The organism is Variovorax humicola (genome assembly GCF_037889915.1).
GTDB classification, from domain to species: domain Bacteria; phylum Pseudomonadota; class Gammaproteobacteria; order Burkholderiales; family Burkholderiaceae_C; genus Variovorax; species Variovorax humicola.
In genome coordinates this window covers 282,169-337,043 of record NZ_JBBKZV010000004.1, presented here as the reverse complement: position 1 = coordinate 337,043, position 54,875 = coordinate 282,169, and the positions used below count along the sequence as shown (strand labels likewise).

The window sequence follows — 54,875 nt, the reverse complement described above, 5'->3', positions numbered from 1 at the left end:
CGAGAACTACCGGTCGGAGGAGAGCATTGGCTACCTGATGCGCCGGATCATGACGGCGGTCGGCCAGTCGGTCGAACTCAATATGTGCGAGCCCGGCAGCCCGACCTATCCGCAGTGGGTGCCCTTGCATAAATTGCACATGGGCCAGGCCACCACGGTGGCTGAACTGGCCCGGGAATGCCAGCTCGACAACGGCGCCATGACGCGCCTGCTCGACCGCCTCGAAGCCAAGGGCCTTTGCCGCCGCGTGCGTTCGGTGGCGGATCGCCGTGTGGTCAACATCGAACTGACCGACGAAGGCCGCACCGCCGCAGAGAAAGTCCCTTACGTGCTGAGCCGCGTGCAGAACGAGCACCTTGCCGGCTTTACTGCAGAGGAGTGGGCGCAGCTCAAGAACTTCCTGCGCCGCATCCTCGACAACGCACAGGCCCTGTCGGCCCGTGGAGAAAAGAATGACTCTTCTGCTTCCTGAATTGTTTACCGCGAAGACGGTACGCCGTGGCACCGCCGTTGCCGCTGCAGCGCTGGCCCTGGTGCTGGCCGGCTGCGCTGACATGGGCAAGGTGGCGAGCAGCGCGCAGTTGCGCGATGCAGCGGCGCTCGAGCTTCCCGCAGCGAGCACGCCTGACGTGCAGGTTGCCGGCCAATGGTGGCTGGCCTTTGGCGACAACCAGTTGAACGCGCTGATCGACCAGGCCTTGCAGGGCAATCCGAGCCTTCAAGTGGCGCAGGCGCGTCTCGCGCGTGCGCGAGCTTCGGCCGACATCGCCGGTGCTGCCGACAAGCCGCAACTCAATGCCTCGCTCGACATGATGCGGCAGGAGTTCAGCAACAACTACATCTACCCCCCGCCGCTGGGTGGCTCGATCCAGGAAACCGGTACCTTGCAGCTCAACGGAAGCTGGGAGATCGACTTCTTCGGCAAGAACCGTTCGGCCCTGAATGCCGCCATCGGCACGGCCAACGCAGCCGCGGCCGACGCCGACGCCGCCCGCGTGCTGTTGACCACCAACGTGGCGCGCGGCTACCTGCAATGGGCCCGCCTGGACGACCAGCTGACCGTGGCCAGGCGCACACTCGCCCAGCGCGAGGAAACCTTGCGCCTGGTCCGCGACCGCGTGTCGGCCGGCCTGGACACGCGCCTGCAGTTGCGCCAGAGCGAAAGCGGCATTCCCGAGGCGCGGCAGCAGATCGAATCGATCAACGAGCAGATCGCCATTGCGCAACATGCACTCGACGCACTCGTCGGCAAGCCCAATATCACCGCGACGCTCACGTCGCCCGAACTCGGCAACATCAAGAACATCGCCTTGCAACCGGTGCTGCCGGCCGACCTGCTGGGCCGCCGTGCGGACATCGCGGCGGCACGCTGGCGCGTCGAAGCGGCGACGCAGGACGTGAAGAACGCGAAGTCTCAGTTCTATCCGAACGTCAACCTCGTCGCCTTCGCCGGCTTCCAGTCGATCGGTTATGACAAGCTGTTGAGGACGAGCAGCCAGCAGTGGGGCGTTGGACCGGCCATCCGCCTGCCGATCTTCGAAGGCGGCAAGCTGCGCGCCAATTTGCGCGGCAAATCGGCCGACCTCGACGCCGCCATCGAAAGCTACAACACCACCGTGCTGGATGCGGTTCGCGATGTGGCGGACTCCGTGACGTCGGTGCAGTCGGTTGCGCGCCAGCAGACCCAGCAGCGCGAAGCGCAGGACGCCGCCGAAAGTGCCTACGACATCGCGACGCAGCGCTATGGCGCCGGCCTTGGCAACTTCCTCGACGTGCTGTCGGCCGAGACGACTGTGCTGCTGCAACGCAGGCAAGGCGTCGACCTTGCGGCCCGTGCGCTCGACGCGCAGGTCGGGCTGGCCCGAGCCCTCGGCGGCGGCTGGCAGCCGAGCGAAGAGACCAGCACCGCCGCGCTTGCCGCCCCCCCAGATCAAGTGACCCTGTTGCCACCCCTTCAGAGAGCCCGATAACATGACCGATACCGCCAACACCAGCGCCGCAGCCGCAGCCGCAGAGCCTGAAGCCACCCCCGCACCCAACGGCAAGCGTCGTCGTGCACTCACCGCGCTCGCAGCGACGGTGATCCTGGCCGGCGGCAGCTGGGGCCTGTACGAGTGGCTGGTGGCCAGCCACTACGAGGACACGGACAACGCCTACGTTCAGGGCAACGTGATCCAGATCACGCCGCAAATCAGCGGTACCGTGATGGCCATCAGCGCCGACGACACCGACTTCGTCAAGGCCGGCCAACCGCTGGTGCAGCTCGACCCGGCCGATGCCAAGGTCGCGCTCGACCAGGCCGAGGCAGCACTGGCCCAGGCCGTGCGCCAGGTGCGCACCCTCTACGCCAACAATGGTTCGCTCGCTGCGCAAGTCACGCTGCGCCAGGCCGACATCGTTCGCGCCGAAAGCGACATTGCCCGTGCGCAGGAGGACCTGAAGCGCCGCCAGGCGCTCACCGGCAATGGCGCGGTGTCGAAGGAAGAACTGAGCCACTCCGAAACCGCACTGTCGGTTGCCAAGAGCCAATTGGCGGCTGCGCAGGCCAACGTGGCTTCGGCCCGCGAGCAACTGGTAAGCAACCAGTCGCTGACCGAAGGCACCAGCATCGAAAAGCACCCCGCCGTGCTCGCCGCCGCCGCCAAGGTGCGCGAGGCCTACCTCGCCACGCAGCGCGTCGCCATGCCTGCGCCCGTCGACGGGTATGTCGCGAAGCGCACCGTGCAACTCGGCCAGCGGGTGGCTGCCGGCACGCCGATGATGTCGATCGTCCCTTTGAACCAGGTGTGGGTCGATGCCAACTTCAAGGAAGTGCAACTGCGCAACATCCGCCTGGGCCAGCCGGTCAAGCTGACAGCCGACCTGTACGGCAAGAAGGTGGAGTACGACGGCAGCGTCGCCGGGCTCGGCGTCGGTACCGGGGCCGCCTTTGCGCTGCTGCCCGCGCAGAACGCGACCGGCAACTGGATCAAGGTGGTGCAGCGCGTGCCCGTGCGCATCACGCTGCAACCGGAGCAGCTCAAGGCCAACCCGCTGCGCGTTGGCCTGTCGATGGACGCCTCGATCGACGTGTCGAAGAAGGACGGCAAGATGCTGGCCGATGCGCCGCGCGCTGCCGCCCTCAGCGAGACGGCCGTCTACAGCACGCTCAACGACGGCGCGGACGCCGTGGTGAACAGCATCATCGCAGCCAACCTCGGTGGCGTCGCACCCGTTGCCGGCAAGCGCCCCGCGGCGCCTGCTGCGCCGGCCACTGCGCCAGGCGCTTCGGCCACGCCGCCGCAGGCCAGCGGCCCACACTCGGCCGCCGCGATGGCCATGTCGTCGCAACGCGGCTGATCGGCAAGCCAGCGCCTGCATGGCCACCGCCGCGCCCGCCCAAGTGGCCCACGCCCCGCTCGAAGGAGCCGCGCGCGTCTGGGGCACCATCGCACTGTCGGCAGCGACGTTCATGAACGTGCTCGACACGTCGATTGCGAACGTGTCGCTGCCGGCCATCTCGGGTGACCTTGGCGTCAGCTCGACGCAGGGCACCTGGGTCATCACCAGCTTTGCGGTGGCCAATGCCATCGCAGTTCCGTTGACAGGCTTCATGACGCAACGCTTCGGGCAGGTGCGCCTGTTCATGGCCAGCGTCATCCTGTTCATGATCACGTCGTTCATGTGCGGCATTGCGCCCAACATGACGACGCTGATCCTGTTCCGCGCCATGCAGGGCTTTGTTGCCGGGCCGATGATTCCGCTCTCGCAGACCTTGCTGCTGTCGAGCTATCCGCGCGCCAAGGCCGGATTGGCGATGGCGATGTGGTCGATGACCACGCTGGTCGCGCCCGTGATGGGGCCGCTGCTGGGCGGCTGGATCACGGACAACATCTCGTGGCCGTGGATCTTCTACATCAACATTCCCGTCGGCGTCGTGGCCGCGGCCATCACCTGGACGCTCTACCGCAAGCGCGACAGTGCGACGCACAAGGTGCCGATCGACGGCATCGGGCTGGCGCTGCTGGTGCTGTGGGTCGGCTCGCTGCAGCTCATGCTCGACAAGGGCAAGGAACTCGACTGGTTCCACTCCGCCGTGATCGTCACGCTGGCAGTTGTGGCGGTGGTGGCGTTTGCCTTCTTCCTGGTCTGGGAGCTGACCGACAAGCATCCGGTGGTGGACCTCTCGCTGTTCGCGCGCCGCAACTTCTGGTCAGGGGCGTTCGCGACCGCGGTGGCCTATGGCCTGTTCTTCGGCAATGTCGTGATCCTGCCGCTGTGGCTGCAGCAGTACATGGGCTATACGGCGACGCAGGCGGGGATGATCATGGCGCCGGTGGGCTTGCTGGCCATCTTCTTCTCGCCCGTCGTCGGCCTGACGGTGGCGAAGGTGGATCCGCGCCGCTACGCGACCTTTTCTTTCCTGGTGTTTGCGCTGGTGCTGTGGATGCGTTCGCACTTCAACACGCAAGCTGATTTCTGGACCATCATGATCCCGACGATCGTCCAGGGCGTGGCCATGGCGTTCTTCTTCATTCCGCTCGTCACGATCACTCTGTCGGGCCTGACACCCGACCGCATTCCGGCGGCATCGGGCTTGTCGAACTTCCTGCGCATCACCGCGGGCGCCATGGGCACGTCGATTGCGACCACCTTCTGGGAGAACCGCGCGGCGCTGCATCATGCGCAACTGGTGGAATCGGTCAACACCGGCAATGCGGCGGCCGGCAGCGTGATCTCGGGCCTCGGCAGCAGCGGGTTCGGCATGGACCAGGTGCTCGGGCAGATCAACCGGATCGTCGACCAGCAGGCTTCCATGCTCGCGGCCAACGACTTGTTCTTCGGCTCGGCGGTGTTGTTCATCTTGCTGATTCCACTGGTATGGCTTGCACGTCCGCAACGTAGCGGAGCGGGTGCTGGAGACGCGGCGGCGGGCGCACACTGACGCCTCGCTTACATGGGGGCGCGAATGTGCGCGCCCGTTGCACTGCAGCATAGGCATTTGCCCCAGTAGGAAGGGTCTTGGCCCGCGCCTAACATCCGTGCGCGCTCGATAGTGGCGCGCACAGATGGACCGCATGACCGAAACTTCCTGCCAGCAACAGGGCGACCGCGCGAGATGAGCGACATCATTCTCGAAACGCGCCAGCTCACCAAGGAATTCAAGGGCTTCACCGCCGTCAGCAAGGTCGACCTTGCGGTGAAGCGCGGCGCGATCCATGCGCTGATCGGTCCCAACGGCGCGGGCAAGACCACCTGCTTCAACCTGCTCACCAAGTTCCTCGAGCCGACCTCCGGCACCATTCTTTTCAACGGGCAGGACATCACGCAGGAGCGCCCCGCACAGATCGCGCGCCGCGGCATCATCCGTTCGTTCCAGATATCGGCCGTGTTCCCGCACCTCACCTTGCTGGAGAACGTGCGCCTCGGCCTGCAGCGTTCGCTCGGCACGTCGTATCACTTCTGGAAAAGCGAGAAGTCGCTGAAGCCGCTCGAAGCGCGGGCACGCGAACTGCTGGCCGAAGTCGGACTCGAAGACCTGGCTGGCGAGTTGACCGTGAACCTGCCTTATGGCCGCAAGCGCGCACTCGAGATCGCCACCACGCTCGCGATGGAGCCCGAACTGATGCTGCTCGACGAACCCACTCAAGGCATGGGGCACGAAGACGTGCATCGCGTGGCCGATCTCATCAAGCGCGTGTCGGCTGGCCGCACCATCCTGATGGTGGAGCACAACATGAGCGTGGTCTCCACGATTGCCGACACCATCACGGTGCTGCAGCGCGGCGCGGTGCTGGCGGAGGGCCCGTACACCGAGGTCTCGAAGAATCCGCTGGTCATGGAGGCCTATATGGGCACGACCGACGGCCAACTGCAGGGAGCGCACTGATGGCAGTCCCCGCACTCGAGATCAGCGGCCTTCACGCCTGGTACGGCGAGTCGCATGTGCTGCATGGCGTGGACATGGTGGTGCAGCCCGGCGAGGTCGTCACGCTGCTGGGCCGCAATGGGGCAGGGCGCACCACGACGATGCGTGCGGTGCTCGGCCTGACCGGCAGCCGCAAGGGCAGCATCAAGGTGAACGGCACCGAGACCGTGGGTCTCGCAACGCACAAGATCGCGCATCTGGGAATCGGCTATTGCCCGGAAGAGCGCGGCATCTTCGCGAGCCTCTCGGCGGAAGAAAACCTCATGCTGCCGCCGGTGCTCAAGGGCGCCGAAAAGGGCATGCCGGTCGACGAGATCTACGCGATGTTTCCCAACCTGGCCGAACGTCGCAACAGCCAGGGCACGCGGCTGTCAGGCGGCGAGCAGCAGATGCTGGCGGTCGCGCGCATCCTGCGCACTGGCGCGAAGCTGCTGCTGCTCGACGAGATTTCCGAAGGCCTGGCGCCCGTGATCGTGCAGGCGCTGGCCCGCATGATCGTCATGCTGCGCGCCAAGGGCTACACCATCGTCATGGTGGAACAGAACTTCCGTTTTGCCGCACCGCTCGCCGACCGGTTCTATGTGATGGAGCACGGCCGCATGGTGGAAGCCTTCAGCGCGAAGGAACTCGAGGCAAAGATGCCGGTGCTCAACGAACTGCTCGGTGTCTGATGGTTCTTCGAACGTCTTCATCGCCCCAACCGAAACCAATCTCAACGCGCATCCCGGAAACAAGGAACCGATCATGAAAAAAGCTCTCGCACTCTCCGCCGTCTCCGTTGCCATCGCACTTGCCTCCGGCGCCGCGCAGGCGCAGGAAAAGGTCAAGATCGGCTTCATCACCGACATGTCGAGCCTGTACGCCGACGTGGAAGGCAAGAACGGCGCGACCGCCATTCAGATGGCCATCGACGACTTCGGCGGCAAGGTCAATGGCATGCCGATCGAACTGCTGACGGCAGACCACCAGAACAAGGCCGACATCGCCGCGTCGAAATCGCGCGAATGGATCGACACGCAGGGCCTGACGATGCTGTTCGGCGGCACCAGCTCGGGCACGGCACTCGCGATGGCCAAGGTCGCGCAGGAAAAGAAGCGGGTGTTCATCGTGAACGGCGCCGGGAGCTCGGCACTCACCAATGAGCAGTGCACCCCCTACACCGTGCACTACGCCTACGACACCGTCGCTCTGGCCAAGGGCACGGGCACTGCCGTCATTGCGCGTGGCGACAAGAACTGGTTCTTCCTGACGGCTGACTACGCCTTCGGCCAGGCGCTCGAAGCCGACGCCACCAAGGTCGTGAAGGACAAGGGCGGCACGGTGGTGGGCTCGGTCAAGCATCCGCTCAACACCTCGGACTTCTCGTCGTTCCTGTTGCAGGCGCAGAACTCGAAGGCGCAGGTGCTGGCCTTGGCCAACGCCGGCGGCGACACGCAGAACGCCATCAAGGCGGCCAAGGAATTCGGCATCACCAAGACCATGAAGATGGTCGGCCTGCTGGTGTTCGTGACGGACGTGCACAGCCTCGGACTGAAGAACTCCGAAGGCCTTTTGGTCACGACGAGCTGGGACTGGAACCTCGACGACAAGTCGCGCGAGTTCGGCAAGCGCTTCTTCGAGAAGACCAAGCGCATGCCGACCGACATTCAGGCGGCGGACTACTCGGCCACGATGACCTACCTGAAGGCGCTGCAGGCCGCGAAGACGACTGACGCCGACAAGGTGATGGACCAGCTCAAGAAGACGCCGATCGACGATTTTTATGCCAAGGGCACGATCCGCGCCGATGGCCGCTTCGTGCACGACATGTACCTGATGCAGGTCAAGTCGCCAGCCGAGTCGAAGCAGCCGTGGGACTACTACAAGCTGGTGCAGAAGCTCAAGGGCGACGACGTCTTCACGACGAAGGCCGAATCGAAGTGCGCCATCTGGAAGTGACCGTTCTCCGACCGACCTGATCCGCGCGCTCCAAACCACATGAACATATCGATGCCGGCCCTGTTGAGCCAGCTCCTGCTGGGGCTGGTCAACGGCTCGTTCTACGCCATCCTGAGCCTCGGGCTGGCGGTGATCTTCGGGCTGCTCAACGTCATCAATTTCGCGCACGGTGCGCTGTTCATGCTGGGCGCCATCCTCACCTGGATGGCGATGGAGTTCTTGGGCGTCAACTACTGGATCATGCTGCTGGCCGCGCCGATCATCGTCGGCGCTTTCGGCATCCTGATCGAGCGGCTGCTGCTGCGCTGGATCTACAAGCTCGACCATCTCTACGGCCTGCTGCTCACGCTCGGTCTCACGCTGCTGATCGAGGGCGTGTTCCGGTCGGTGTATGGCGTGTCGGGCCTGGCCTATGAGAAGCCCGACTTGCTGGCCGACACGACCGATCTCGGCTTCATGGTGTTGCCCGACTACCGCGCGTGGGTCGTGCTTGCCTCCCTCGTGGTCTGCCTCGCGACCTGGTACGTGATCGAGAAAACAAGGCTGGGTGCCTACCTGCGGGCCGGCACCGAGAACCCGCGTCTCGTCGAGGCGTTCGGCGTCAACGTGCCACTGATGATCACGCTGACCTACGCCTTCGGCTGCGCGCTCGCTGCGTTTGCAGGCGTGCTCGCGGCGCCGGTGATCCAGGTCTCGCCGCTGATGGGGCAGAACCTCATCATCGTGGTGTTCGCAGTGGTGGTGATCGGCGGCATGGGCTCGATCATGGGCGCCATCCTCACCGGCCTCGGCCTCGGGGTGATCGAGGGGCTCACCAAGGTGTTCTATCCGGAAGCCTCGTCCACGGTCGTGTTCGTGATCATGGTGATCGTGCTGCTGATTCGTCCGGCCGGCCTGTTCGGCAAAGAAAAATAAAGCGCGGCATGAAGAAGATCTCTACCGTCGTCTACGCGCTTCTGCTGGTCTCGCTGATCGCTGCGCCGTTCCTCGGCGCCTATCCGGTGTTCGTGATGAAGCTCATGTGCTTCGCGCTGTTCGCCTCGGCTTTCAACCTGCTGCTGGGCTACACCGGGCTGCTGTCGTTCGGGCATGCGGCCTTCTTCGGCGGCTCTGCCTATGTGGCGGGCCATGCGATCAAGGCCTGGGGGCTGACCCCCGAGCTGGCGCTGATTGCCGGCACGCTCACCGGCGCGCTGCTCGGCTGGGTGTTCGGCGTGCTGGCCATTCGACGCCAGGGCATCTATTTCGCGATGATCACGCTGGCACTGGCGCAGATGATGTTCTTCGTTGCGCTGCAGGCCAAGTTCACCGGTGGCGAAGACGGCCTGCAGGGCGTGCCGCGCGGCAAGCTGTTCGGCGTGATCGATCTGCAGAACGACCTGACGATGTACTACGTCGCGTTGATCATCGTGGTGGCGGCTTTCCTGCTGATCGTGCGAACCATCCATTCGCCATTCGGGCAGGTGCTCAAGGGCATCAAGGAAAACGAGCCGCGCGCGTTGTCGCTCGGTTATGACGTGAGCCGGTTCAAGCTGCTGGCGTTCGTGATCTCGGCCGCGCTGTCGGGCCTCGCGGGTTCGCTCAAGACGCTGGTACTGGGCTTCGCGACGCTGAGCGATGTGCACTGGACGGCGTCGGGCCAAGTCATCCTGATGACGCTGGTCGGTGGGCTTGGCACGCTGTCGGGGCCGCTGGTCGGCTCGGCGGTCGTGGAGTTGCTGGAGAACAAGATCGGTGAATTCGGCAACCTGCTTGCACGCGTCACGAGCTTCGAGTGGTTCAATACGCTGGGCGAATCGGTCACGATGGTCACAGGCCTGATCTTCGTGATCTGCGTGCTGGCATTCCGGCGCGGAGTGATGGGCGAGATCATCGCGTTCATCGATCGGCAGCGCGGCCGGGCCAAGTGACCTGGCAGGCGGCCACTCGCTATCCCGATCCGGCGCTGCAGGCACTGGACCCGCGCTTCGGCAAATACCTGATCTTCAATGCCGCCATCGAGCAGCTTGCCACCGGCATGCGCTGGGCGGAAGGGCCGGTGTGGTTCGGCGACCAGCGCTGCCTGCTGTGGAGCGACATTCCCAACAACCGCGTGATGCGATGGGACGAGCCGAGCGGCAAGGTCACGGTGTTCCGGCAACCGTCCAACTTTGCGAACGGCCACACGCGCGACCGGCAAGGGCGCCTGCTGAGTTGCGAGCACGGCAGCCGCAGCGTGACGCGCACCGAATACGACGGCCGCATCACCGTGATCCTCGACCGTTACCAGGGCAAGCGGCTCAATTCGCCGAATGACATCGTGGTGAAGTCCGACGATTCGATCTGGTTCACCGATCCGCCATTCGGCATCCTCGGGCACTACGAAGGCTTCAAGGCAGAGCCCGAATTGCCGACCCACATCTACCGTGTCGACGGCAAGACCGGCCATGCAAGCGTGGTCGGCAGCGCCGTGAACCGGCCCAACGGCCTGTGCTTTTCACCGGACGAGCGAAGGCTCTACGTGGTTGAGTCCGGGGCCTTGCCGCGCCGCATCCGCGTGTTCGATCTCGGCGACGACGGCGAGCAACTCGTCAACGACCGCGTGTTCTACCAGTGCGCGAACGGCGAACAGCCGGACGGCTTTCGCTGCGATGTCGACGGCAACCTGTGGGCCGGCTGGGGTACGGGCGAGGCCTACGACGGCGTGATGGTGTTCGCACCCGACGCAACGCCGATCGGGCGAATCACGCTGCCGGAGCGCTGTGCCAATTTGTGCTTTGGCGGTGTCGCGCGCAACCGCCTGTTCATGGCGGCGAGCCAGTCGATCTACTCGTTGTTCGTGAACACGCAGGGCGCCGCTAGAACTTGAGCGACTGCGCGTAGCCCGTCATCTCCAGGTAGCCGCGGCCCACGGGCTGCCCGCGTTCATCGAGCAGGTCGCTCAAGCCTTCCCAATAGACTGCGCCGGTCGAGCCACGGCTGTCGAGCTCCTGGTTGTCGAGCAAGGCCTTGACCTTGAAGCGGCCCGCCGGCGTTTGCACATTCCACTCGACGGGATAGGTGGCCTGGCTGCCCTCGGACTTCCATTTGCGACCCGCGTCGAAGCTCACTTCATCGCGCGAAAACACACGAAGTACACGGGCGGCGGTGCGGAACGAGCCGCCGGCCCACAGCGCGCTCCCGTCGCGGCGTCGTAATCGAAATGCGGTAAGCGCACTGCCATCGGCGAGGTTCATGCCGATCCAGTCCCAGCCGGTTGCGTCGGGGTGCAGGAGGGCCTCGCTCCATTCGTGGTCCAGCCAGGCCGTGCCGCGCACGTCGAAGGGCTGGCCGTGCAGCGTGAGGCGACCGCTCGTCGCGAGTTGGGGCTCGCTGTAGTAGTAACTGGCCTGGGACTCCTCGGGTCCCTTGCGCGACAGGCCCGCGTCGCCCTGCGGCAGCACCGGTTGTGTCGGCGCGAAGTGCAGGTCGAGCGTGAACCCGCTGGCTGGAGTACGCGTGTGATAGCCATCGGCCTGACGCTCCAGCGACCAGTCGCGCAACTTCACGCGCGTGTCGCTTTCGCTCGCCTCGGCCACGCCCATGCCGGCCCGTGCAATGCGTTGGTCGTGCAGCAGCTTGCCGCCGGCGAGGTCGGTCACGGCGGCGTGCGCGAAGATCAACTGCTTTGCGGCAAATGCCGATTGCATGCCTTGCGTCTCGTCCACGCGCGAGCGAAAGAAGGTGACTTGGTAGCCGAACACGCGTGCGCCCGCCGTTGCATGGCCGGTGATGTACCACCACTCGGTGCGCAGGTCCGGGTGGCTCCCGAAATCGCGCGGAAACTGCAGCGTGCGCGCCGGCAATGCCCAGGCTGGCAGCGGCATCAGCGCCGCCAGCAAGAGGTTGCGACGCGACAGGCGCAACCTCATGTCAGTGCCCCTTGACGCAGCAGCGTCTTGCGCGACGCATGAAACCAGGACGGGCACGGCGAAGTCTTTTCGCGGGCACCCGCGCAACCGGCCTTGACGGGCCGCCGGGTGCGCCCGCTCGAGGAGACGCCGCAGGCGCTTCGGGCGTGTTTCATTTCAGCAGCGATTCGATGCGTCGCTCAGCCGCGCTCACGTCGCCGAAAGCCTCGCGCACCCAGTCGACATCGTGATAGCTGGGCAGATAGCGCTCGCCCGCATCGCAGAGCAGCGAAAGGATTGCCCCTGGTCGGCCGGCATCACGCATCTCGTGCGCCAGCGCGAGCATCGCCACCAGGTTGGTGCCGGTCGACGGTCCGACCTTGCGGCCCAGCAGCGCGGAGAGCGCACGCATCGCCGCCACCGAATCGGCATTGGGCACTTCGATCATCCGGTCGACCAGCGTGCGGATGAAACTGGCCTCCACGCGCGGCCGCCCGATGCCTTCGATACGGGAGCCCGGCGCGGTCAATGATGCGTCGCCGGTGCGCCAGTAGGCGCCGAATACCGAGCCCTCCGGATCGGCCACGCAGACCTCCGTGTCGTGGCAGCGATAGCGCACGTACCGGCCGATGGTTGCGCTGGTGCCACCGGTGCCCGCACCGACGACGATCCATGCCGGGACCGGATGCCGCTCGTGCGCCATCTGCTCGAACATGCTCTGCGCGATGTTGTTGTTGCCGCGCCAGTCGGTCGCGCGCTCGGCGTAGGTGAACTGGTCCATGTAATGGCCGCCGCTGCGCTCGGCCAGCGCACGCGCCTCGTCGTAGACCTGTGAAGCATGGTCGACGAAATGGCACTCCCCGCCATGGAAACCGATCTGCGCGACTTTTTCCGGCGAGGTGAGGCGCGGCATCACCGCCACGAAGGGCAGGCCAAGCAGCCGTGCGAAGTACGCCTCGCTCACTGCGGTCGAACCGCTCGATGCCTCGACGATCGTGGTGCCTTCGCGGATCCAGCCGTTGCACAACGCGTAGAGGAACAGGGAGCGTGCGAGCCGGTGCTTGAGGCTGCCCGTGGGATGCGTCGACTCGTCCTTCAGGTACAGGTCGATGCCGGACGCGGCCAGCATCGGCAGCGGCAAAGGAATGAGGTGCGTGTCGGCGCTGCGCTGGTAGTCGGCTTCGATGCGGCGGATCGCTTCGGTCTGCCAGCTTGCGGCGCGGGCGGGTCGTGCGGCGCGTGTCATTGGGGGATTGTCACCAGTCTTCCTTCACTGCGAGCACCGCGTCGCGACCGGCGGCGGCCCGGCCCGCAAGCCACGCCGTCACCGTGCCGGCGGCGATGACCGCGGCGCACAGGGCGAGCAGGCGACCCCAGGGCACCAGCATGTCCATGGTCCAGTGGAAGCTCTGCGGATTGACCACCTTCACCAGCACCACCGACACCGCGAGCCCGAGCGCGATGCCGGCAAAGGCGCCAATCACCGTCCATGCCGCGCCTTCGCCGGCGACGACCGCGAGCACCTGTTGCCGCGTGAAGCCGAGGTGCGCCAGCAACCCGAACTCCTTGCGCCGCGCCAGCACCTGTGCGCTGAAACTCGCGGCCACGCCGAACAGCCCGATCGCGATCGCCACCGCCTGCAGCCAGTAGGTGACTGCGAAGCTGCGGTCGAAGATGCGCAGCGACATGGCGCGCAATTCGCCGACGGACGCGAACTCCAGCGCGTCGCCCGCGATCTGCCGCTGCGCGGCCAGCGCGCGGATGGCCTGCTGCACCTGCGCATCCGCTGTGCCTGGTGCGAGCCACAGCGACACGTCGTTCACCGTGCGGTCACCGGTCAACCGCTCGAAGTCGCGCGCGTCGAGCACGATGGAGCCGAACTGCCGCACGTAGTCGCGCCACACGCCGACCACGAAGAAATCGACGGGCGTTGTGCCATCGCGCTCGAATGTCTTTGCCAGCGGCGCAAACGAGGTACCGGGCCGCGCGCCGTAAAGGTCGAACATCGCTTCGCTGACATAGACGCCGATGCTTCCCTCGGGGGCCTTGAACGCGTCGCCGACCAGTGGCAAGGCCTGCGTTGCATCGCCTACGAAGCTGCGTGCCAGCAGCGTGACGGGCGGCTGCGTCGGCGTCAGCGAAACCTGCCGCGCGCGCACCGTGCTGACACGCGTCACACCGGGTACATGCGCGATGGCTTCCACCAGGTCGGGGCCGAAAACGCCCGTGTCGCTGGCACTCCCCGCCGAACCCACGTTGGCCGCACGAAGGTAGAGGTCGGCGGGCAGGACCACATCGAGCCAGCGCGTGACCGAATCGCGAAAGCTCGCGACCATCACCGTGAGCGCCACGGCCAGGCTCAGGCTTGCGACCACGCCGCTGACAGCGACCGCCGCGGTGCCGCGCATGCGCCGCGCACGCTCCACCGCGAGCAGCGGCAGCAGGCGCTTCGACATCATCGGTGCCAGCCGGTCATAGATCAGCGCGATGAGGCCCGGCAAGCCGGTGATGCCGCCGACCAGCAACAACCCGACGGACAGGTAGGCCGCAATGGGCATGCCGTACACAGCCGGCGCGAACGCCATCAACGCGCCGCCAATGCACAGCACGATGGCGACCCATTGGCGGCCGGAGCCCGTGGGGGCGGACCCCAGGCCCTTGAGCGTCTGCGCCTCCGGCAGTGCCTGGGCCGCGCGCGCCGGATACCAGCCGCCAACCATCGCCGCCAGCACGCCGAGCGCGCCGTACAACAACGCGGCAGACGTGCTCCAGTGCAACGCAGGCGCCACGCCGGCGAAGTAGCCGCCGCCCAGGTCGCCTCCCAGCACCTTCAATGCAAACGCGGCCAGCGCGGTTCCCAGTCCGATGCCGACGATGCTGCCGACGAAGCCGAGCGCGAGCGATTCGACCAACACCAGGCGCAACCGCTGTTTCGGCGTGAGTCCGAGCACCCCGAGCAGTGCGAACTGCTGCGCCCGCTTGGCCACGCTGAGCGCCAACACCGAGAACACCAGGAACGCGCCGGTGAACAGCGCCACCAGCGCCAGCACCGTGAGGTTCACGCGATAGGCGCGCGACAGGTTGCTGACGCGCTGCGCCGCATCGCCGGGCTCGGCGATCTGCACTGCCACTGGCCAGCCGGGCGATTTCTGCAGTGACTGCACGAATGCGGCACGGTCAACGCCCGGCGCCAGCCGCAAGTCGATGCGCGTGAGTTGCCCACCGCGACCGAACAGGTCTTGCGCCGCGCCGATGTCCATCACCACCAGCGCCTTGCCGCCGGCCGCGACACTGCCGGCAACTTCCACGCGGTGTGTCGCGGCGCCCCTGCGCAACTCGAACGAGGCCAGGTCGCCCAGGGCGGTCCGAGCGGCTGCGTTGAGGAAGACCTTGCCCGGCGCGAACAGCGAGAAGCGGGGGGCGCCGCTGGCCGGCCTTGGCATCAACTCCGGCGCAATGGATGGCAATGCCAGCGCATCCACGCCCATCACGCGAATCGACAATGGCGCCGACGAACCGGGCCTCAGCGCTACCGCGTTGATCTCGACCACCGGGCTCGCCAGCGCCACGCGCGGATCGGCGACGACATGCGCGAAAAGCGACTCGTCGAAGCTGCCTTGCGAAGCGCGCAATTCAAGATCGGGCTGACCGTTGACCGAACGCACCGCGCTCGAGAACTCGTCCAGCGCCGAGGCGTTGATGAGATGAACCGAAAAGGCCAGCGCCACGCCCAGCATCACCGCGATCACGGCTGCCGCATTGCGCCACGGGTGGTGGCGCAACTCCTGCCAGGAAAAGGTGGAGAGCAGGGCGCGCATGAAGGGGATTAAACACCCCTGAAGCGCCTGCGGCGCCTTCCCCTCGAGCGTGCCGGCGTCAGGCTGCTCCCGATGCCACGCGCGCCAGATGCGCTCTCACGGCTGGTTGCACGGTCAGCCCGATCGCGCGCTGAAACGCAGCCTGTGCCTCGACGCCCCGCCCCGCCTCCGCCAATAGATGAGCGCGAGCGGCCCACCATGGCTGGTAGTTCGACACCACGTTCGCGTCGAGCGCGTCGAGCGCGGCGAGCCCCGCCAGCGGACCGTCCGCGCGCGCCACCGCACAGCAACGACTGACCTGCGCGCCCACGCTGGGCCGCAGCGCGAGCAGGCCGTCGTAGAGCGATACCAAGGCAGCAGCAGGGACGTCGGCGCCGAGCCGGCGCTGCGTATGGGCCGACTGGATGGCCGCCTCGAGCTGATAGGGTCCTGGCGCCGACAGGCTTGCTGCGTGTCGCAGTGCGTGTTCGGCTTCTGCAACCATGCCCCGATTCCATTGAGCGATGTCTTGCGCGTCCAGCGGCACATAGGCTCCCGCGCCGTCACGCCGCGCCGCCGTCCGCGATTCGCAGAACAGCATCAGCGCAAGCAACCCGAGCGGCTCGGGCTCGGTCGGCATCAGCCGGCACAGGATGGCGCAAAGCTCCATCGCCTCGTTGCTCAGGCGGCGTGTGAGGTCGGTGCCGTCGATGTCATCCCAGCCCGTGCCGTAGGCCGCATAGATGCCGTCCAGCACATCCTGCAGGCGATCGGGCAGATCGCGCGCCTCGGGGAATTCGAAGGGAATGCCGGCCTGCCGGATGCGTGTCTTGGCGCGCACGAGCCGCTGCCCCAACGTGGCCGGCGCCGTGAGAAACGCGCCGGCCATGCGTTGCACATCGAGCCCGAGCACCGTTTGCAGCATCAGCGGCGTGCGCGCGGCCGCATCGATGGCCGGATGCGCGCACACGAACAACAGCCGCAGGCGCTCGTCGGGCACCGCGCCGGCGGCTTCGCTCTCCGTGAACTCGTCGGCCAGCAGGTGCAGCGTCTGGGCCGCGGCTTCATGCACCTGGTCATGGCGCCACACGTCGAGCGTCTTGCGCCGCGCCGTGGTCACGAGCCAGGCCGCCGGGTTGTCGGGCACGCCGGTGCGCGGCCAGGTCTCGAGGGCGCTTTCAAAGGCGTCGGCGAGCGCGTCTTCGGCCAGTGCAATGTCGCGCGTGCGTGCCGACAGGATCGACAGCAGCCGGCCGTAGGAATCGCGCGCCGCGCGCTCGGCGGCCCGGCGTGCCGCTTCGGGGTTCACATCTCGGATCGCATCATCACCGGACGCACTTCCACGCCGCCGGTCGAGGCGCACGGTGCGCGCGCGGCCCACTCCAGCGCGGCGTCGATGTGCGGTACGTCGAGGATGAAGTAGCCGCCGAGTTGTTCCTTGGTGTCGGCGAAGGGGCCGTCCTGCACCTGGCGCTTGTCGCCGCGCACGCGCAGCGTGGTGGCGGTGGAGGGAGGCAGCAGCCCCTCGCCGCTGAGCACGGTGCCCGATTGGTAGATGGCGCCGACGTAGGCCATCCAGCTTGCCTTGTGGGCTTCGGCCCGCTCGTCGCCGTACTTGGCAAGGTCGTCGGGGGTGACGTAGAACATCAGCATGTATTGCATGGTCGTGGCTCCTGGAAAGGGGTTGTCGAGCAGTATGGCTCGCCTGCATGACGCGCAGGCGCGTGGCGCTTCGACAGCGTGCCGGATTATTTTTCTTCGCCATGGGCTATCTTCGGCCCATGCTTCAACTCCCCACCTATGACGACGTCTTCGCGGCCGCCAAGCGACTCGAAGGCCATGCCCACCGCACGCCCGTGCTCCGCTCGACCACGGCCGACGAGCGATGGGGCGCGCAATTCTTCTTCAAGTGCGAGAACTTCCAACGCATGGGCGCGTTCAAGTTTCGCGGGGCGTTCAACGCCCTGTCGAAGTTCGACGCGGCGCAGCGCAAGGCCGGCGCCATCGCCTTCTCGTCGGGCAACCATGCGCAGGCCATGGCGCTGGCGGCGCGCATTCTCGGCATGCCGGTCGTCATCGTCATGCCCTATGACGCGCCGGCCGCCAAGCTGGCGGCCACGCGCGGCTACGGTGCCGAGGTGGTCCAGTACGACCGCTTCAAGGAAGACCGCGAAGCCCTGACGAGGCGCATCGCCGCCGAGCGCGGAATGACGTTGATCCCGCCCTACGACCATCCCGATGTCATCGCCGGACAGGGCACGGCGGCGATGGAGTTGATCCTGGAGACCGGCCGTCCGCTCGATGCGCTCTACGTGTGCCTGGGCGGCGGCGGCCTGACCAGCGGCTGTGCCTTGGCCGCCCGAGCCTTGATCCCTCAATGCCGCGTCTACGGAGTCGAACCCGAGGCTGGCAATGACGGCCAGCAGTCCTTGCGCAAGGGCGAGATCGTGCATATCGACACGCCGAAGACCATCGCCGACGGTGCGCAGACCCAACACCTCGGCCAGTACACATTCGGCATCATCAAGCGCGACGTGACCGATATCGTCACGGTCAGCGACGCCCAACTCGTAGAAGCGATGCGCTTCTACGCCGAGCGCATGAAGATGGTCGTCGAGCCGACCGGCTGCCTCGCCTTCGCCGCTGCCTGCGCGGCTGGCGATGCCATCCGCGGCAAGCGCGTGGGCGTGATCGTGAGCGGTGGCAACGTCGACATGGCGCGCTACGGCGCTCTGCTGTCGGGAGCGGCCGCGGCATGACCGCTCGCAACGACGGCATGCACTTCTACGAGCCGCGTCTCGGTACCGGCCTGCCGCACGATCCGTTCAATTCGATTGTCGGCCCGCGACCCATCGGCTGGATCTCGTCACGCGGTGCCAACGGCGGCGTGAACCTTGCGCCCTACAGCTTCTTCAACGGCTTCAACTACACGCCGCCAATCGTCGGTTTTGCGAGCATCGGCTACAAGGACACGGTACGCAACATCCAGCAGACGCGCGAGTTCGTCTGGAACCTGGCCACGCGTCCGCTGGCCGAGCGGATGAATGCCAGCTGCGCGACCGTGCCGCCGGAAGTCAACGAATTCGAGTTGGCCGGCCTGACGCAAGTGGCGTCGCGCCTGGTCTCGCCGCCGCGCGTGGGCGAAAGCCCGGTCGCATTCGAATGCAGGCTCACGCAATCGTTTCAGTTGCAGTCGGCCGATGGCAGCGCCATCCAAACCTGGATGACACTCGGGGAGGTTGTCGCGGTGCATATCGACCGCTCGCTCATCAAGGATGGCGTGTACGACACCGCTGCGGCGCGCCCGATCCTGCGAGGCGGCGGGCCTGCTGATTATTTCGAGATCTCGCCCGAATTGCGATTCAGGATGCGGCGCCCGGCCTGAGCTTTCCTTTCAGTGGGCTTGCAGTGGAGCGGCGGCGCGCGTCGCGGCGGTGGACTCGTCGCCCACTTGTGGCACGCGCATGAAGTCGGCCAGGTGCAGGTCATCCGGGACGGTGTCGACGATCTGTTCCATGTAGGCCGGGTAATTGGCGGTGCGCAATCGCAGTTCGATGCCGGCGCGGCCGAGCTTCTGGCGGACCAGGTCGCAGCGCGCACGCAGCATCGCGATGACGTGCTTCTCGGCCTCGAGCAGGGCCAGGCGGGCCTCGAACCAGGGCTTGAATTCTCCTGCCGTGGGCCACGACTGTGGCGGTTGCAGGGCCCAGAAGTCCTTGCTGCGTCGCGGCAGGGCTTCATAGGCGGCTTTGTCGGCTAGATACGCCGCTTCAAGAGCGTCGGTGACTTGGCGGTATTCCTCACGCAAGCTGGGCATAACGAGTGTTTTCTTGCTGATGAGCCTACAGTATGAGTGTGACAAAGCGTTTCAATGTGTCATTTCGGAGAATTCCGGAAAATATTTCTTGACATTTGAAAATGACGTAAACCCTTAGACTTACTTTTTGGCCAATGGCACGTAGGCGTGTATTTTTTTGCGGCCCGGAACGGGCGCAAAAACAAGCCGCGATGCAACGGAAATCAATCAGGAAATTCGTGCGCATCCTCGGCGATGAAGAAGCGCCGGATATTGCGCAGCACCCTCAGGATGTGCTGGAAACGATGCCGTCGGCACGCAGGTGCAGCACCCGGTCGGCGCGTGCCGCAGCCGCTTCCGAATGCGTGACCAGCACCAGCGACGCGCCGTGTTCGCGCGACTGCTCGACCAGCACATCCATCACGCGGGCGGCGGTGGCGGGGTCGAGGTTGCCGGTCGGCTCGTCTGCCAGCAGCAGGCTGGGGCGGTGCACCAGCGCGCGGGCAATCGCCACGCGTTGCAATTGACCGCCGGAAAGTTGCTGCGGTAATCGTTCGCCCAGACCTTCCAGCCCAACGATTGACAACATGTGTTGCACCCGGCCTGCATCCGTGTGGCCCAGCAGCATCAATGGCAGCGCGACGTTCTGGGCCACGTCCAGATGCGGCAGCACATGAAAAGCCTGGAACACGAAACCGACATGCCGCCGGCGCCAGAGCGCACGCGCTTCGTCGTCGAGCGTGGCCAATGCGATGCCGTCGTGGCGTACGCCGCCGGCATCCCAACTGTCCAGGCCGGCCATGCAGTTGAGCAGCGTGGACTTGCCCACGCCGGATTCGCCGACGATGGCGACGAATTCTCCTGCCGCGACTTCGAGCGACACATGCTCGAACACGGTCGCCTCGCCGTAGCGCTTGGCCAGATCGTCGACCTGGAGCGTCATGAGGCTGGTTCGCCCGGGCGGCTCGCCGCGGTGCTCATTCGATTCCCATCGCGGCATCCACCAGTTGCGCCGTGGCGTCGGGGGCCTCGGCGGCAATGACGCGCCGGGCCGGCATGCTGCGCAGCCATGTGATCTGCCGCTTGGCGAGCTGCCGAGTGGCGGCGATGCCGCGTTCGCGCAATGTGCTGATCGGCCAGGGCCGGCCTCCGGATGTCGATGGGTCTTGCGGGTGTTCGTCCAGGAATTCCCACGCCTGGCGATATCCGACGCAGCGCATCGCCGGCATGTCGGATCGCAGGTCGCCGCGGGCCCGGAGCGTTCGCATCTCGTCGAGGAAGCCGTTGGCCAGCATCGCATCGAAGCGGCGGGCGATGCGCTCGTGCAGCCATGCGCGGTCCGCGGGTTCGAGCGAAAAGACGATGCCAGCCGGCGCTTCCGCGGCAGCGAGCCGATCCGTGTTCCTTGCCGAATGAAAGCTCGACAGCGGCCGCCCGCTCGCATGCCATACCTCGAGCGCGCGCTGGATGCGCTGGCTGTCGTTGGGCGACAACCGCGCGGCTGTGATGGCGTCGACCTCGGCGAGTTTGGCGTGCATTGCCGGCCAGCCCAGCGCAGCACCCTCTGCATCGAGGCGCGCACGCACTGCGGGTTCGGCGGCTGGCATCTGGTCGATGCCGTCGATCAGCGCCTTGAAGTAAAGCATCGTGCCGCCAACGAGCAGCGGCAGCCGGCCGCGCCCACGGATTTCCGCGATCAACCGCGTGGCGTCCGCGACGAACGCGGCGGCGTTGTAGCTTTCGCTCGGGTCGCGGATGTCGATGAGGTGGTGCGGCACGGCGGCCAATTCGGCAGCGCTGGGTTTCGCGGTGCCGATGTCCATGCCGCGGTAGACCAATGCCGAATCGACACTGACGATTTCAACCGGGCGTTCGCACGCCAGCGCAAGCGCCGCGGCTGTCTTGCCGCAGGCCGTGGGGCCGGCGATGCCGACCCACGCGGCCGAGGGGGCCGGGCTGGGAACGGCCATGTCGGCAGTGGAAGAGGGCATGCGCCCGAGGTTAACAAACGCACACGCCCTGGAGGCGCGATGGTCAGATCTGGCGGCCGGCGTCGTAGGGGCGCATGGCCGCGGCTCGTGGCGGCGTGGCGCCAGGCGTCGCTTGCTGCTGCGGCGCTGCGGGGTCAGGCGCCTTGACGCTGAACAGTTGTTCCACCGCCGCGCGGTATTCCGTCCCGCCAACCGTGTTGGTGCTGTGATGGGAGCCGCCTTTCACCAGCACGAACATCTTGGGGTCCGTGGCCGCGTCGTACAGCTTGCGGCCGAGTTCGGGGCGGATCAGGTTGTCCAGCGCGCCATGCACCACCAGGAGCGGCGCGCCGATATCCTTGACCTTGGCGAGTGCGTCAAACGGCTGCGTGATGAAAGGCTCGAACGGGAGCCAGCCCCACTTGAAGCTGCTGACCACGTCCGAAATCGATGTGAACGTGCCTTCGACGATGACACCGCTCTCGTCTTTTACGCTCGCCGCCAGATCGATGCCGATGGCGCCGCCCAGCGAGTGCCCGAAGATGTAACGGCGCTGTTGCGGGTGCCTCGCAGCAAGCCAGGTCCAGGCGGCGCGCGCGTCTTCTCGGGCCGTGTCTTCCGAGGGCAAGCCCTTTGTACTCTTGCCGAAGCCGCGATAGTCGATGGCCAGCACCGAAAAACCCAGCTCATGCATCCGCCGGATGCGCGGTGCCGAGCCGTTGACGTTGTAGCGCGCGCCGTGCAGGTACAGGAGAACAGGCGTGTCGGCCGATTCGGGCTTGTTGCCAAGCCAGAGCCCATGCAGGCGGGCCGGCTCACCGGTGAGCGACGAGCGGAAGTCGATCCACACTTGCTCCATGCCGGCAGTCTGGTCGGCGGTATTGCCCCAACTCCTGTCGCTGGGCTGGAAGATCCATTCGCGCTGGTGCTCGTCGAGCGAGGAGCAACCACCCGCGAGAAGCGCGATCACGGCAGTGGTTGAAGCGAAGATGGACCAACGTTTCATGGGTGGCAGAGGGAGAGCCAGCTGGCGCGAAAGTTCCGGCGACCTGCCAGCAATGGCCGCTCGACAAGGCTATGCAACGCTCGTGCCCGGCGATCCGACGACACGTTTCATGATGTTACCGGCCTCGCAGGAAAAGTGCATCCAGTTCTCGCACCGAAAGTTGCCGCCAGGTCGGTCGCCCGTGGTTGCACTGGTCGGATCGTTCGGTGGCTTCCATCTGGCGCAGAAGTCCATTCATTTCGTCCAGCGTCAGGCGCCGATTGGCGCGCACGGCGCCGTGGCAGGCCATGGTCGACAGCAGTTCGTTCTGCGCCCGCTGCACGACTGTGCTCGCGTCGTGCTGACCCAGTTCGGCCAACACACTGCGGGCCAGTTCGACCGGATCGCCATCGGCCAGTGTGCCGGGCACGGCACGAACCGCCAGCGTGCGCGGCGAAAACGGCGTGATCTCCAGTCCCAGCGTGGCCAGCACCGCGACGCAGGCCTCTGCAGTGGCGACCTCCTGCGGCGTGGCGGCGAACGTGGCCGGAATCAGCAATGGCTGGCTGGTGATGGCGGCGTTTTCCAGTTGGGTCTTGAGCCGTTCGTAGACGATGCGCTCATGCGCTGCGTGCATGTCGACAATGACCAGGCCCTGGCTGTTTTCGGCCAGCACGTAGATACCCTGGAGTTGGGCGATGGCGCGGCCCAGCGGCCAGGCATCGGCGTTGGCGTCGCCGGTTGCCGGGAGCGGCGCGACTGGCTGGCGTGCGGACTGGACGGTGGGCTGCAACGTCGGCTCGACTGCAGGGCGATCGAGCCGTTGCTCCGGCCACATCGCGGCTGCGTCGCCCAGACCGCGTTCCGAGGCGAAATGGATGGCCGGCTGCGACCACGGCGGCGATGCGACAGGCGCGGCCTGCCTGAAAAATGGTGCGGCGGGCGCGCCAGCTGCGTCGCCCGCGCGCGGTGCCGCAAGGGCATCCTCGATCGCGTGCCGCACGGCCTGGTGCACTTCGCGGCCATCGCGGAATCGCACTTCGATCTTGGTCGGGTGCACATTCACGTCCACGCGTGACGGGTCGATCTCCAGATACAGCGCGTACACCGGCTGGCGCTGGCCGTGCAACACGTCCTCATAGGCGCTGCGCACCGCGTGGGCCAGCACCTTGTCGCGGACGAAGCGGCCGTTGACGTAGAAGAACTGCTGGTCCGCGCGCGACCTCGCGGCGTCCGGTATGCCGGCGCGGCCCCAGACGCGCACCGTGCCGCCCGGACGGTCGACCGCCACGCTCTGCGCCACGAAATCGTCGCCCAGCACGTCGCCCAACCGTTGCAACTGCGGCTCTGCACCCGTGGCAGTGCGCCATTGCTCCACCAGCTTGCCTTCGTGCCAGATCGAAAAGCCGACGTCCGGGCGCGCCAGTGCGTGCCGGCGCACGGCTTCGACGCAGTGCGCGAGTTCGGTGGCGTCGGTCTTCAGGAATTTGCGACGCGCCGGCGTTGCATAGAACAACTCGCGCACCTCGAGGGTGGTGCCGAGCGCACGTGCCACCGGGCGCAATTCACCGGTGCGACCATCAAGGGCCCACGCATTGTCGGCACCGGTCGCGCGCGAGAGCAGGGAGAGGTCGGCAATCGCGTTGATCGCCGCCAGTGCCTCGCCCCGAAAGCCCATCGTACCGACCGTTTCGAGCTCGCCAAGGCTTGCAATCTTGCTGGTTGCATGGCGTCGCAATGCCACGGTGAGTTCGTCGCGAGGAATGCCGCCGCCGTCGTCCTCGACGGAAATCAGCCGAACGCCACCGGCCGACAGTCGCACCGTGATCTCGCGCGCCCCGGCGTCAAGCGCGTTGTCCAGCAATTCGCGCACCACCGAGGCCGGCCGCTCGACCACTTCGCCTGCTGCGATCTGGCTGATGAGATCGTCCGGGAGTTCGCGTATGGGGCGCCGGGTGGAGGCGGCGGGAAGAGAGGCGTTCACGAGGTGATTCTAGGAGTCGCCGGGCAGCGGGGAGGCGCTTGCCAATGTCGGAGAATCGGGCCATTTTCCGTGGCAATGGCTTGCCAGTCCAACGAGTGGCAAGGTGCCTCCCGAAGGTCCCCGGATAATCCCCCGCCATGGACATCCTCAGTTATCTCATTGACTTCATCCTTCACGTCGACAAACACCTCGAAGCCTTCGTCGTCGCCTATGGCCCCTGGGTCTACGGACTGCTCTTTCTGATCGTTTTTGTCGAAACCGGCGTGGTGGTGATGCCGTTCCTGCCGGGCGATTCACTCATATTCATCGTCGGTGCGTTGTGCGGCGTCGGGCATATGAGCTATGGGCTGGCCTGCGCGGTGCTGATTGCCGCGGCGATTCTGGGTGACCAGTCCAACTTCGCGATCGGAAAATTCTTCGGGCCGAAAGTGTTCCAGTGGGAGAACTCGCGCCTGTTCAATCGCAAGGCCTTTGATCAGGCCCATGCGTTCTATGAGCGCTATGGCGGAATCACGGTGATTCTTGCGCGCTTCATGCCGTTCATCCGCACCTTTGCGCCCTTCGTGGCAGGAGTTGCGGCAATGAATCGCGCCAAGTTCACGCTGTTCAATGTCGTAGGCGCATTGCTCTGGGTGCTAGGCATTGCGACGGCGGGCTTCTTTTTCGGCAACCTGCCGATGGTGCGCGAGCATCTCGACAAGATCATCTGGGCCCTGATTTTCGTGCCGGGACTGGTGGCCATCTTCGGTGCCTGGCGCACCGGCCGCGCAGAACGCCAGCGCGCGGCCTTGCAGAAGTGATTGAAGCAAGTTGTGACTTTGTTATTCTTTCCAGACTCCCTACAGCGTGCGACCGATTGTGAATCCACGATCGCCGCGTAGCATTCAATTCATGCAATCCCCGCAAACCGACACCTCCGAATACGCCGCGCTGCTCGAAAGCATCGGCTCCGCGGTCCGGTTGCCTGCGCCGGTGCTCGAGGAAGACGATCCTGCCCGCCATTCCTGGTCAACTCGCGCGATGGCGATGACGCAGACCTTCCTGGCGATGGCAACCGCGGCGACACGGCCGTCTCGTTGATCTGGCCTCGCGCCAACCCGCAAAAAAAAGGCGTGTCCGATCGACACGCCTTTTTGCTGGGCCGCTCTGCGCGGCTCCATTGACCCGACTCAGTAGCGGGGCCCATTGTTGGGGTAGTAGCTGTTGTTCGGGTAGTAGCCTCTGTTGTAGTTGCGCTGGTCCGCATTGCGGCCCACCTCGTTGCCGATCAGCCCGCCGATCGCCGCGCCGCCGACGGTGGCAGCAGTGTTATGCCCGATAGCCTGTCCCACCAAGGCGCCACCCACTGCACCGCCAGCCGCACCAAGTTGCTGGTTGGGTCCCGTTCCAGCGCAACCCGCCAGCGTCATGACTGACGCAGCCGTGGCGGCCGCGATCCAGAGACGTGTCTTCATGATGTCCACCTTTCGTTTTGAATGGATGGATTCATTGTGCGAACGCGCCTCGGCAGGGCTGTAGGAGCCGGCCTCAGGTGCTTGCGCGACACCGCGCGGGCTCTGTGAGCGCGCATGGCCCGGGCGCGCGCGGGCATTGGGAGGGCCGGCGAGGCCTACAACTGGCGGCTTCGGGCCAGCGGGGGGTTTTGCGCGAAGTAGCGCTGGATACCGCGCATCAGCGCATCTGCCAGGTTTTCCTGGTAGCTGACATTGCGCAGGTTCGCTTCTTCCTCGGGGTTGCTGATGAACGCTGTTTCGACCAGCACGCTCGGGATATCCGGTGCTTTCAGCACTGCAAAGCTGGCCTGCTCGACCTCGCCCTTGTGCAGGCGGCCCACGTTTCGAATCTCTCCGAGCATGGCGCCGCCCAGCTTCAGGCTGTCGTTGATCTGGGCCGTCGTGCTCATGTCGAGCAGCGCACGTTGCACCTGTGCTTCATGCCCGCCCACGTTGATGCCACCGACCTTGTCGGCTTCGTTTTCCTTGTTGGCAAGCCAGCGCGCTGCGCTGCTCGACGCACCGCCCTGGCTCAGCGCAAACACGCTGGCGCCGCGCGCGGCCGGCGTGGTGAAGGCATCGGCATGGATGCTCACGAAAAGATCTGCCTGCACACGGCGCGCCTTCTGGACGCGCACGCCCAGTGGTACGAAGAAGTCGGCATCGCGCGTGAGGTAGGCCCGCATCGGATTGCCGTTCACGCTGGCCGCATTGATGCGATCGCGCAACCTGAAGGCGACCTGCAGCACGATGTCTTTCTCGCGCGTGCCGGCCGGCCCCGTGGCGCCCGGATCCTCGCCGCCATGACCGGGGTCGAGCGCGACGATGATGAGCCGATCGGTGCGGCTGGCCGTGGCCACGCTGGGGGAGGCGGGCGCAGCGGCGGGCGGCGACTTGACCGGGTTGACCGGATTGACGCCCACCACCGGCGGCAGCGGAGGCGGTGCCACCAGCGATGGCGATCCGCTGCGGCCTTGTGGCGCGGGGGCAGGGCGCATCGATTGCTGCGCCATCAGGTCGCCGAGTGCATCCTCGGTGGGCGATGCGGCGCGCGTGGGGCTTTGCGGCTCGCCGACGCGCGGCAATTCGCGCGGTGCAATACCGGCCACCGTGGTGTCGGCATTGCCCTTGGCGGTGGAGGCCGGCGCGTCACGCAGGCGCTCGGCGATCAGCGCTTCCATCGGATCGGTGGCCTGCTGCGGATAGAGATCCAGCACCAGCCGATGCTGGTATGCGGCGACAGGCGCGAGCGAGAACACTTGCGGAATCACGGCCTGCTTCAGGTCGAACACGATGCGTACGACGTTTGGCGAGTTTTGACCCACGCGCAGGCCGTTGATGTACGGGTCGCCGGGCTTGATCTTGCCGACAAGTTCGCGCAGCGCGGGGTTGAGTTCGATGCCTTCGATGTCTATGGCGAGGCGCGGCGGGTTGCCGACCACGAGTTGCTGTGTCTGCAGGCGCCCGTCGGACTCGATGGTCACGCGCGTGTAGTCGGCCGCCGGCCAGACGCGCACGGCCATGATGGTTGCACCGCGTGCGATTTCCTGCACGCCGAGCAGCAACACCAGGCTGCCGGCCTTCAACAGCTTGCGGCGGTCGGGACGTTTGACGGTCATCGCGATCATGTGCTCAATCCGGCCAGCAACTGACGGCCGCGCGCGGTATTCGCACAAAGTCGCACGCTGCGTGATTGATCGGTCATTGCTTCCATTTTAATAGCAAGGTCTGCAGTCGGAGTGCGGCCTGCGGCGTTTCCTGGCCATTCCGCGAGCTTGAGGCCCGGGCCCGCGAAAATGTCGCGGAAGCCGGCGTCTTCCCACTCCTGCGGGTCGTTGAATCGATAGAAGTCGAAGTGATGGATGGCCAGGCCGTCGGGCGCCTCGTGCGGTTCGACCACCGCGTAGGTCGGGCTCTTGATCCGCCCCGCAATGCCCAATGCGCGCAGCAAGTGCCGCACGAACGTGGTCTTGCCGGCGCCGAGGTCGCCGTGCAACTCGATGAATGCATCACGCAATGCGGGCAGGCGGGCCAGCGATTGGGCAAAGTCGGCAGTGTCTTGTTCGGTAAGCCAGATGCGAGGGGCATCTTGCGTTTCTACAATCGGCAGGTGATCGGCAGCCATCCACTCGTGATTCGTATTCAGGCGCTGGCCCGGGAACTCGGATTCTCCCAAATCGGCGTGACGGGCATCGATCTGTCGAGCGCCGAGCCGGGGTTGATGGCCTGGCTGGCCGAGGGCTTCCACGGCGATATGCACTACATGGCCGCCCATGGTGCGCGCCGTGCGCGGCCGGCCGAACTGGTTCCGGGTACGGTAAGCGTGATCACCGCGCGCATGAATTACCTGCCGCGCGATACGCCCGATGACTGGCAAACAGTCGAGTTCGACCGCCTCGCGCGGCCGGGCGAGGCCGTCGTGTCGCTCTATGCGCGAGGGCGCGACTATCACAAGGTGCTGCGTTCGCGCCTGCAGAAACTGGCCGACCGGATCGCCGCGGAAGTGGGGCCGTTCGGACACCGCGTCTTCACCGATTCGGCGCCGGTGCTGGAGGCCGAGCTTGCCTCGCGCAGCGGCCAGGGATGGCGCGGCAAGCACACCCTGGTGCTGGACCGCGAGGCGGGGTCCATGTTCTTTCTCGGCGAGATCTACGTCGACATGGCGTTGCCGGCGAGCGAGCCGGTGACGCCGCACTGCGGCAGTTGCAGTGCCTGTATCGAGGTGTGCCCGACGCAGGCGATCCTGAGCGCTCACAGGCTCGATGCGCGGCGTTGCATTTCTTACCTCACGATCGAGCATGCCGGGTCGATTCCGATCGATTTGCGGCCGCTGATCGGCAACCGCATCTATGGCTGCGACGACTGCCAGTTGATCTGTCCCTGGAACAAGTTCGCGCGCCGCAGCGCGTTGCCTGACTTCGATCCACGGGAAGGGCTGACGGGGCGGCATCTGACGGAGTTGTTTGCGTGGACCGAAGACGAGTTTCTGCGTTTGACGGAAGGCAGTCCGATACGGCGCATCGGGCATGAGCGATGGCTGCGAAATCTGGCCGTAGGGCTCGGCAATGCTCTACGCATAACGCCTTCGGACCAGGGATTGGTTGACGCGTTGAGGGCCCGGCTTGCGCATCCGAGTGCGTTGGTGCGCGAGCATGTCGAGTGGGCGCTGCAGCAGGCCCAGTCCGACTACCTCAGCACCCCCAGCGCGAACGGCAGGCTCAGCACGCCCAGCGTCGTCGACAGCGTCACCAGTCCCGCAACGAACGGCCCGTTGTAGCCCATGCGCGCGGCCAGCACGTAGGCGCTCGAGGCGGTCGGCACCGCGGAGAACGCCAGCAGCACGGTGGCCTGCGTGGCTTCGAGGCGCAGCAATCGAGACAAGCCGAACGCCACCAGCGGCAGGACCATATGCCGGATCGACAGCACGCAGGTCGCCAGGACCTTGGCGCGTGCCAGGGTGGCGAACTGCATGCCGGCGCCCGCGGCCATCAGGCCCAACGCCAGCGATGCGGCGCCGATGCGCGAGAGTGTCGGTTCGAGCCACGGCGGCACCATGAAGCCGAGAACGTTCGCGAGCAGGCCTGTCGCGGTCGCGATGATCAGCGGGTTGCGTATCAACTGCCGCATGAAGCCCGTCCGGGCATGGCGCGCCATCGGCCACACGGCGGCCACGTTGAGAAGCGGCACGCACACGCCGATCAACACCGCGATCAGCAGCAGTCCTTGCGGACCTGCAAGGCGATCGGCCAGCGCGAGGCAAATGAAGGAATTGAAACGGAACGAGACCTGCGCGCTAGCCGCGTGGTCGCCGCGATCGATGTACCGGCTCAGCCACGGAAGATAGGGGAGGGAATACGAGAGCACGATGCCGCACAGGCTCATGGCCACGCCGGCGGCCAGCATGCTCGACGTCGCGCCGAAGTCCAGCGGGCTTCGCACGATCGAATGGAACAGCAGCACGGGGAACAGGAAGTAGTAAACCAGGCTCTCGACCTGGTCCCACACACGCCGGTCGAGCGCGGTGAAGCGGCATAGGAGCCAGCCGCAGGCAATCAGCGAGAAGTCGGGGAAGAGCAGTTGCGCATAGTTCACGTCGCGAGAGCATAAACGGCGATTTCTCGGGGTATGCCAGGGCACGGTCGCGCGGGCCGCGCCGCTAGCATGCGACTCATGTTTGTTTTTTGTGCCGGAGTTGTGTGATGCTGAATCGTCGTCGATGGGTCGCAGGTGCAGGTGCAGGTGCCGCTGCGCTGGTTGTGTTCACTGGCCCGACCTGGGCCCAGGGCTATCCCGGCAGGCCGATCGAACTGAGCGTGCCGTTCGCGCCGGGCGGCACTACCGATATCGTGGCCCGTGTCATCGCCGATCCGCTGGGCAAGGTGCTGGGCCAACCCGTAGTGGTCATCAATCGCGCGGGCGGCGGCGGCATCGTGGGGGCGGCCGAAACGGCGCGGGCTGCCCCAGATGGCTACAAACTCGGCGTGGCCACCGTGTCGAGCACTGCGGCAAACCCGGCCATCAATCCGAAGACGCCCTACGACCCGGTCAATGATTTCACGCCGATCACCAACATCGCCGCCACGCCGAACATCATCGCGGTGAACCCGAGCTTTCCTGCGAAGAACTACGCCGAGTTCGTGGCCGTCCTGAAGAAGAGCCCGGGCAAGTACTCCTACGCATCGTCGGGCACGGGTGGCATCGGCCACTTGCTGATGGAGTTGTACAAGAGCCTCACCGGCACCTTCGTAACCCACATTCCGTACCGCGGCGCGGGGCCGGCGCTGAACGACGTGGTGGCCGGCCAGGTGCCCATCATTTTCGACAACATTCCATCGGCCATGCCGTTCATCAAGGCCGGCAGGCTGGTGCCCATCGTGGTGTCCGCTCCGCAACGCCTGAAAGAACTGCCTGACGTGCCGACCTTCAAGGAAGTCGGGCTGGAGCCGGTCAATCGCATGGCCTATTACGGCATCCTGGGGCCGAAGGGCTTGCCGAAGGAAGTGGTCGACAAGATTGCCGAGGGCGTGAAGAAATCAGTGTCGGATCCGGCGGTCAGGAAGCGCATCGAGGACACCGGTTCGCTCATCGTCGCCAACTCGCCCGAAGAGTTCGCGGCTCAGATCAAGGCCGAGTTCGCGGTCTACAAGGACGTGGTGAAAAAGCAGAATCTCACGCTCGACTAGCGCGCGCCGCCTCCATGAGAGCCGCCGCGGGCGGCTTTTTGTTTTTTGGGTATGGTTGAGTCAATGACTGCCGCCGCGACCACTTCCGACAGCTCCGCCATCACCGACTTCGTCGACGCGTTGTGGCTCGAGCACGGCCTTGCAAACAACACGCTGGAGGCTTATCGGCGCGACCTCGAACTGTTCGAGCGTTGGCTCGCCGATCGCGGTGTCGCACTGGACGCCGCGCAGGAGCATCACCTGCACGCCTACATGGGCGCCAAGCTCGCCGACAAGGGCAAGGCCACATCGGCCAATCGGCGGCTCACCGTGTTCAAGCGCTACTTCCGATGGGCGTTGCGCGAACGCCGTATCGCCGCCGACCCGACCCTGCGCCTGAGCCCCGCGCGGCAGGCGATGCGCGTGCCCAAGACGCTGACCGAGCAGCATGTGGAAGTCCTGCTCGCCGCGCCCGAAGTCGACACGCCGCTCGGGCTGCGCGACCGCGCGATGCTCGAACTCATGTATGCCAGCGGGCTGCGCGTGAGCGAACTGGTCACGCTCAAGGTGCTGAACATGAGCCTCAACGATGGCGTGCTGCGCGTCGTCGGCAAGGGCAGCAAGGAGCGGCTGGTGCCGTTCGGCGGCGAGGCAAGGCGATGGATCGAGCGCTATCTCAAGGAGGCGCGCCCCGACATCCTCGACGGCCAGCAGACCGATGATCTGTTCGTCACTGCGCGCGGCGCGGGCATGACACGCGTGATGTTCTGGATCATCGTGAAGAAGCATGCATTGCGCGCCGGCATTCATGTTCCGCTGTCTCCGCACACGCTGCGCCATGCCTTCGCCACGCATCTGCTGAACCACGGTGCCGACCTGCGCGCGGTGCAGTTGCTGCTGGGCCATGCCGATATCTCGACCACGACGATCTACACCCACGTGGCGCGCGAGCGCTTGAAGCAACTGCATGCGCAGCACCATCCGCGCGGCTGATGCTCGTGAGCACCCCCAGCAATTCATCAGGAGAGTCCCATGGCAGCCAATGCGTTGTACCTCGACGATCTGAAGGTCGGCGACCGTTTCATGAGCGAGGGGCACGAAATCGACGCGGAGCAGATCAAGGCGTTTGCGGCCATGTTCGATCCGCAGCCCTTTCACACGGACGAAGAGGCCGCGAAGAACACGTTTTTCGGAGGTCTGGCAGCCAGCGGATGGCACACCGCCGCGATCACGATGCGACTGCTCGTGACCAGCGGCATTCCGCTGGCCGACGGCATCATCGGCTCCGGCGGCCTGATCAACTGGCCGAACCCGACGCGGCCAGGCGATGTGCTGCGCGTCGAAGCCGAAGTGCTGGAGATCACGCCATCGCGCTCCAAGCCCGATCGCGGCATGGTGCAGATGCGCTGCGAAACGCGCAACCAGCGCGGTGAAGTGCTGCAGCACTTCCTGCCGAAGCTGGTGGTGATGCGTCGGCGGTAGAGCCTGCGCGGAGGCAAGCAGGCTCAGTCCGCTTGCGAGAGCGCGCCCAGTTCTTCGTCGGTAAAGCCGGCGCGCGAGCGGGCGTCGAGGTTGAACGGTGGCCGCAGCCGCGGCGCTTCGTGGCGTCGATACAGCACGCGGTAGTGGGCGATCGGGTCCAGCCCGTCGCGCTCGCACAGCCAGCGATACCAGCGGTTGCCGATGGCCACGTGGCCAATCTCGTCTCGCAGGATGATGTCGAGAATGGCGCTGGCTGCCACCGCATCGGGTGTGCCGATGCGCGTCAGCTTGGCTTGGATCAGCGGCGTTGCATCGAGACCGCGCGCCTCCAGCGTGCGCGGCACCAGCGCCATGCGCGCAACCACATCGTGCTTCGTTTTCTCGCACATGGTCCACAGGCCGTCGTGCGCCGGAAAGTCGCCGTACCGCCAGCCCATGACGCGCAGATGCGTATGCAGCAGCGTGAAGTGCTGCGCCTCTTCGTCGGCCACGCGCCACCAGTCGTGGTAGTAGGCCTCGGGCATGCCGCCGAAGCGCCAGACCGCGTCGAGCGCGAGGTTGATGGCGTTGAACTCGATGTGGCAGATCGCGTGGATGAGCGCCGCGCGGCCCTCGTCGGTGAAAGGTGAGCGTTGCGGAACCGCGGTGGCCGCAACCCGCACCGGCTGCGCCGGCCGCCCCGGCACGCCGGTCTCGTCGATTGCGCCAGGCAGATCGTCCGACGCGATGGGATGCCCGGCCGCCAGCGCCGCCGCCGCTCGGGCCGCAGTCACTTTTTCTTCGGGATCTTCGATGCGCAGCGCGGCGAGGGCGCTCAGGCGGTGGTGCATCCCTACAATTCTAGTTTTGCCCCCTGCTGGAGACCCCTGACGATGGCGATCTATGAACTCGACGGCTTGGTGCCGCAACTTGGCAACGGCGCCTGGGTCGCCGACAGTGCCCAGGTGATAGGCAACGTGAAGCTCGCCGACAACACCAGCGTCTGGTTCGGCGCGGTATTGCGGGGTGACACCGAGCCGCTGACCATCGGCCGCAACTCGAATGTGCAGGACCTGTCGGTGCTGCATGCGGACCACGGGTGCCCACTCAATATCGGCGAGAACGTCACCGTCGGTCATCAGGTGATGCTGCATGGCTGCACCATCGGCGACAACTCGCTGATCGGCATCCAGTCCGTCATCTTGAACAACGCGAAGATCGGCCGCAACTCGATCGTCGGCGCCGGCAGCGTGGTGACCGAGGGCAAGGAGTTTCCGGACAACTCGCTGATCGTCGGCGCGCCCGCCAAGCTGGTCCGCACGCTCGACGATGCGGCCGCCGCCAAGGTGCGGCAAAGCGCCGAGCACTATGTTGAAAACGGCCATCGCTTTGCGAGGGGCCTGAAGAAGATTGCCTGATTGCCCGGGCAACAGAAGGAATGTTTTTGAGCGAGTTGCACAAGTTCTTGTTTGATGGAATGCCCGTGCGCGGGATGATCGTGCGCCTGACACAGCCGTGGACCGAAATCCTGGCGCGGCGGGCATCGAACACCACGACCGGCGCTTATCCGGCGCCCGTCGTGGAACTGCTTGGCGAGATGACGGCCGCGGCGACGCTGATACAGGCCAACATCAAGTTCAATGGCGCGCTGATCCTGCAGGTCTTCGGCGACGGGCCGGTGAAGATCGCGGTTGCCGAAGTGCAGGCCGACCTGAGCCTGCGTGCCACGGCCAAGGTCATGGGCAGCATTCCTGACGGCGCGCATCTGTCGGAGATGGTCAACGTTCACAGCAAGGGCCGCTGCGCGATCACGCTCGACCCGAAGGACAAGGTGCCCGGCCAGCAGCCCTACCAGGGCGTGGTCCCGCTGGTGGGCGACCACAACGACAAGTTCAACAAGCTCAGCGACGTGCTGCAGCACTACATGCTCAAGAGCGAGCAGCTCGACACCACGCTGGTGCTCGCGGCCGACGACAACGTAGCGGCCGGCCTGTTGATCCAGCGCTTGCCGGTGAAGGGGGAGGCCAACTTGCTGCGCAGCGGAATTGCGGAAGCGCACCAGGACCAGATCGGCCTCAACGAGGACTACAACCGCATTTCGATCCTGGCCTCGAGCCTGACCCGCGACGAGCTGCTGACACTCGACGTCGACACCATCCTGCACCGCCTGTTCTGGGAAGAGAAGGTGCTTCGGTTCGAGCCCCAGGCCGGCTTGCTCGGGCCGCACTTCGCGTGCACCTGCAGCCGTGACCGCGTGGCCGGCATGATCCGCGGGCTCGGCATCGCGGAAGCGGAGGAGATCCTCGCCGAGCGTGGCGACATCGAAGTGGGCTGCGACTTCTGCGGCAAGCAATACCGCTTCGACGCGGTCGATGCGGCACAGATCTTCAAGTCGCGAGGCGACCAACCGCCGGGGACGGCGGTCGTTCAGTAGAACGGCCGTCGTTCAGTCACCGACGGCTGCTATTGCCGCTGCTATTGCCGTCCTGCGACAAGGTCGCTGAACAGCCGGTGTTCGCATGAAGGGTCGGAGCACTTGTCGCACGGCCATTGCCATCCTGACTGGCTGCCGCGTCGCGCCGCGGCACCGCTGGGGCGCTCGCGTGACGCGATCGAATTGATTGCGTTCCACGCGTTGGCCAATCGTTCGGCACCAGTGCCGTGAACGACGGCATAGCCGATGCCGGCAGCGGCCAGCGCGCTTCGCAACCGCCCATCGAAGGGCTCGCGGACGTGCGGGCCTTCGCGCTGCAGCCCATCGTCGATCCACGGCAGGTCAAGCGCGGTCAGGAGGGTGAAGCTGTAGCGGCATTGCGCAGCCGCTGCGCCGGGGTAGAGCGACGTGTCGCCGAACAGCATGTCGGCGTACGCGGCAATCGAAAGCGCCGTCGTATCCGCTACCACGACGCCATGTTGCGCGGCCTCGGCAATGCGGCGTGTCTGCTCGTCCGCGATGGCTTGCTGCTCTTCCCGGTAGGGCGCGCGGCCTTCCCGGATGCACCATTCCCTCAGGTATTCCGCCACCACCGTGGTCGCGACGCCACGCTGCTGCAGCCGCGACGCGAGCGCCTGCGCGAGTTCGGTTTTGCCGGTGCTCTCGGCGCCCAGCAACGCAATCACGCTGCCGGCCGGGAGTGGAGGAGTCATATCAGCGTGTGATCTGGACGAAGACTTCGTTCGGCTTCACCATGCCGAGTTCCTGGCGCGCCCGCTCCTCGACCATTTCGAGGCCCTCGCGCAGGTCGCGCACTTCGGAAGCGAGCCGGTCGTTGGTGACGGCAGCCTTCGCGTTCGCCGCCTTCTGCGTCGCGAGCTTGTCCTCGAGTTGGGCCACGTCGCGCACGCTGCCGCGCCCGTTCCACAGCTGCCACTGCAACAGCAACAACAGCAGCGCGAGCACGACGGGGACGACGACGCGGGAGCGCATGAATCAGGATCAGCGAAGGTTATAGAACGCGGCGCGGCCGGGGTAGCTGGCAACGTCACCGAGGTCTTCCTCGATGCGCAGCAACTGGTTGTACTTGGCGATGCGGTCCGAACGCGAGAGCGAGCCGGTCTTGATCTGCCCGGCGTTCGTGCCCACGGCGATGTCGGCAATGGTGCTGTCTTCGGTTTCGCCCGAGCGGTGCGAGATGACGGCGGTGTAGCCCGCGCGCTTGGCCATCTCGATGGCGGCGAAGGTTTCGGTCAGCGTGCCGATCTGGTTGATCTTGATGAGGATCGAGTTGGCGATGCCCTTGTCGATGCCTTCGCGAAGGATCTTGGTGTTGGTGACGAACAGGTCGTCGCCCACCAGTTGCACGCGCTTGCCGAGGCGTTCGGTCAGGTGCTTCCAGCCGTCCCAGTCGCCTTCGTGCATGCCGTCTTCGATGCTGATGATCGGGTACTTGTCGACCCAGCTCGCGAGCATGTCGGTCCAGTTCTCGGCAGAGAGGGTCAGGTTTTCGCCCGCCAGCACGTACTTGCCGTCCTTGTAGAACTCGCTGGCCGCGCAGTCGAGGCCGAGCGCGATCTGTTCGCCGGCCACGTAGCCAGCCTTGTCGATGGCTTCGAGGATCAGCTGGATCGCGGCTTCATGGCTCTCCACGCTGGGCGCGAAACCGCCTTCGTCGCCGACCGCCGTGCTGATGCCGCGATCGTGCAGGATCTTCTTCAGCGCATGGAAGGTCTCGGCGCCATAGCGCACCGCTTCACGGAAGCTCTTGGCGCCCACCGGGATGATCATGAACTCCTGCAGGTCCAGGCTGTTGTTGGCATGGGCGCCGCCGTTGATGACGTTCATCATCGGCACGGGCAATTCCATGCCACCCATTCCGCCGAAGTAGCGGTACAGCGGCAGGCCCGATTCTTCGGCTGCTGCACGCGCCACGGCCATCGACACGGCCAGCGTGGCATTGGCACCCAGGCGCGCCTTGTTGTCGGTGCCGTCCAGGTCGTTCAACGTGCGGTCGAGGAAGGCCTGTTCGCTGGCATCGAGGCCGAGCACGGCTTCGGAGATCTCGGTGTTGATGTTTTCCACGGCTTTGAGCACGCCTTTGCCGAGATAGCGGCTCTTGTCGCCGTCGCGCAGCTCGATGGCTTCGCGTGAACCGGTCGATGCGCCCGACGGCACAGCCGCGCGGCCCATGGTGCCGCTTTCCAGCAGCACGTCGCATTCGACGGTGGGATTGCCTCGGCTGTCGAGAATCTCGCGGCCGACGATGTCAACGATTGCACTCATTGCTTACCCTTTGTTTGAGAACTTGATTCTTACAGACCTTCGACGGCGATCATTCGCATGATTGCCGCGCCGGCACGCGCCCCGCGCGCCTTCACGTATTCAGGCGTGTCGTGAAACGCCTTGGCTTTTTCGAAACTCGGAAATTTCAGCACGACCACGCGCGTGGGCGACCAGTCGCCTTCGAGCACCTGAACCTCGCCGCCACGGACGCACACCTCGGCACCATGCGCCTGCATGGCGACAGTCGACCACTTCTTGTATTCCTCGTACTGCGTCGAATTGGTAACTTCGACGTACGCGATGATGTAGCCGGAGCTCATGGCGCCTTGAAGCTCATGCCTGGAACCTGTCTTCCAGGTACCCGTTTTTCTTGGTGACTGCGTCGAGCGCCACGAGCGTTTCGAGCAGGGCCTTCATGTGCTTGAGCGGCACGGCGTTGGGGCCGTCGCTCAGGGCCTTGGCGGGGTCCGGGTGGGTCTCCATGAACACGCCGGCCACGCCGACAGCGAGGGCTGCGCGCGCAAGCACCGGAACCATCTCCCGCTGCCCACCGGAACTGGTGCCCTGGCCGCCGGGCAACTGCACCGAGTGCGTGGCATCGAACACGACAGGCGCGCCGGTCTCGCGCATGATTGACAGCGAGCGCATGTCCGACACGAGATTGTTGTAGCCGAAGCTGGCACCGCGTTCGCAGGCCAGGAAGTTGTCTTCCTCCAGGCCTTTTTCCTTGGCCGCGGCGCGTGCCTTGTCGATCACGTTCTTCATGTCGTGCGGCGCGAGGAACTGGCCCTTCTTGATATTGACCGGCTTGCCCGACTGCGCGACCGCGCGAATGAAATCGGTCTGGCGGCACAGGAAGGCGGGCGTCTGCAGCACGTCGACCACCTTCGCGGCCTCGGTGATGTCGTCTTCGGTGTGCACGTCGGTGAGCACCGGCACGCCGAGTTCACGCTTCACCTTGGCAAGAATTTCCAGGCCCTTTTCACGGCCGGGGCCGCGGAAGGTGGTGCCCGAGGAACGGTTGGCCTTGTCGAAACTGCTCTTGAAGATGAACGGAATGCCGAGACTGGAGGTGATTTCCTTCAGCGTGCCGGCGGTGTCCATCTGCAATTGATCGGATTCGATGACGCAGGGTCCGGCGATCAGGAAGAACGGCTGATTCAGCCCGATATCGAATCCGCAAAGTTTCATGCCACCACCTTCATGATCGGCTTGCTGCCCTCGCCTTGCGCCTGATGCGCCAGGGCAGCCTTGATGAATGCATTGAACAACGGGTGCCCGCCCCACGGCGTCGACTTGAATTCAGGATGGAACTGCACGCCGATGAACCACGGGTGCACCTCCTTCGGCAACTCGACGATTTCGGTCAGGTGCTCGCGCTGCGTGAGCGCCGAGATCACGAGGCCGGCGCGGCGCAGGTCGTCGAGGTAGTTGACGTTGGCTTCGTAGCGGTGGCGATGGCGTTCGGTCACCACGTCGCCGTAGATGCTGTGGGCCAGCGTGCCGGGTGCCACGTCGGAGCTTTGCGCGCCGAGGCGCATGGTGCCACCGAGGTCGGACTTCTCGGAGCGCGTCTTGACGGTGCCGTCGTTGTCCTTCCACTCGGTGATCAGCGCGATCACGGGGCAGGGGGTGTTGGGGTCGAACTCGGTGCTGTTGGCGTTCTTGAGGCCGGCAACGTTGCGCGCGTATTCGATGGTGGCCACCTGCATGCCGAGGCAGATGCCGAGGTAGGGAACGCCGGATTCGCGCGCGAACCTTGCGGCCGAGATCTTGCCCTCCACGCCGCGCTGGCCGAAGCCGCCGGGCACCAGGATCGCGTCGTACTTGGCCAGGCGGGACACGTCTTGCGGGGTGATGGTCTCGGAGTCGATGTACTCGATCTTCACGTTCGCATGGTTCTTCATGCCTGCGTGGCGCAGTGCTTCGTTGAGCGACTTGTAGCTGTCCGACAACTCGACGTACTTGCCGACCATCGCGATGGTGACTGCGTTCTGCGGGTGCTCGACCTCGTAGACCAGGTCGTCCCAGCGCTGCAGTTTGGCGGGCGGCGTGTTGATGCGCAGCTTGTCGCAGATCAGGCCGTCGAGGCCCTGTTCGTGCAGCATGCGCGGTACCTTGTAGATGGTGTCGACGTCCCACATCGAGATCACGCCCCATTCGGGCACGTTCGAGAACAGCGAGATCTTGCTGCGCTCGTCGTCCGGGATCGGGCGGTCGGCGCGGCAGAGCAGGGCGTCGGCCTGGATGCCGATCTCGCGCAGCTTCTGCGCCGTGTGCTGCGTCGGCTTGGTCTTGAGTTCGCCCGCCGCGGCGATCCACGGTACGTACGACAGGTGCACGAAGGCCGAGTTGTTCGGGCCCATGCGCAGGCTCATCTGGCGCACCGCCTCGAGGAAGGGCAGCGACTCGATGTCGCCCACCGTGCCGCCGATTTCCACGATGGCGACGTCCACCTCGTGCGAGGTGCCGATGCCGGCGCCGCGCTTGACGTAGTCCTGGATCTCGTTGGTGATGTGCGGGATCACCTGCACCGTCTTGCCGAGATAGTCGCCGCGGCGTTCTTTCTCGAGCACCGACTTGTAGATCTGCCCGGTGGTGAAGTTGTTGGCGCGCCGCATGCGCGTGTTGATGAAGCGCTCGTAGTGGCCGAGGTCGAGGTCGGTCTCGGCGCCGTCATCGGTGACGAACACCTCGCCATGCTGGAACGGCGACATCGTGCCGGGATCGACATTGATGTACGGATCGAGCTTGATGAGGGTGACGTTGAGGCCGCGCGATTCGAGCAGCGCGGCGAGCGAGGCGGAGGCGATTCCCTTGCCGAGGGAAGACACCACACCGCCGGTGACGAAGACAAATTTGGTCATGCCATAACCGGACGCTGAAGTCCGGGCAGTGGGAAATTTGGATTGTATCTGCCTCGCCCGCGTGTCCCGCGCGTGCCGGACGCAGGTCATTACACTTCGGCGCATATGCAAGATCTCGCTGGCAAACATATCGTTCTGGGCCTCACCGGCGGCATCGCCTGCTACAAGTCGGCCGAACTGTGCAGATTGCTCGTCAAGGCCGGCGCCACGGTGCAGGTGGTGATGACCGAAGCGGCAGAGCAGTTCATCACGCCGGTGACCATGCAGGCGCTGTCGGGGCGCACGGTCTACGGGTCGCAATGGGACACGCGCGAGCCCAACAACATGCCGCACATCAACCTGAGCCGCGAGGCCGACGCGATCCTGCTGGCGCCCTGCAGTGCGGATTTCATCGCGCGCCTGGTGCAGGGGCGGGCCGATGAGTTGCTGAGCCTGCTGTGCCTGGCGCGCCCGCGCGAACGCGTGCCTCTTCTGCTGGCGCCTGCGATGAACCGGGAGATGTGGTCGCACCCGGCCACGCTGCGCAACCTGGCGCAGGTGCAGGCCGACGGCGCGATCGCGCTTGGTGTGGGAACGGGCGACCAGGCCTGTGGTGAAACAGGTGACGGCCGCATGTTGGAGCCAATCCAGTTGCTCGAGGACGTGGTGGCCTTTTTCCAGCCCAAGGTGCTAAAAGGGCAACGCGTGCTGGTGACGGCCGGGCCGACCTTCGAGGCCCTGGATCCGATTCGCGGTATCACCAACCACTCGTCCGGAAAGATGGGTTTCGCCGTTGCGCGGGCAGCGCGCGAGGCGGGCGCCGAGGTGACGCTGATCGCTGGGCCGGTGAACCAGGCGACCCCGCGCGGGGTGCGGCGCATCGACGTGCTTTCAGCGCAAGGCATGCTCGAAAGTACGATGGGCAACGCGCAGGATGCGACGGTTTTCGTCGCGACGGCGGCGGTGGCCGACTGGCGCCCGGCGTCGCACAGCGACCAGAAAATCAAGAAGGACGGCACCGGCCAGCCACCGGTGCTGCACTTCGTGGAGAACCCGGACATCCTGGCCACCGTGGCCAGGAGCCCGCGCGCGCAAAGCGGCGCGCTTTTCTGCGTCGGCTTTGCGGCCGAGAGCGAAAACCTGGTGGCACATGCCAGCGCCAAGCGCGAGCGAAAGGGTATCCCGCTGCTGGTGGGCAATATCGGCCCACTGACCTTCGGGCAGGACCACAACAGCCTGCTGCTGGTCGATGCGAACGGCGTGCGCGAGCTGCCGCGGGCCACCAAGCTGGCGCTGGCGCGTCAGTTGGTGGCCGAAATCGCCGCGCGCCTGCCGGACAGGAGATCACCATGAACCCGCAATGGAACACGCCGCCCAACGGTGATTTCGCCCGGTTGGTCGAACGGCTTGCGGCGGAAGCCGCGCTACCGAAACGGCCGGCCGCCGAGAACGAGCATGCGCTCGACGTGGGCATGACGCCATCGACGGCGCCGCACGCCGGCACGGCACAACCGCGAACGCCGATGCCTGCCGCGTCGTCGCCTGGCAGTGTTCCACCGCAGACCGCAGCCGAAATGGCCCGGAAGGCCGTCAAGGGCCTTGCCATCGTCTGGCTCGTGGTGCTGCTGGGCCTGATGCTGGCCGGTGCGCCGTTGCCGGCACTGACCCTGGTGTTCGTCGGCGGACTCTGGGCTGCGCACAGCCTGCGCCGCTGGGTGTTGCCGCCCGGCGTGGCCAGCTGGCGGCAATGGCTCGATCAATATGCAAGACAACTACAGGAAAGACGAAAGTAAGTGAAAGTCGACGTCAAGATTCTCGATTCGCGCATGGCGGATCAACTTCCAGCGTACGCAACGCCCGGCAGTGCCGGCCTTGACCTGCGCGCGTGCCTCGACGCGCCGGTCACGCTGGAGCCCAATGGCTGGCAACTGATCGGCACGGGTATTTCGATTCATCTGGCCGACCCGGGTTTCGCCGCGCTGATCCTGCCGCGCTCGGGGCTCGGCCACAAGCACGGCATCGTGCTGGGCAACCTCGTCGGCCTGATCGACAGCGACTACCAGGGCGAACTCAAGGTGAGCGCCTGGAACCGGAGTGATACAGCGTTTGTGCTGCAGCCGATGGAACGGCTGGCGCAACTCATGATCGTGCCGGTGGTGCAGGCGCAGTTCAACGTCGTCAGCGAGTTCACGGCGTCGGAGCGAGGCGAGGGCGGCTATGGGTCCACTGGGAAACACTGAACTTGAAGTGCAGGTAAAGCGCGGAACCGCTGATTGCCGATGCGGTCCTACAAGGGGGAGTCAACTTCTCGTTCAGTGAGTGCGTTGGTTGACGACCCCCAATTGAAGAGCGCTCAAGTTTCCAGGACATTCCATCATGAAAAAAATTCCACGCATCGTCCCGTTGATCGCTTCGGCGCTTGCGGTCGCCTCGTTGGCTGCCTGCGTGGCACCGGCGCCTTACCAAACCACTCGCTATCCCTACCAGCCGCAGGCCGCATACCCGGTGCAGCAGCAGCAGCAGGGCGTCTACACGGAATACGGCCGCGTCGCCAACATCGAAGTTCTTCGCACCGAACGCCCTGGCACGGGCACGGGGGGTGCTGGTGCCGTGGCCGGCGGCGTCATTGGCGGCGTGCTGGGCCACCAGGTCGGCAGTGGCAATGGTCGCACGGCGGCAACGGCGCTGGGTGTCGTGGGCGGTGCGCTGCTGGGCAACAGCATCGAGGCGCAGAACAATGGGCCGCGTGTCTATGAAAGCTATCGCGTCTCGATCCAGACCGACAACGGTGGCTTCCGCGCCTACGACGTGCCCAGTCCGGGTGACCTGCGCATCGGCGATCGCGTTCGCATCGACAACGGGCAGATCTCGCGCTTCTGACGCCCGCGAGCCGCTGGCGTTCTGTCAGTGCAGCAGGTCGTTGCCCGGTGCCATCGAGGGCACCTTGAAAAACCCCGTGCCTGCCGTGCCGCGACCGATTTCCTCCTCGGTCGGTTCACGCACCGACCGCACGGTGATGTCGAGGCGGATCGCAATGCCGGCGAGCGGGTGGTTTCCGTCCAGAACCAGGTGTTCCGGATAGACCTCGCTCACCGTGTAGAGCACGTCGCGCGGCATGTCGGGGTTGGCGCCCGCGGGTAGCGCGGCGCCGTCGAAGGTCATGCCTTCCTCTGTGCCTTCGGGGAACAGCGAGCGCGGTTCCAGGAACAGCAACTGGTCGTTGAAGTCGCCGAAACCCTGTTCGGGCTCCAGTTGCAATTGCACCTTGGCACCGGGCTCGTGGCCTTGCAGCGCGGCCTCGATGGCGGCGAACAGGTCATCGCCACCCACCAGAAATTCCACCGGCTCATCGAGTACGTCCAGCACTTCGCCGAGCGTGTCTTTCAGCGTCCAGGTCAGGCCGACCACGCATTGTTCAGAGATTTCCATCGCGATAATTCTCCCATGGAGATCACAAAACCCCTCGCCCTGCTGGGCGGTTTGAGCGCCGCGCAGTTCATGCAACGGCATTGGCAGAAGAAGCCGCTGCTGGTGCGGCAGGCGGTGCCGGACATGAAGGCGCCGATCTCTCGGGGCGGATTGTTCGAACTGGCCGCGCGGGACGATGTCGAGTCGCGCCTCATCCGTCATGCGGACAAGGGCTGGACCCTGCGGCACGGGCCGTTTGCACGCCGGTCCATTCCGGCGGCGACGCAACCCTCGTGGACGCTGCTGGTGCAGGGCGTCGATACCCACGATGACGCCGTTCACGCGCTGCTGCAGCAGTTCCGCTTCCTGCCCGAGGCGCGGCTCGACGACCTGATGGTCAGCTATGCGAGCGATCAGGGTGGCGTCGGTCCGCATTTCGACAGTTACGACGTGTTCCTGCTGCAAGCCTCGGGCCGGCGCCGCTGGTCCATCGGCCGCCAGCGCGATCTGACGCTGCAGAAGAACGTGCCGCTCAAGATTCTCGAACACTTCGAGCCGGAGCAGACTTTCGTGCTCGACCCCGGCGACATGCTGTACTTGCCGCCCCGCTATGCGCATGACGGCGTCGCGGTGGGGGGCGACTGCATGACGTGCTCGATCGGCTTGCGCACGCCCGCTGCCGACGAGCTTGCCGCCGATCTGCTGGTGCGCATCGCCGAGGCCCAGGCGGACGACCTCGAAGATCCGCATCGGAAGACGCCAACGCGCTACCGCGACCCGCAACAGCCTGCGGTCGAGCGGCCTGCCGAAATGCCGTCGGCCCTGCAGGCCTTCGCGCGCGATGCGGTGCTGGCCGGCCTGCAGCGCGATCCGGATGCGATCGACCGTGCCCTGGGCGAATCGATGACCGAACCGAAGGCCAAGGTCTGGTTCGAAGCCAGCGAGGCAGCCGATGTGACGCGCGGCGTTGCGCTCGACCGGCGCAGCCGCATGCTCTACGACGCGCGCCATCTCTACATCAACGGCGAGAGTTTTCGGGCCGCGGGCCGCGATGCGACCTTGATGCGGCGCCTTGCCGATCATCGCGTGCTCGAGCCCCGCGATCTGGCGCGAGCGAGCGACGATGCTCTTGCCTTGCTGGACGACTGGCGCGAAGCGGGGTGGCTGCATGCCGCCGCCTGAGGACGGCACAGTCGACGCGCTGCCCGACGGTCCGTTCGGGGGACGCGAGTCTTTCCGCGCGCATCTCATGACGGCGATGGCGCAGGCCGCGCAGCAGAACTGGCGCGAGATCGTCTTCAGCGACATCGACTTCGAGGATTGGCCGCTCGGCGAGCGTGCCAGCATCGAGTCGCTGCAGGCCTGGGCCGCGTCAGGTCGCAGCCTGGTCTTGCTGGCCGGGCACTTCAAGGTCTTCGAGCGCGAGCATGCCCGCTTCGTTCGTTGGCGCCAGACGTGGAGCCACATCGTCGATTGCCGGGCTTGCAGGGGCCCGGGGCTGCCGACGGTACCCAGCGCCATCTGGACGCCGTCCTGGTGCCTGCGCCGAATCGACATCGACCACGCCCGCGGCGTGTGCAGTACGCAGCCGGATCGGCGCCGGGCACTGCGCGAAGCCGTCGACGAATGCCTGCGCCACAGCCGGCCGGCGTTTCCGGCATTCCCGCTGGGGCTTTGATGTGAAGTAGTACTTTGGTAAGCATTGGCGTACAAGCCCTTGTCAGCCGAGGCCGCGAGTTGCCGGGCGCCGCAGCATCCGGTCAGGATGTAGGCCTAGAATTTTTTGCTCACCATCATTCAAAGGAGCCTTCATGAAAAAGACCGTCTTGCTCGCCTCGTTGGCCGCTGCGACAGCACTCAGTGCATGCGGCAAGAAGGAGGAAGCGGCTCCGGTAGTCGTCACGCCGCCACCCGTTGTGGTGACCCCCCCTGCGCCCCCTCCAGCAGCACCGGCCGCCGAGGCCCCGCCAGCGCCCGCTCCCGCTCCCGCTCCCGCTCCCGATACATCTGCCGCGCCCGCTGCCGCAGCGCCTGCAGCCGCCGAAGATCCGAACAAGCCCAAGGACGCACCCAAGTAACGCTTCTGCGGCCAATGTAGAAGCCGCCTGCGAGGGCGGCTTTTTTCATGAGCTTGCGAGAACCGACTACACGTCGAGCCAGGGTGAGCCTGATGCCGCATCGGCGGTGAGCATGTCCTGCTGCGCCGCGCCCAGCGCCTGTGCAAGCACCTGTCGCACGATGTCTGGCCGGTTGTTCTGCTCGCTCAGGTGCGCTGCCACGACATGGCGCAATCCGCCATGCAGGACGGCGCGCGCAATGTCGGCCGCGGCAGCGTTCGACAGGTGCCCATAGTTGCCGCCCACCCGATGCTTCAGGAAGGCCGGATAGCTCGATTGCGCGAGCATGTCGGCGTCGTGATTGCATTCGAGCAGCAGTGCGTCGAGCCGGGCCAATTGGGCCAGCACATAGGGCGTTGCGTGGCCCAGGTCGGTCAGCACGCCGAGCCGGCGGGCACCATCGGTGCAGACCAGCTGGAGCGGCTCGCGCGCGTCGTGCGGCACGGTGAAGGGGCGCAACGACAGCTCGCCGATGACGATGTCGGCGCCATCACGGGCCAGGTGCAGCATGCCCTCGAAGTCGCGCCCGCCGGTGGCAAGCCAGGTGCCTTCGCTCATCCACACCGGGATTCGATGGCGACGCGCCAGCATGTGCGCGCAGCCGATGTGGTCGCCATGCTCGTGGGTGACGAAGACCGCGTCGAGCTGGCTGGCCATCAATCCGGCGGTGGCCAGGCGCCTCTCCAGATGCTTGAGTCCGAAGCCGCAGTCCACCAGCAACCGGGTGGTGCGGCCCGCGCTGGTCGCTTCGACCAGCGTGGCATTGCCGGTGCTGCCGCTGCCGAGGCTTCGGAAGCGGAGCATGGCTCGGATTACTTCAGGTCGTCGGCGATGACCTGCACGATGCGCTGCGCATTTGCCGAGGTCTCCGGCGCGCCCGTATCGTTGAGCACGGCCACGGTGGTGGCTTCGCCCTGGCTCTTGACCTGGATACGGAACTTGAGCGGCGGATCGGACTTGCCGGCCTGGCCCAGCGTGAGCATCTTCGCGATGAAGCCGGGTTCCTTGTTCTGGTTTGGCGGCACGTAGCGCACGAAGTAGGTGCCGGCCGCGCGGTCGCGGTCTTCCACGGTGAAGCCGGTGCGGTCCAGCGCCAGGCCGACCCGGCGCCATGCGCGTTCGAAACCTTCGTTGATCTGCACCACGGGCTGGCCGTTCACGGTACTGACCTTGGAGGTCTGGACAACCGGGCCGGCAGCCACCAGCGCCTGCGATTGTTCTTGTGACACGCCGAGCTTGACCATCAGGCGGCGCAGGAATTCAGCCTCGAGCGCGGGGTCGGGCTTGCGTGGCTGCCAGATCGTCTGGTCCTTGCGCGCCGTGCTGTAGACCTCTTCCATGCCGCGGTGCGTGATGTAGATCTCGGTGCCGTTCGGGGTGCGTTCCATGCGCGTGCGGAAGCGGTCGAGTTCGCCCGTCGAGTAGACCGAGTCCACAAGCTTGCCGACCGTGCCGCGGATGATGTCCTGCGGCAGCTTGCCGCGGTTTTCGGCCCAGTCGGTTTCCATGATGCCGAGGTTGCGCTGGTCGGTGGTCAGCAGGAAGCCGCTCTCCTGCCAGAAGTCGCGAACCGGTTCCCACAGCTGATCGGCCGGGCGGTTCACCACGAGCCAGCGCTCGGTGCCGGCACGCTCCATGCGCACATCGCCCACGTTGGACACGGCGGTCGGAAGGGCGGGCGCATTGGCAATGCCGGCCTGGTACGAATTGGCCGAAACCGGCGCGCCGGGGAGGGCGTAGCGGTTGTCGCGCGAGAGTTGGGTCAGGTCGGGCGGGACTTCGAGGGTCGGTGCCTTGCCGGCGCTCTTGTAGTCAATCTTGTCGGGCTCGAAAGCCGAGCAGGCCGCAAGGCTCGTGATGAGTCCGAGCAATGCAAGTCGCGAAATGGTGTTCAACGTCGTCTTCCTTCTGGAATATCGCAATTCAATCGACGCATGCGGCGCCGCGGGTTGTGAGTGGCAGGTCGGCAAAAAGGTTGCATGCCCGAAGGCGCATCGAAGGTAAACGTTCAGTGAAGCAAGCCGGACGCCTTCAGCGCTGCCTTCACGGTGGGCTGGGCAGCTTCGCTGAGTTCGGTGAGGGGCAGCCGCAATGCGCCGCCGCAAAGGCCCATCTGCGCCATCGCCCACTTGACCGGAATCGGGTTGGGCTCGACGAAGAGGTTGCGGTGCAGGGGCATCAGTTCGAACTGGATGCGCATGGCGGTGGCCACGTCGCCGGCCAGAGCGGCCATGCACAGTTCGTGCATCTTGCGTGGCGCCACGTTGGCCGTGACGCTGATGTTGCCCTGGCCTCCGCACAGCATGAGCGCCACGGCGGTCGGGTCGTCGCCGGAATACACGGCAAAGTTCTTCGGCAGTTCGCGAATGAGCCATTGGGCCCGTTCGATATCGCCGGTGGCTTCCTTGATGCCGATGATGCCGGGCACTTGCGCCAAACGCAGCACCGTGTCGTGCGCCATATCGGCGACGCTGCGGCCCGGTACGTTGTAGAGGACGGTGGGCAGGTCGCCAACGGCTTCGGCAATGGCCTTGAAATGCTGGTACTGGCCTTCTTGCGTCGGCTTGTTGTAGTAAGGCACGACCTGGAGCTGCGAGTCGGCGCCAACACCTTTGGCGAACCTGGCAAGCTCGATCGCTTCTTTTGTCGAGTTGGCGCCACAGCCGGCCATCACGGGCACGCGGCCCTTGGCTTGTTCGACGGAAACGCGGATGATTTCACAATGCTCTTCGACGTCGACCGTCGGCGATTCGCCGGTGGTGCCAACGACGCCGAGGCAGTCGGTGCCTTCGGCGATATGCCAGTCGATCAGGCGGCGCAATGCGGGATAGTCGACGCTGCCGTCGTCATGCATCGGCGTGACGAGCGCGACGATGCTGCCAGTCAGTGGATCCAAGGGGGGTCTCTTTGTTCGGGCCGAAAACCTGCCATTCTACTGATTGGGCGGATCGACCTTGAGCGCGTGACGCAGCAATGCGCCCGTCGGCCGGACGGCCGCGATGCGTTGGACGAAACGGGCGGGTTCGTCCAGGTAGCCGTCTTCGTACGCGACCACGTGCAGTTCCTTGCTGGCGCTCAGGAGCTCACCGGGCTGGAGCAGGAAGTCCGGGCGTGAGGGCTTGCCGACGGTTTCGTTACCAACTGCAAAAGTTTCGTAAAGCAGTACGCCGCCCGGGGCGACTGCGGCCACGATGTCGGGCAGCAAAGGGCGCCAGAGGTAGTTGGTGACGACAACTGCATCGAACGCCTGGCCGGCAAACGGCCACGGTCCCGATTCGATGTCGGCCAGCAGCGTCCGGCCGAAGCCCGAGGCGGCGTCGACGGCTTCCGGCGACCGGTCCACACCGGTGACGACGTGGCCGCGGTCGGCGAACCAGCGCATGTGCCGCCCGGCGCCGCACGCGACGTCGAGCACCGAGCCGCCCGCGGGCACCAGGTGCGACCACCGCGCCAGCCACGCCGAGGGCGCGCCCCAACCATGCGGGGCGCTCAAAAGCAGGCCCAGAGCTGGTCGATGAGCGTCACCATGAAGCCGGGCCGGGTGTAGAGCGCGAACACCAGCGCCAGCACCAATGCGATGGCCAGCCAGGTCGCCGTGCGCCGGATGCGGTGGCGGGTCGAGCTTGTCATGGCGTCAGGCCGGTTGCGGCACGGCGCGCGTGATGGCGCTTTCCTTGACCGGCAGGTTGACCAGCGCGGCGAACACGCCCAGCGCGATCGAGATGTACCAGACGATGTCGTAGCTGCCCGTGCGGTCGTACAGGAAGCCGCCCAGCCACGCGCCGATGAACGAGCCAACCTGGTGCGACAGGAAGATGAAACCGCTCAGCATCGACAGGTGAGCCACGCCGAAGATCTGCGCAACGAGCGCGTTGGTCGCCGGCACGGTCGAGAGCCACAGGAAGCCCATGGCGCTGGCGAATACGTAGACCGACAACGGCGAGATCGGCACCAGCAGGAACAGCGCGATGGCAATGGCCCGGCTGAAGTAGATGGCAGCGAGGATCTTGCGCTTGGCGAACTTTTCCCCCAGTGTGCCGGCGGTGTACGAGCCGAAAACATTGAACAGGCCGATCAGCGCCAGCGCATAACTGGCCACCTCGGGCCGCAGGCCCTTGTCGCGCAGGTAGCTCGGCATGTGGATGCCGATGAACACCAACTGGAAGCCGCACACGAAATAGCCCGCCATCAGCAGGCTGAAGCTCGGCGTCTTGAAGGCTTCGGCCAGGGCCTGGGCGATGGTCTGATCACGCCTCGCGAAGCCCGTGGCGGAAGCCGGCTCGCGCAATCCGAAGGCAAGCGGCACCGCCAGAAGCACCATGGCCGCGAGCGCGAACAGGGCGGTTTGCCAACCCAGGCTGCTGATCAGTTGCCCTTCGATCGGCACCATGAGGAATTGCCCGAACGAGCCGGCCGCAGCTGCGACGCCCATCGCCCAGGAGCGCCGTTCGGCGGGTATCTGCCGGCCGATAACGCCGTAGATCACGGCATAGGTGGTGCCCGCCTGCGCCGCGCCGATCAACACGCCGGCCGTGAGCGCAAACAAGGTCGGCGTGGGCGAGAGCGCCATGCCGAGCAGGCCCAATGCGTAGCAGGCGGCGCCAATCAGCAGCACGCGGAATGCGCCCAGCTTGTCGGCCAGCATGCCCGCGAAAACGCCCACCACGCCCCATGACAGGTTCTGGATCGCGATGGCAAACGAGAAAGTCTGGCGCGACCAGTCCTGCGCTTGCGTGATTGGCTGCAGCCAGAGCCCGAAGCCGTGGCGGATGCCCATCGAGAGGGTGACGATCATCGCGCCGCAAAGCAGCACCTGCTTCAGGCTGAGGGGCTGGGAGGAGGGAGGACTCATCCCGGTCAATGTACCCAAAAGCAATGTCTGTCGTTGCTCGCGCCCATTCCGGATTGTTGATATTTGGCCGTGTCTTTGATGCGGTTGGCGCATTACTCAATCCGGGCACACTACCCGCCAGCCCGTCACGCCAGTTCGCCAGGCATGGCGGGGTCAGGCGCCGCACCCCGGCTGGCAGAGCCATACACCGGCGCATTCACGTCGCGCCAGGCGAGCATCGCGCCCAATTGGCGATCGGCCGGTGCCTCGAAGCCGCACTCGCCCCGGAATTCACGCGGATTGCGGAAGCTGCCGGAAAGGATGTCCCATAGCGGGAAGTCGCTGTAGTTCCAGGCGTGGACGCCTTGCCGATGGTGAACGCAATGCGACTCCGGGCGCTGGATGAAGTAGCCAAGCCATTGCGGCGTGTGCACGTTCCAGTGCTGGAACATGCCGTGGAAGGCTGCGATATAGCCGACCAGCGCGGCCGCGATCGGATCGAGGCCCAGCACGATCACCGTCACGAAGAGCTGGATGAGCACCTGCACCACCATCTCGGTCGGGTGGAACAGCGTCGAGCCCGAAATGTCGATGCGCTGTGGCCCGTGATGCACCTGGTGGCCGAAGCGCCAGAGCGGCGAGAAGGCGTGCGATGCGCGATGCCAGACGAAGCCCAGGCCGGAGAGCACGAACCATCCCATCAGCGCGCCACCGGCCACGCCCAGCGGCGTGCCGTCGATCCAGCGATGCGCCGCCATCCAGTCGAGCGGCAACAGCATTGGAACGACGGCTCCGGCGGTGCCGATCAGTACCAGGAAGCCGATGCCCAGCCAGCGCCAGCCGCGCCGCGGCGGGAATTGCCGTGCCGGCCGCAGCCACTCGACTGCCAGCATCACCAGGTAGGTCAGCGGCACCAGAAGGCCGATCAGATCGACGGTTTCCATGACGGGACTCCATTCTTACGGTGTAAGGCTTGACGCAAGGTTAATCCTTACACTGTAAGATTGCAAGCATGGCAACCCGAAAATCAAATGGAGACGCGGCGGCCGGTCCGCTGTCCACGCAGCGAATCGTTCAGGCCGCGCTGGAGGAGGTTGCGGCGGATGGACTGGCGGCGCTGAGCATGCGCAAGGTCGGCCAGCGGCTGGGCCGCGAGGCGATGAGCCTGTATCACCACTTTCCGAGCAAGCAGCATCTGCTCGATGCGATGGTGGACCACGCGCTTGCGTCGGTCGAGGAGCCGCCCGCCGACCTGACGCCGATGGAGCGGCTGCTGCACAGCGTCCATTCGTACCGCCGCATGGCGCATCGCTTCCCGGCGCTGTACCCGCTCGTCGCGGTGCACCGACTCAATACGCCGACGGGCGTGCGCTTCATCGAATCGATCCTGGCGCTGATCCAGGCCGTGGTGCCCGACCCCGAGTTGTCGGCGCGCTACTTTCGTGCGATCGGTTATTACCTGACCGGCGCAGGGCTCGATGAAACCTCGGGCTATGCCAAGGGGCCGTCTGCGGCGGAACCGGCGAGCGATGACTTCGTGGTTCGCGAGTGTCCCCGGCTCGTCGGCGTGGCGCAGTATTTCCAGCCGGCGCAATGGGATGCGACCTTTGCGATCGGGGTGGATGCGCTGATGTCCGCCATGGAGCGCGACGCAGCGCGTGTCGGGAGGGTTAATTTGCAAAAAGGCTGACAGTTGCCTGTATGGGCATCCAGCTTTTGGTGGGCTGGCTGACTACAATCCGCCCCCATGGCAACCCCCAGCAAGACAATTCCCCAAGCGTATTCCGAAGGCTCGATCCGCGTCCTCAAGGGACTCGAGCCCGTCAAGCAGCGGCCGGGCATGTACACCCGCACCGACAACCCGCTGCACATCATCCAGGAAGTGCTCGACAACGCGGCTGACGAGGCGCTCGCGGGCTACGGCAAGAAGATCAAGGTCACGATGCACGTCGACGGGTCGGTGAGCGTCGAGGACGACGGGCGCGGCATCCCGTTCGGGCTGCATCCCGAAGAGCAGGCGCCGGTCGTCGAACTGGTGTTCACACGGCTGCATGCGGGCGGCAAGTTCGACAAGGGCTCGGGCGGGGCGTACAGCTTCTCCGGCGGCCTGCATGGCGTGGGCGTGTCGGTGACCAACGCGCTGTCGAAGCGGCTCGAAGTGGTGTCGTACCGAGAAGGCTCGGTGGCGCAACTGGCGTTTTCGGCCGGCGATGTGATCGAGCCGCTGCAGCTCCGCGCGCAGGAAAGCGGCAACGGGGACCGCAAGCAGGGCACGACGGTGCGCGCCTGGCCCGATGCGAAATACTTCGAATCGGCCGTGCTGCCGATCAACGAGCTGACGCACCTGCTGCGCAGCAAGGCCGTGCTGATGCCGGGCGTGACGGTGACGCTCTTCGTCGAGAAGACGAAGGAGACGCAGCAATGGCTCTACAAGGGCGGCCTGCGCGACTACCTGATGCAGACGCTCAACGGCGAGCCGGTGATCCCGCTGTTCGAGGGCGCTGGCCACGCCGACAAGAACGCCGACAACTTCGCCGAAGGCGAGGGCGCCGACTGGTGCGTGGCCTTCACCGAGGAAGGCCAGCCGGTGCGCGAGAGCTACGTCAACCTGATTCCGACCAGCGCCGGCGGCACGCACGAGAGCGGCTTGCGCGATGGGCTGTTCAACGCGGTCAAGGGCTTCGTCGAACTGCATTCGCTGCTGCCCAAGGGCGTGAAGCTGCTGCCGGAAGACGTGTTCGCGCGCGCTTCGTACGTACTGAGTGCGAAGGTGCTGGACCCGCAGTTCCAGGGGCAGATCAAGGAACGGCTGAACTCGCGCGATGCGGTACGGCTGGTGTCGAGCTTCGTTCGGCCGGCGCTGGAGTTGTGGCTGAACCAGCATGTCGACTACGGCAGGAAGCTCGCCGAGCTGGCCATCAAGGCGGCGCAGACGCGCCAGCGGGCGGGCCAGAAGGTCGAGAAGCGCAAGGGCTCCGGCGTCGCCGTGCTGCCCGGCAAGCTGACCGACTGCGAGAGCAAGGACACGGCGCACAACGAGGTCTTCCTGGTCGAGGGCGACTCGGCCGGCGGCAGCGCGAAGATGGGCCGCGACAAGGAGTCGCAGGCGATCCTGCCGTTGCGTGGCAAGGTGCTCAACACCTGGGAGGTCGAGCGCGACCGGCTCTTTGCCAACAACGAAATCCATGACATCTCGGTCGCGATCGGCGTCGACCCGCACGGGCCGACCGACACGCCCGACATGGGCGGGCTGCGCTACGGGAAGATCTGCATCCTCAGCGATGCCGACGTGGACGGCTCGCACATCCAGGTGCTGCTGCTGACTCTGTTCTTCCGGCACTTTCCGAAACTCATCGAGGCCGGCCACGTGTTCGTGGCCAAGCCGCCGCTGTTCCGTATCGACGCGCCGGCGCGTGGCAAGAAACCGGCGTCGAAGGTGTATGCGCTGGACGAAGGCGAACTCACGGCCACGCTCGACAAGCTGCGCAAGGACGGCGTACGCGAAGGCGCGTGGAGCATCAGCCGCTTCAAGGGCCTGGGCGAGATGAGCGCGGAACAGTTGTGGGAAACCACGTTGAACCCCGACACTCGCCGCCTGCTGCAGGTCCAACTCGGCCGCCTCGACTTCACGCAGACGCAGGGAGAAATCACCAAGCTCATGGGCAAAGGGGAAGCCGCCGCCCGCCGCGACCTGATGGAGTTGCGTGGGGATGATGTGGAAATCGATGTCTAGTTTTCGCGCGCTGTTCGTTGCCTTGCTGTGGGTGGTCTTTCAGCAAGGCGCGTCCGCGGCTGACATCTATGGCTATATCGACGACAAGGGCGTGGCGCATTTCGCCTCCGGGAAACTCGACGAGCGCTACCAATTGTTCTTCAAGGGCGGGCGAAGCTTCGACACGGCGGATGGTGTCTTGCCGCCGGGGCGCCGGGGCAATGGCAAGGTCTCGCCGGTGTCGCAGACGCTGGTTGCCATGTTCGAGAAGTCGCCCAACTACCGGACAGCCAAGGCCGCGATGCAGGATGCATCGAAGCGCCATGCGATCGACTATGAACTGCTGCAGGCATTGGTCGCGACCGAGTCGGGCTTCGATGCGCAGGCCCTGTCGCCCAAGGGCGCGATGGGACTGATGCAGGTGATGCCGGCCACGGCCGAACGCTATGGCGTGCAGGCCGACAAGCGCCGCTCGCTGGAAGACAAGCTCTACGACCCGCGCATCAACATCGCCACGGGCTCGCGATATCTGCGCGACCTGATCGCGATGTTTCCGGGGCAGGTGGAACTCGCATTGGCCGCGTACAACGCAGGCGAGGGCGCAGTGCAGCGCGCCGGAAACAAGATCCCCAACTACCGCGAGACGCAGGACTACGTGCAGACTGTGCTGCAGCTCTACGCCTATCTGAAGCCCGGTGCGCGTTTCGGTGTGGGCCGTGGCGGCAAGACGCCGGGGCGCATCCACATGGAACTCGACGTGCCGAAGGGCGGCGCGCTGGGCCGCGGCAACATGCCGCCGTCCGACGGTTCGCGCATGCCCGGCATGCCGGGCCTGCCGGGCCTGTCGGACACGCCGACCGAATGAACCGAACCTTATT

At 65.7% G+C, this 54,875-nt stretch carries 59 protein-coding genes (1 of these 59 running past the window's edge); 30 read left to right on the top strand and 29 right to left on the bottom strand.

Annotated features, from left to right (window positions below; genetic code table 11):
* The 10 genes from WKW80_RS10345 to WKW80_RS10300 form a co-directional block, all read left to right on the top strand.
* Positions 1-472: the 3' portion of a MarR family winged helix-turn-helix transcriptional regulator gene (locus WKW80_RS10345; RefSeq protein ID WP_422822883.1), read on the top strand. It extends 80 nt beyond the left edge of the window; only the last 472 of its 552 coding nucleotides appear in the window; the start codon falls outside the window, past its left edge; the stop codon is at positions 470-472.
* Entirely contained in the window at positions 453-1,970 is a 1,518-nt protein-coding gene (locus WKW80_RS10340) for an efflux transporter outer membrane subunit (protein ID WP_340363478.1), read from the top strand. The genes WKW80_RS10345 and WKW80_RS10340 overlap by 20 nt, the downstream gene beginning before the upstream one ends.
* Position 1,971: 1 nt before the next feature.
* Complete coding sequence (locus tag WKW80_RS10335; RefSeq protein ID WP_340363477.1) at positions 1,972-3,339, top strand: efflux RND transporter periplasmic adaptor subunit; 1,368 nt, start codon at positions 1,972-1,974, stop codon at positions 3,337-3,339.
* A gap of 19 nt (positions 3,340-3,358) precedes the next feature.
* On the top strand, positions 3,359-4,924 hold the full coding sequence (locus WKW80_RS10330; RefSeq protein WP_340363476.1) for a DHA2 family efflux MFS transporter permease subunit: 1,566 nt from the start codon (positions 3,359-3,361) through the stop codon (positions 4,922-4,924).
* A gap of 174 nt (positions 4,925-5,098) precedes the next feature.
* Positions 5,099-5,869, top strand: a complete 771-nt coding sequence (locus WKW80_RS10325; protein WP_340363475.1) for an ABC transporter ATP-binding protein — start codon at positions 5,099-5,101, stop codon at positions 5,867-5,869.
* Positions 5,869-6,579 (top strand): ABC transporter ATP-binding protein, encoded by a 711-nt coding sequence (locus WKW80_RS10320; protein ID WP_340363474.1) that lies wholly within the window; start codon positions 5,869-5,871, stop codon positions 6,577-6,579. The genes WKW80_RS10325 and WKW80_RS10320 overlap by 1 nt, the downstream gene beginning before the upstream one ends.
* Positions 6,580-6,652: 73 nt before the next feature.
* Positions 6,653-7,846, top strand: a complete 1,194-nt coding sequence (locus WKW80_RS10315; protein WP_340363473.1) for an ABC transporter substrate-binding protein — start codon at positions 6,653-6,655, stop codon at positions 7,844-7,846.
* Positions 7,847-7,885: 39 nt separating this feature from the next.
* Positions 7,886-8,761, top strand: a complete 876-nt coding sequence (locus WKW80_RS10310; protein ID WP_340363472.1) for a branched-chain amino acid ABC transporter permease — start codon at positions 7,886-7,888, stop codon at positions 8,759-8,761.
* 8 nt (positions 8,762-8,769) lie between these two features.
* A complete protein-coding gene (locus WKW80_RS10305) occupies positions 8,770-9,756 on the top strand; it encodes a branched-chain amino acid ABC transporter permease (protein ID WP_340363471.1) in 987 nt (328 codons plus the stop codon).
* Positions 9,753-10,694: an SMP-30/gluconolactonase/LRE family protein gene (locus tag WKW80_RS10300; protein ID WP_340363470.1), complete on the top strand. Its 942-nt coding sequence runs from the start codon at positions 9,753-9,755 to the stop codon at positions 10,692-10,694. Before WKW80_RS10305 ends, WKW80_RS10300 begins: the two co-directional genes overlap by 4 nt.
* Here WKW80_RS10300 and WKW80_RS10295 read toward each other — a convergent pair.
* From WKW80_RS10295 to WKW80_RS10275, 5 genes are all read right to left on the bottom strand, one after another.
* Positions 10,684-11,736: a lipocalin-like domain-containing protein gene (locus WKW80_RS10295; RefSeq protein ID WP_340363469.1), complete on the bottom strand. Its 1,053-nt coding sequence runs from the start codon at positions 11,734-11,736 to the stop codon at positions 10,684-10,686. The genes WKW80_RS10300 and WKW80_RS10295 overlap by 11 nt on opposite strands.
* Before the next feature lie 151 nt (positions 11,737-11,887).
* Positions 11,888-12,961 (bottom strand): PLP-dependent cysteine synthase family protein, encoded by a 1,074-nt coding sequence (locus tag WKW80_RS10290; protein ID WP_340363468.1) that lies wholly within the window; start codon positions 12,959-12,961, stop codon positions 11,888-11,890.
* 10 nt (positions 12,962-12,971) lie between these two features.
* Complete coding sequence (locus WKW80_RS10285; protein WP_340363467.1) at positions 12,972-15,533, bottom strand: FtsX-like permease family protein; 2,562 nt, start codon at positions 15,531-15,533, stop codon at positions 12,972-12,974.
* Between the two features lie 58 nt (positions 15,534-15,591).
* Entirely contained in the window at positions 15,592-16,821 is a 1,230-nt protein-coding gene (locus WKW80_RS10280) for an RNA polymerase sigma factor (RefSeq protein WP_340363466.1), read from the bottom strand.
* On the bottom strand, positions 16,818-17,174 hold the full coding sequence (locus WKW80_RS10275; RefSeq protein WP_340363465.1) for a YciI family protein: 357 nt from the start codon (positions 17,172-17,174) through the stop codon (positions 16,818-16,820). The genes WKW80_RS10280 and WKW80_RS10275 overlap by 4 nt, the downstream gene beginning before the upstream one ends.
* Positions 17,175-17,293: 119 nt before the next feature.
* On the opposite strand from WKW80_RS10275, the gene WKW80_RS10270 reads away from it, so the two are divergent.
* Together WKW80_RS10270 and WKW80_RS10265 are read left to right on the top strand one after the other, a co-directional pair.
* Positions 17,294-18,271 (top strand): threo-3-hydroxy-L-aspartate ammonia-lyase, encoded by a 978-nt coding sequence (locus tag WKW80_RS10270; protein ID WP_340363521.1) that lies wholly within the window; start codon positions 17,294-17,296, stop codon positions 18,269-18,271.
* Positions 18,268-18,897, top strand: a complete 630-nt coding sequence (locus WKW80_RS10265) for a flavin reductase family protein (RefSeq protein WP_340363464.1) — start codon at positions 18,268-18,270, stop codon at positions 18,895-18,897. The genes WKW80_RS10270 and WKW80_RS10265 overlap by 4 nt, the downstream gene beginning before the upstream one ends.
* Positions 18,898-18,906: 9 nt before the next feature.
* Here the strand turns inward: WKW80_RS10265 and WKW80_RS10260 are convergent, their stop codons facing one another.
* The 5 genes from WKW80_RS10260 to mutL all read right to left on the bottom strand — a co-directional run bounded on the left by WKW80_RS10260 (position 18,907) and on the right by mutL (position 24,247).
* On the bottom strand, positions 18,907-19,329 hold the full coding sequence (locus WKW80_RS10260) for a hypothetical protein (RefSeq protein WP_340363463.1): 423 nt from the start codon (positions 19,327-19,329) through the stop codon (positions 18,907-18,909).
* 265 nt (positions 19,330-19,594) lie between these two features.
* Positions 19,595-20,251, bottom strand: a complete 657-nt coding sequence (locus WKW80_RS10255) for an ABC transporter ATP-binding protein (protein WP_340363462.1) — start codon at positions 20,249-20,251, stop codon at positions 19,595-19,597.
* 34 nt (positions 20,252-20,285) lie between these two features.
* Positions 20,286-21,299, bottom strand: coding sequence for a tRNA (adenosine(37)-N6)-dimethylallyltransferase MiaA (miaA, locus tag WKW80_RS10250; protein ID WP_340363461.1), 1,014 nt, complete (start codon positions 21,297-21,299; stop codon positions 20,286-20,288).
* A 43-nt stretch (positions 21,300-21,342) separates the two neighbouring features.
* Positions 21,343-22,284, bottom strand: a complete 942-nt coding sequence (locus WKW80_RS10245) for an alpha/beta hydrolase (RefSeq protein WP_340363460.1) — start codon at positions 22,282-22,284, stop codon at positions 21,343-21,345.
* 115 nt (positions 22,285-22,399) lie between these two features.
* Positions 22,400-24,247, bottom strand: a complete 1,848-nt coding sequence (mutL, locus tag WKW80_RS10240) for a DNA mismatch repair endonuclease MutL (RefSeq protein WP_340363459.1) — start codon at positions 24,245-24,247, stop codon at positions 22,400-22,402.
* A 137-nt stretch (positions 24,248-24,384) separates the two neighbouring features.
* Here mutL and WKW80_RS10235 point away from each other — a divergent pair, with 137 nt between their 5' ends.
* A complete protein-coding gene (locus WKW80_RS10235; protein ID WP_340363458.1) occupies positions 24,385-25,047 on the top strand; it encodes a DedA family protein in 663 nt (220 codons plus the stop codon).
* A 91-nt stretch (positions 25,048-25,138) separates the two neighbouring features.
* Positions 25,139-25,327 carry a hypothetical protein gene (locus WKW80_RS10230; RefSeq protein ID WP_340363457.1) on the top strand — a complete coding sequence of 63 codons (189 nt, stop codon included), beginning with the start codon at positions 25,139-25,141 and terminating at the stop codon, positions 25,325-25,327.
* A gap of 89 nt (positions 25,328-25,416) precedes the next feature.
* Here the strand turns inward: WKW80_RS10230 and WKW80_RS10225 are convergent, their stop codons facing one another.
* The 3 genes from WKW80_RS10225 to tsaE all read right to left on the bottom strand — a co-directional run bounded on the left by WKW80_RS10225 (position 25,417) and on the right by tsaE (position 27,865).
* Positions 25,417-25,701 carry a glycine zipper domain-containing protein gene (locus WKW80_RS10225; protein ID WP_340363456.1) on the bottom strand — a complete coding sequence of 95 codons (285 nt, stop codon included), beginning with the start codon at positions 25,699-25,701 and terminating at the stop codon, positions 25,417-25,419.
* 155 nt (positions 25,702-25,856) lie between these two features.
* Positions 25,857-27,368 carry an N-acetylmuramoyl-L-alanine amidase gene (locus tag WKW80_RS10220; protein WP_340363455.1) on the bottom strand — a complete coding sequence of 504 codons (1,512 nt, stop codon included), beginning with the start codon at positions 27,366-27,368 and terminating at the stop codon, positions 25,857-25,859.
* Complete coding sequence (gene tsaE, locus WKW80_RS10215) at positions 27,365-27,865, bottom strand: tRNA (adenosine(37)-N6)-threonylcarbamoyltransferase complex ATPase subunit type 1 TsaE (protein ID WP_340363454.1); 501 nt, start codon at positions 27,863-27,865, stop codon at positions 27,365-27,367. The genes WKW80_RS10220 and tsaE overlap by 4 nt, the downstream gene beginning before the upstream one ends.
* Here tsaE and queG point away from each other — a divergent pair.
* Positions 27,851-29,017: a tRNA epoxyqueuosine(34) reductase QueG gene (gene queG / locus WKW80_RS10210; protein ID WP_340363520.1), complete on the top strand. Its 1,167-nt coding sequence runs from the start codon at positions 27,851-27,853 to the stop codon at positions 29,015-29,017. The genes tsaE and queG overlap by 15 nt on opposite strands.
* Here queG and WKW80_RS10205 read toward each other — a convergent pair.
* Positions 28,927-29,832, bottom strand: coding sequence for an AEC family transporter (locus WKW80_RS10205; protein ID WP_340363453.1), 906 nt, complete (start codon positions 29,830-29,832; stop codon positions 28,927-28,929). The genes queG and WKW80_RS10205 overlap by 91 nt on opposite strands.
* 110 nt (positions 29,833-29,942) lie before the next feature.
* Between WKW80_RS10205 and WKW80_RS10200 the strand changes: the two genes are divergently transcribed.
* The 3 genes from WKW80_RS10200 (at position 29,943) to WKW80_RS10190 (ending at position 32,384) form a co-directional block, all read left to right on the top strand.
* On the top strand, positions 29,943-30,923 hold the full coding sequence (locus WKW80_RS10200) for a tripartite tricarboxylate transporter substrate binding protein BugE (RefSeq protein WP_422822888.1): 981 nt from the start codon (positions 29,943-29,945) through the stop codon (positions 30,921-30,923).
* 63 nt (positions 30,924-30,986) lie between these two features.
* Positions 30,987-31,895 (top strand): site-specific tyrosine recombinase XerD, encoded by a 909-nt coding sequence (xerD, locus tag WKW80_RS10195; RefSeq protein WP_340363451.1) that lies wholly within the window; start codon positions 30,987-30,989, stop codon positions 31,893-31,895.
* Between the two features lie 39 nt (positions 31,896-31,934).
* On the top strand, positions 31,935-32,384 hold the full coding sequence (locus tag WKW80_RS10190) for a MaoC family dehydratase (protein WP_340363450.1): 450 nt from the start codon (positions 31,935-31,937) through the stop codon (positions 32,382-32,384).
* A gap of 23 nt (positions 32,385-32,407) precedes the next feature.
* Here the strand turns inward: WKW80_RS10190 and WKW80_RS10185 are convergent, their stop codons facing one another.
* Entirely contained in the window at positions 32,408-33,214 is an 807-nt protein-coding gene (locus tag WKW80_RS10185; RefSeq protein ID WP_340363449.1) for a ferritin-like domain-containing protein, read from the bottom strand.
* Positions 33,215-33,256: 42 nt separating this feature from the next.
* On the opposite strand from WKW80_RS10185, the gene WKW80_RS10180 reads away from it, so the two are divergent.
* Both WKW80_RS10180 and hslO read left to right on the top strand, forming a co-directional pair.
* Positions 33,257-33,781, top strand: coding sequence for a gamma carbonic anhydrase family protein (locus WKW80_RS10180; RefSeq protein WP_340363448.1), 525 nt, complete (start codon positions 33,257-33,259; stop codon positions 33,779-33,781).
* Positions 33,782-33,807: 26 nt separating this feature from the next.
* Entirely contained in the window at positions 33,808-34,797 is a 990-nt protein-coding gene (gene hslO / locus WKW80_RS10175) for an Hsp33 family molecular chaperone HslO (protein WP_340363447.1), read from the top strand.
* A gap of 41 nt (positions 34,798-34,838) precedes the next feature.
* On the opposite strand, the gene WKW80_RS10170 is transcribed toward hslO, so the two are convergent.
* Genes WKW80_RS10170 through WKW80_RS10145 form a run of 6 tightly spaced genes read right to left on the bottom strand, consistent with a single transcriptional unit; the run spans position 34,839 to position 39,950 of the window.
* Positions 34,839-35,510 carry an AAA family ATPase gene (locus WKW80_RS10170; protein ID WP_340363446.1) on the bottom strand — a complete coding sequence of 224 codons (672 nt, stop codon included), beginning with the start codon at positions 35,508-35,510 and terminating at the stop codon, positions 34,839-34,841.
* Between the two features lies 1 nt (position 35,511).
* Complete coding sequence (ftsB, locus tag WKW80_RS10165; protein WP_340363445.1) at positions 35,512-35,790, bottom strand: cell division protein FtsB; 279 nt, start codon at positions 35,788-35,790, stop codon at positions 35,512-35,514.
* A 9-nt stretch (positions 35,791-35,799) separates the two neighbouring features.
* Entirely contained in the window at positions 35,800-37,083 is a 1,284-nt protein-coding gene (eno, locus tag WKW80_RS10160; protein WP_340363444.1) for a phosphopyruvate hydratase, read from the bottom strand.
* 29 nt (positions 37,084-37,112) lie between these two features.
* On the bottom strand, positions 37,113-37,403 hold the full coding sequence (locus tag WKW80_RS10155; protein ID WP_340363443.1) for a DUF1330 domain-containing protein: 291 nt from the start codon (positions 37,401-37,403) through the stop codon (positions 37,113-37,115).
* Positions 37,404-37,416: 13 nt separating this feature from the next.
* Entirely contained in the window at positions 37,417-38,274 is an 858-nt protein-coding gene (gene kdsA, locus WKW80_RS10150) for a 3-deoxy-8-phosphooctulonate synthase (RefSeq protein ID WP_340363442.1), read from the bottom strand.
* The gene (locus tag WKW80_RS10145) at positions 38,271-39,950 is read right to left on the bottom strand and encodes a CTP synthase (protein ID WP_340363441.1); all 1,680 of its coding nucleotides are present in this window, start codon (positions 39,948-39,950) and stop codon (positions 38,271-38,273) included. The genes kdsA and WKW80_RS10145 overlap by 4 nt, the downstream gene beginning before the upstream one ends.
* 105 nt (positions 39,951-40,055) lie before the next feature.
* Here WKW80_RS10145 and coaBC point away from each other — a divergent pair, with 105 nt between their 5' ends.
* From coaBC to WKW80_RS10125, 4 genes are all read left to right on the top strand, one after another.
* Positions 40,056-41,282, top strand: a complete 1,227-nt coding sequence (gene coaBC / locus WKW80_RS10140; RefSeq protein ID WP_340363440.1) for a bifunctional phosphopantothenoylcysteine decarboxylase/phosphopantothenate--cysteine ligase CoaBC — start codon at positions 40,056-40,058, stop codon at positions 41,280-41,282.
* The gene (locus WKW80_RS10135) at positions 41,279-41,722 is read left to right on the top strand and encodes a hypothetical protein (protein WP_340363439.1); all 444 of its coding nucleotides are present in this window, start codon (positions 41,279-41,281) and stop codon (positions 41,720-41,722) included. The genes coaBC and WKW80_RS10135 overlap by 4 nt, the downstream gene beginning before the upstream one ends.
* Entirely contained in the window at positions 41,723-42,169 is a 447-nt protein-coding gene (gene dut / locus WKW80_RS10130; protein ID WP_340363438.1) for a dUTP diphosphatase, read from the top strand.
* Positions 42,170-42,305: 136 nt separating this feature from the next.
* On the top strand, positions 42,306-42,809 hold the full coding sequence (locus WKW80_RS10125) for an outer membrane lipoprotein (protein WP_340363437.1): 504 nt from the start codon (positions 42,306-42,308) through the stop codon (positions 42,807-42,809).
* A gap of 24 nt (positions 42,810-42,833) precedes the next feature.
* Here WKW80_RS10125 and WKW80_RS10120 read toward each other — a convergent pair whose 3' ends face one another.
* Entirely contained in the window at positions 42,834-43,358 is a 525-nt protein-coding gene (locus WKW80_RS10120) for an FKBP-type peptidyl-prolyl cis-trans isomerase (protein WP_340363436.1), read from the bottom strand.
* Positions 43,359-43,373: 15 nt separating this feature from the next.
* On the opposite strand from WKW80_RS10120, the gene WKW80_RS10115 reads away from it, so the two are divergent.
* The 3 genes from WKW80_RS10115 (at position 43,374) to WKW80_RS10105 (ending at position 45,415) form a co-directional block, all read left to right on the top strand.
* Positions 43,374-44,519 (top strand): JmjC domain-containing protein, encoded by a 1,146-nt coding sequence (locus WKW80_RS10115; protein WP_340363435.1) that lies wholly within the window; start codon positions 43,374-43,376, stop codon positions 44,517-44,519.
* Positions 44,506-45,015: a hypothetical protein gene (locus WKW80_RS10110; protein ID WP_340363434.1), complete on the top strand. Its 510-nt coding sequence runs from the start codon at positions 44,506-44,508 to the stop codon at positions 45,013-45,015. Before WKW80_RS10115 ends, WKW80_RS10110 begins: the two co-directional genes overlap by 14 nt.
* A 133-nt stretch (positions 45,016-45,148) precedes the next feature.
* The gene (locus tag WKW80_RS10105; RefSeq protein ID WP_340363433.1) at positions 45,149-45,415 is read left to right on the top strand and encodes a hypothetical protein; all 267 of its coding nucleotides are present in this window, start codon (positions 45,149-45,151) and stop codon (positions 45,413-45,415) included.
* A 66-nt stretch (positions 45,416-45,481) separates the two neighbouring features.
* Here WKW80_RS10105 and WKW80_RS10100 read toward each other — a convergent pair whose 3' ends face one another.
* From WKW80_RS10100 to WKW80_RS10070, 7 genes are all read right to left on the bottom strand, one after another.
* Positions 45,482-46,258 carry an MBL fold metallo-hydrolase gene (locus WKW80_RS10100; protein WP_340363432.1) on the bottom strand — a complete coding sequence of 259 codons (777 nt, stop codon included), beginning with the start codon at positions 46,256-46,258 and terminating at the stop codon, positions 45,482-45,484.
* Positions 46,259-46,266: 8 nt separating this feature from the next.
* On the bottom strand, positions 46,267-47,349 hold the full coding sequence (gene bamC / locus WKW80_RS10095) for an outer membrane protein assembly factor BamC (RefSeq protein WP_340363431.1): 1,083 nt from the start codon (positions 47,347-47,349) through the stop codon (positions 46,267-46,269).
* 113 nt (positions 47,350-47,462) lie between these two features.
* On the bottom strand, positions 47,463-48,350 hold the full coding sequence (gene dapA, locus WKW80_RS10090) for a 4-hydroxy-tetrahydrodipicolinate synthase (RefSeq protein WP_340363430.1): 888 nt from the start codon (positions 48,348-48,350) through the stop codon (positions 47,463-47,465).
* A 36-nt stretch (positions 48,351-48,386) separates the two neighbouring features.
* Positions 48,387-48,947 (bottom strand): class I SAM-dependent methyltransferase, encoded by a 561-nt coding sequence (locus WKW80_RS10085; protein WP_422822882.1) that lies wholly within the window; start codon positions 48,945-48,947, stop codon positions 48,387-48,389.
* Positions 48,944-49,084, bottom strand: coding sequence for a hypothetical protein (locus WKW80_RS10080; RefSeq protein ID WP_340363429.1), 141 nt, complete (start codon positions 49,082-49,084; stop codon positions 48,944-48,946). The genes WKW80_RS10085 and WKW80_RS10080 overlap by 4 nt, the downstream gene beginning before the upstream one ends.
* A gap of 4 nt (positions 49,085-49,088) precedes the next feature.
* Complete coding sequence (locus WKW80_RS10075; protein WP_340363428.1) at positions 49,089-50,306, bottom strand: MFS transporter; 1,218 nt, start codon at positions 50,304-50,306, stop codon at positions 49,089-49,091.
* Between the two features lie 125 nt (positions 50,307-50,431).
* The gene (locus tag WKW80_RS10070) at positions 50,432-51,229 is read right to left on the bottom strand and encodes a sterol desaturase family protein (RefSeq protein ID WP_340363427.1); all 798 of its coding nucleotides are present in this window, start codon (positions 51,227-51,229) and stop codon (positions 50,432-50,434) included.
* A 68-nt stretch (positions 51,230-51,297) separates the two neighbouring features.
* Here WKW80_RS10070 and WKW80_RS10065 point away from each other — a divergent pair, with 68 nt between their 5' ends.
* The 3 genes from WKW80_RS10065 to WKW80_RS10055 are packed head-to-tail and all read left to right on the top strand — an operon-like array spanning position 51,298 to position 54,862.
* On the top strand, positions 51,298-51,975 hold the full coding sequence (locus WKW80_RS10065) for a TetR/AcrR family transcriptional regulator (protein ID WP_340363426.1): 678 nt from the start codon (positions 51,298-51,300) through the stop codon (positions 51,973-51,975).
* A gap of 57 nt (positions 51,976-52,032) precedes the next feature.
* Positions 52,033-54,018 (top strand): DNA topoisomerase IV subunit B, encoded by a 1,986-nt coding sequence (locus WKW80_RS10060; protein ID WP_340363425.1) that lies wholly within the window; start codon positions 52,033-52,035, stop codon positions 54,016-54,018.
* Positions 54,011-54,862, top strand: a complete 852-nt coding sequence (locus WKW80_RS10055) for a lytic transglycosylase domain-containing protein (RefSeq protein ID WP_340363424.1) — start codon at positions 54,011-54,013, stop codon at positions 54,860-54,862. The genes WKW80_RS10060 and WKW80_RS10055 overlap by 8 nt, the downstream gene beginning before the upstream one ends.
* Positions 54,863-54,875: the final 13 nt, after the last annotated feature.

Coding starts and splice junctions, on each gene's coding strand:
- WKW80_RS10310 (WP_340363472.1), top strand. CDS start 7,886: ATGAACATATCGATGCCGGCCCTGTTGAGCCAGCTCCTGCTGGGGCTG.
- WKW80_RS10235 (WP_340363458.1), top strand. CDS start 24,385: ATGGACATCCTCAGTTATCTCATTGACTTCATCCTTCACGTCGACAAA.
- WKW80_RS10110 (WP_340363434.1), top strand. CDS start 44,506: ATGCCGCCGCCTGAGGACGGCACAGTCGACGCGCTGCCCGACGGTCCG.
- WKW80_RS10120 (WP_340363436.1), bottom strand. CDS start 43,358: ATGGAAATCTCTGAACAATGCGTGGTCGGCCTGACCTGGACGCTGAAA.
- WKW80_RS10340 (WP_340363478.1), top strand. CDS start 453: ATGACTCTTCTGCTTCCTGAATTGTTTACCGCGAAGACGGTACGCCGT.
- ftsB (WP_340363445.1), bottom strand. CDS start 35,790: ATGCGCTCCCGCGTCGTCGTCCCCGTCGTGCTCGCGCTGCTGTTGTTG.
- WKW80_RS10125 (WP_340363437.1), top strand. CDS start 42,306: ATGAAAAAAATTCCACGCATCGTCCCGTTGATCGCTTCGGCGCTTGCG.
- WKW80_RS10105 (WP_340363433.1), top strand. CDS start 45,149: ATGAAAAAGACCGTCTTGCTCGCCTCGTTGGCCGCTGCGACAGCACTC.
- WKW80_RS10145 (WP_340363441.1), bottom strand. CDS start 39,950: ATGACCAAATTTGTCTTCGTCACCGGCGGTGTGGTGTCTTCCCTCGGC.
- WKW80_RS10135 (WP_340363439.1), top strand. CDS start 41,279: ATGAACCCGCAATGGAACACGCCGCCCAACGGTGATTTCGCCCGGTTG.
- WKW80_RS10155 (WP_340363443.1), bottom strand. CDS start 37,403: ATGAGCTCCGGCTACATCATCGCGTACGTCGAAGTTACCAATTCGACG.
- kdsA (WP_340363442.1), bottom strand. CDS start 38,274: ATGAAACTTTGCGGATTCGATATCGGGCTGAATCAGCCGTTCTTCCTG.
- WKW80_RS10220 (WP_340363455.1), bottom strand. CDS start 27,368: ATGATCGCGATGACCGTCAAACGTCCCGACCGCCGCAAGCTGTTGAAG.
- WKW80_RS10170 (WP_340363446.1), bottom strand. CDS start 35,510: ATGACTCCTCCACTCCCGGCCGGCAGCGTGATTGCGTTGCTGGGCGCC.
- WKW80_RS10245 (WP_340363460.1), bottom strand. CDS start 22,284: ATGAAACGTTGGTCCATCTTCGCTTCAACCACTGCCGTGATCGCGCTT.
- WKW80_RS10330 (WP_340363476.1), top strand. CDS start 3,359: ATGGCCACCGCCGCGCCCGCCCAAGTGGCCCACGCCCCGCTCGAAGGA.
- WKW80_RS10100 (WP_340363432.1), bottom strand. CDS start 46,258: ATGCTCCGCTTCCGAAGCCTCGGCAGCGGCAGCACCGGCAATGCCACG.
- xerD (WP_340363451.1), top strand. CDS start 30,987: ATGACTGCCGCCGCGACCACTTCCGACAGCTCCGCCATCACCGACTTC.
- WKW80_RS10080 (WP_340363429.1), bottom strand. CDS start 49,084: ATGACAAGCTCGACCCGCCACCGCATCCGGCGCACGGCGACCTGGCTG.
- WKW80_RS10290 (WP_340363468.1), bottom strand. CDS start 12,961: ATGACACGCGCCGCACGACCCGCCCGCGCCGCAAGCTGGCAGACCGAA.
- eno (WP_340363444.1), bottom strand. CDS start 37,083: ATGAGTGCAATCGTTGACATCGTCGGCCGCGAGATTCTCGACAGCCGA.
- WKW80_RS10225 (WP_340363456.1), bottom strand. CDS start 25,701: ATGAAGACACGTCTCTGGATCGCGGCCGCCACGGCTGCGTCAGTCATG.
- WKW80_RS10230 (WP_340363457.1), top strand. CDS start 25,139: ATGCAATCCCCGCAAACCGACACCTCCGAATACGCCGCGCTGCTCGAA.
- WKW80_RS10060 (WP_340363425.1), top strand. CDS start 52,033: ATGGCAACCCCCAGCAAGACAATTCCCCAAGCGTATTCCGAAGGCTCG.
- WKW80_RS10275 (WP_340363465.1), bottom strand. CDS start 17,174: ATGCAATACATGCTGATGTTCTACGTCACCCCCGACGACCTTGCCAAG.
- WKW80_RS10115 (WP_340363435.1), top strand. CDS start 43,374: ATGGAGATCACAAAACCCCTCGCCCTGCTGGGCGGTTTGAGCGCCGCG.
- WKW80_RS10265 (WP_340363464.1), top strand. CDS start 18,268: ATGACCGCTCGCAACGACGGCATGCACTTCTACGAGCCGCGTCTCGGT.
- WKW80_RS10190 (WP_340363450.1), top strand. CDS start 31,935: ATGGCAGCCAATGCGTTGTACCTCGACGATCTGAAGGTCGGCGACCGT.
- WKW80_RS10070 (WP_340363427.1), bottom strand. CDS start 51,229: ATGGAAACCGTCGATCTGATCGGCCTTCTGGTGCCGCTGACCTACCTG.
- coaBC (WP_340363440.1), top strand. CDS start 40,056: ATGCAAGATCTCGCTGGCAAACATATCGTTCTGGGCCTCACCGGCGGC.
- WKW80_RS10180 (WP_340363448.1), top strand. CDS start 33,257: ATGGCGATCTATGAACTCGACGGCTTGGTGCCGCAACTTGGCAACGGC.
- WKW80_RS10335 (WP_340363477.1), top strand. CDS start 1,972: ATGACCGATACCGCCAACACCAGCGCCGCAGCCGCAGCCGCAGAGCCT.
- WKW80_RS10315 (WP_340363473.1), top strand. CDS start 6,653: ATGAAAAAAGCTCTCGCACTCTCCGCCGTCTCCGTTGCCATCGCACTT.
- tsaE (WP_340363454.1), bottom strand. CDS start 27,865: ATGGCTGCCGATCACCTGCCGATTGTAGAAACGCAAGATGCCCCTCGC.
- WKW80_RS10325 (WP_340363475.1), top strand. CDS start 5,099: ATGAGCGACATCATTCTCGAAACGCGCCAGCTCACCAAGGAATTCAAG.
- WKW80_RS10295 (WP_340363469.1), bottom strand. CDS start 11,736: ATGAGGTTGCGCCTGTCGCGTCGCAACCTCTTGCTGGCGGCGCTGATG.
- WKW80_RS10260 (WP_340363463.1), bottom strand. CDS start 19,329: ATGCCCAGCTTGCGTGAGGAATACCGCCAAGTCACCGACGCTCTTGAA.
- miaA (WP_340363461.1), bottom strand. CDS start 21,299: ATGCCCTCTTCCACTGCCGACATGGCCGTTCCCAGCCCGGCCCCCTCG.
- WKW80_RS10270 (WP_340363521.1), top strand. CDS start 17,294: ATGCTTCAACTCCCCACCTATGACGACGTCTTCGCGGCCGCCAAGCGA.
- WKW80_RS10255 (WP_340363462.1), bottom strand. CDS start 20,251: ATGACGCTCCAGGTCGACGATCTGGCCAAGCGCTACGGCGAGGCGACC.
- WKW80_RS10285 (WP_340363467.1), bottom strand. CDS start 15,533: ATGCGCGCCCTGCTCTCCACCTTTTCCTGGCAGGAGTTGCGCCACCAC.
- WKW80_RS10075 (WP_340363428.1), bottom strand. CDS start 50,306: ATGAGTCCTCCCTCCTCCCAGCCCCTCAGCCTGAAGCAGGTGCTGCTT.
- WKW80_RS10065 (WP_340363426.1), top strand. CDS start 51,298: ATGGCAACCCGAAAATCAAATGGAGACGCGGCGGCCGGTCCGCTGTCC.
- WKW80_RS10055 (WP_340363424.1), top strand. CDS start 54,011: ATGTCTAGTTTTCGCGCGCTGTTCGTTGCCTTGCTGTGGGTGGTCTTT.
- WKW80_RS10320 (WP_340363474.1), top strand. CDS start 5,869: ATGGCAGTCCCCGCACTCGAGATCAGCGGCCTTCACGCCTGGTACGGC.
- WKW80_RS10305 (WP_340363471.1), top strand. CDS start 8,770: ATGAAGAAGATCTCTACCGTCGTCTACGCGCTTCTGCTGGTCTCGCTG.
- WKW80_RS10185 (WP_340363449.1), bottom strand. CDS start 33,214: ATGCACCACCGCCTGAGCGCCCTCGCCGCGCTGCGCATCGAAGATCCC.